Genomic DNA, 57671 nt, shown 5'->3' on the forward strand with positions numbered 1-57671 from the left:
CAACGTGCTGCATTATCAACGGTTGAAACGCTAAATGAAAGTACTAAAAAATTAGATTTAAATACCAAAGGCGCCCGTCGTAGTATTGCCAGTATGTTTAAACAATTAGCGAACGGTAATTTTGCATCAGCGGGAAACTCATTGCTAACAATTGGTAATATGACTGGGCGACTACCGCCATTATTTAGCGCTGCTACTTTATCAGTGGGTGTTTTTATCGCGACTTTTTACAAAATGTCCCAAGTGATAAGTACAATAATTTCAGACCAAGAGCGATTTAATCGTGCCTTAATTTCAACGGGTAATTATGCTGGTGCTACGGTTGGTGGGCTTGAGGCTATGTCTCAACGTATCGGTAAAATTAATCATAACTACAGTGAAACACGTGGTGTTATTGCAGAACTGACATCAGAGGGACGATTATCAGCAAAATCAATTGAAAATATTGCTACTGCATCAGCGTATATGGCAGCGGTGACCGTAAAAAACGCACAAGACGCTGTTCAATCATTTAAAGGTATTGAAAATGCGGTCACTAGTTGGGCGGTTGAAAGTAATAAACAATATCATTGGTTAGATTTAGCTACTTATCAGCGTATAGCAGCGCTAGAAGCACAAGGTGACACAGAGCAAGCCATTGCCGTTGCCACCGAGAGATATGCCAAAGAGATGGAAGTCAGCGCTAACAAGATGCAAGAACAGCTTAATTGGTTAGAAAAGGCATGGCAACACTTCAAAAATGGCGTGAGTGATATAGGTGAAGGATTTAAAAAAGAGTTAAAATTTAGTTTAGGGTTATCAAACTCAGACGAAGATATTGAAAGAATGGAGGGAGCCAAAAATAGAGGTTTTTATATTGTTCCTGGGGCAGGATATATTCCATACAATAAAAATGATGATAAAGCATTACAAGAAAAACAGGCTCAACGAGATAAACAGCAAAAAGAAGTACAAGAAAAGCATGATACTGATGTCATTAATGAAAAAGCAATCAATGCCCAAAAAGAGCTTGATGAGCTGCATAAACAAAATGCCAGTGATGCCGAAAAACAAGCTAAAGCGGTTGATGAATTACGTAAAAAATATGAAGCGCTGTGGGCTGATGAAAAGGGTCGTAAAGATTTACAAGCACAAGGAGTGACTTCAAAAGACGGTAAATCATTTTCTGGTGGTCAATATGATAAAGATGTAAAAGAAATAACGGATAAATCGCTCAGGCAGTATAACGAACAATTAAAAAATAAGGTCGCATTACAAGAAAAAAGCACAGCAGTTGCTAAAGCGCTTTACGAAATTGAAAAAGGTCAGTATAAAAATGCCAGCCCAGAACTCAAAAAAGAAATTATCGCTAATGCTCAATTGATAGATGCGCACGAAGCAAAGAAAAAAGCAATACAAGAATCAGCCCAAGCGGCAAAATCTGCAGCACGTGAAACAGAGCAATTTATAAAATCGCTGGAATCACAAGCGAATAAGCAGACACAAAAAACATACGCAACTCGGCAAGCGTTAATTGATTCTCAAAAACTAACGGTAGAGCAGCGTAATCGAGCCAATGCGGCAAATAATGCAATTACAGCACACGAAAATAAAAAATTCAATGAAGAATTACAAAATCAACTTAATTCGCTATTGTTTGACCCTGCCAGAATTAAAACGGCAGAGATTGATAGATGGTATCAAGCTGTTATGGCTCAACTTAAAGCCAATAATAATACTGCTGGCATTAACCTAATTGATCAGATTTTACCGCTTGAAAAAGCGAAAGCAAATATTGAACTGATTAAACAGCAAATTCAAGCGACAAAAACCAATCAAACTCAAGAAGAGCAACGTATACAAGCACAGGTTATTAGTGGACTGATTACCGAACTTGAAGCACAAAGCCAATTAGTTGAACTACATAAACAAACCGCTATTGAACTCAGTAAAAGTGTGCCATTACTCCAGCAATTGACACAAGCGCCAGAGCAAATTAGTCAAGAGGCTAAAGCTGCACTAGCACAATTACAACTAGAAATTGCACAGCTTAATAAAACCACAGATGCATTAACTAACGCATTTCGTAATGGTTTACAAAATGGCATGCAAAGTGCTTTGCAAGGCTTAGCGGAGGGTACTAACACGCTAAGTGACGCTATCACTAATTTAGGTTTAAGTGTTGTTAATGCAATGGCTAAAATTGCCAGCCAAGGCTTAGCTGAAATGATGATGAGTGGGCTAGATCAGGCAAACCATTTAATTAGTAGTTTATTTTCGGCAAGTAATGCCAGTCTCACGATTGATGTCGCACAAAGTTCAATTGCTGCAACAGAAATGGGTACAGCAATCACCACTGCGGCAAGTGTTGGTTCGGTTGAACTTAGCACCTCATTAACCACCGCAATGACAACGGGTACCACAGGATTAACAGGCGCAATGGCAGCCGCATTTTCAAGTGGCGCAGCGACCTTATATACAGCAATTACATCGGCTAGTGCGGGTAGTTCTGCTATGTCGGGGTTAGCTAGAGCTAGTACCGCCGTTATGGCTTCAACGGGTGGTTATATTACAGGTGCTGGTACATCAACATCTGATTCAATTCCTGCTAGATTATCTAATGGTGAATATGTTATTAATGCCGCATCAGTTAAAAAATACGGTATCGACTATCTTCACGCTATCAATACAGGCCGATTACATCGTTATGCAACAGGCGGGCTAGTTAGCAATGTTAATATCCCAAAAGCGCCATTACTTGATGATAACCAACAACGCAAAAGCTCACCAACTGTATTGAGTCCCGTTATTCAGCAGGAATTAGTCATTGATGCGGGTGATATGGTCAGCCGTGGCATCAATAGCGTAACGGGTGGCAGAGCATTTAAAACATTTATTCGAGCAAATAAACAAACAATTAAACAAGATTTGGGGATTTAATCTAATATATCAAATTCTAATTTGGATATTTAAAGTATAATATTTGTAATTTGTTTTCATATGATGAAAAATACAGAATAGTTAATTATCACTTAATTTGAGCGTGATTTATCACGCTCGGCATCAGGAACCGGTCACGCATGAGGGAATTACAGCAACAGTGACAAATGATGTAGTTTGTGACAGTTGGATTCCTTATGAGGATTGTAAAGAGTGGGTAGCACGTGTTAAGTTAACAGGTCCAGTGGCAAGATATCGATGGGACAATCCTAAACCTAGTGTAGTTAAGCCAAGGTTACCGCAAACGTTTGAGTTAGTGGGTAGAGATAGATATGGCGTTGAGGTAGTAAAATATGGATTTGTGTTGAAGCAGTGGTTCATCCATCGGGGTGATAGGAGCTATTATTATGATATGTTAAAATGGTGTCATAATATAGGCTACCATATGCCAAGGGTCAGAGATTTAACCAACGCGGTTAATGTTTACGGAGGTCTTCTTCCTCCTGTTGTAGGTGCTAGCCCATCTTCACCATATAATAATTACATGCGTCATATTGATGCCGGCTTTTTTTCCGAGTGGGGCGTCGTGGACTTCTACAAAGGTGCCGACTTTGGCTTCAACTACCACTTGTCGAGCGAGGATGAAAATAATAAGAATACTTCCTTCATGTACGTTGTGGACTCGGCCTATGGCGATATTATGACGGGCAGCTCAATGGGCAGCTTTTATGTTGTTTGCGTCTCGGACCTCAGACCTTAGTCCTTATTTCCTAGTCCTTAGGTCGCCGAGGCCAATATTTAGAAATTCCTATTTTGATACTTTAACTATCATAAAATTGTTTACCGCCGTGTAGGCAGTTTAGAAATATATAAAGATATGTCAGGGAGAGTTAGTGCTTCATGAAGTCTTTTTGTATTACAAACGGTTGAATGAATGGCCGTAATACGTTTATTCAAATTGATAATAATTTTCTTTATGATATTAACGCCATATCACTTGTTGGTGATACGGCGTTAATTTTATTTTATGAAAGTTTATTACAGTAGTTTAACTGACTATTTCCTATAACCAACAATTGATTCCTACACATCATATTAGTTGATTGATCATTATTTTGCCATTTTTGGGGTATCTATCTGCTTTACTAATGTAAAATCTATAGCTAATAATTTTTCTAATCGTGCAAGTATCCAATTATAACGATCTTTTAATGCATCTTCATGCCATTGTTGATTAAATGTTTTTTGATTAAAATCATCTAATACTTTTTGAGAAAGGCGAAAAGCAGTCGTGTTATTAGTATGATTACCCTGATATACGATCATTTTGACATTGAAAGGATTATTACTAGCATCAATATTTTTTTTACCGCTTAATAGTGTCAAATTAGCAATACTATGTAACCATCTGTTTTTTACTTCTTCCGTGATATGATTCCATTCTGCAATAGTCTTATATTTTTTAGGTAATATATGTTCAAGGTGCAAGTCATTATTAAGTTTTAATAAAATAGGATTAGATTGATCGGTTAGATCATACTCAATTAAAATCAAAAGAGGTTTAATCCATGCTTCTTTATCAACCATATTAGAAGTTAGCTGAGATATCGCTAATTCATAAATCTTTTCTGAATTTAACTTATTTGAAAAGATTGCTTTTAAATAATTGATATGTTTTTTTTCTTTCAGTGCTTTAATGACATTAAAAGAAGTCTGCTTTACTTGGGATAATGTTTTTCCCGCAATCCAATATAAATAATAAAAGCGTCTTAGTTCAAAAACTAATTCATCAAAATCTTTATAATTTGTTGTAATGGCTGTCATTAATATCGCTTTCCAATAATTACTCCATCTCAAATATTGGAATGAATAAATATTTTTATCTTTTGAACAATATATTTTTTCGTAATAATTAATAACAAATTGTTTTAATGAGGCTATGACTTGATTAGGATCTTGATTTTCGAATAAGTTTTGTAGCTCTTCAGTGAATGATTTTTTTTGATTTGAGCCTAATAAATAATGTGCGTAAATAATAAACAAATCATTTAAACTTATATCGTCACATTGTTTAATGAGCTGCTCCATTTCACGCCAATCAGACATAAAACTATCTTCTTTTAATTTTGAAGTGGCTAAATCATCTTTATATTTTTTATATAAGCTTTTCTAATAAAAAACTTTTTATTAAGTCAGCAGAAGTTAAATCTAAACCTCTATTATTGAGCACCTGAAACAATTTAATAGCAAAATCACGACTGGTACAATCGATACGTATAATTTTAACTTGGTAAAACAAGTAATTAATTAACTCTCCAAGTTTATTTTCAGGTAAAGAATTTAATTTCTCTTTAAAAATTAGTGCGGTATTAATAAATTTAAATTTGGGTTCTTGATCATTTTTAATTTGATATTTATATGGAGGCGGCAATATTTTTGTTGCTCCCTCGTTTAAAATATACGCTTCAAAATCAGATTGATGAGAGCTATGAGTGTGTAATCTTAAACGTGAAGCTCGGCTATTAAAGATTATTGCAGAACGGATAATATCAATATTTACAGAAAGGGGATTTAAATTATCATGTAGATTAAGATTCGGAAAATAATCACGTATAACGCAAAATAGTATCATTAACGTTGTTAATCTTTGTTGTCCATCGACAACATCAATATAAGGGGAATTAGGTTCATCATAAGAATTTGCTGTAATAACAGAGCCAAGAAAGTAATTTGGTACGTCATTTTCATATGATTCTAAAATATCGTCCCATAACTGTTCAACTTGTTCACTTTCCCATTTATAAGGTCTTTGATACTTTGGTATTTTATAAAGATTTTTTGTATCACCAAATAATTCACTAATCGATAAACTACGGGGTTTAAAAGATTCTTCCATATTTATACCTACTTATATTTCTATTTAATTTAATTTAATTTAATTTGAAAACATTTGATTATTAGTTATTATTCTAGCAATTTACTTGTTTCATATAAATTAATTATCATGATTAATAATATAAATAAAATTTAAAAGGCTTGATATGATGATTAAATCTTAAAAAATAAAAGCAATTATTTTATTGTGGAATTTATCTTACTGATAATAAAAATTTCTAGATAAAACATGAAAAACTAAAGCATCTTTCGAGGCTTTAGTTTTTATAAATATAGAAAAGTAATTTGTTATTACTTTATCCCAAATTCAGACCGATAAGCTTCAACTTGCGTTACTTGATCTTTTCGAGCTGGATCTTTATAGAGGTACTGGATTAAATCATCAAGCGTAATAATTGAAATTACATTGCAATGATAAGTTTGTTTAATTTCTTGAATTGCTGACAGTTCACCACGACCTTTTTCTTGACGATCTAGACAAATAAGTACGCCAGCAAGTTTAGATTGGTTATCTGCTAATATTTTCATCGATTCACGAATAGCAGTTCCGGCAGTAATAACATCATCGACCAACATAACGCGTTGTTGATAGATCGAACTACCTACTAAATTACCGCCTTCGCCATGATCTTTTGCTTCTTTACGGTTAAAGCAGTAAGGAATGTCAACATTATGATGTTCAGATAGTGCAACAACGGTTGATGAAACAATAGGAATACCTTTATAGGCTGGACCAAAAATGACATCGTACTCTAAATTAGTATCCATTAGTGCGGCTGCATAAAAACGACCTAATAAAGCCAGATCTTTACCTGTATTAAATAATCCTGCATTAAAGAAATAGGGACTTTTGCGTCCCGATTTCAAGGTGAATTCACCAAACTTTAATGCTTGCCTATTTAATGCAAATTCAATAAATTCACTTTTATATGATTTCATCGATCCTCTCCAATTAATCTTTTAAGGCCTGTTTTTGTGCATCAATAATAGTTTTGATGCCATTTTTTGCTAGCTCTAACAGTTTTAATAATTCGTCATGACTAAAGGGTTCGCCTTCAGCAGTGCCTTGCACTTCAATCATACGACCATCGTCAGTCATAACAACATTCATATCGGTTTCAGCGTTTGAATCTTCTATGTATTCTAAGTCACATACTGCTTGGTCATCGACAATACCGACAGAAACAGCAGCAACTAATGATTTAATTGGATTTTGCTTAATTTTACCATCTGCAACCATTTTGTTGATTGCATCATTTAGTGCTACACAAGCACCAGTAATTGACGCAGTTCGGGTACCACCATCTGCTTGAATAACATCGCAATCTAACGTGATAGTATATTCACCTAATAATTTAAGGTCGATCATTGCACGTAGTGAACGGGCAATAAGGCGTTGAATCTCCATAGTGCGACCGGTTTGTTTACCTTTAGCCGCTTCGCGTTGAGTTCGTGAATGGGTTGCACGAGGTAGCATTCCATACTCAGCAGTTACCCAACCTTGGTTTTGCCCCTTTAAAAAACGTGGCACACCTTCATCAATAGTGGCATTACAAAGTACTTTAGTTTCACCAAACTCAACTAATACAGAACCTTCTGCATGCTTAGTATAATGACGGGTTATTTTGATAGGGCGGACTTGTTCCGCAGATCGACCTGACGGGCGCATGCAATTCTCCAGATGTTACAATTAAAAAATATCTTTTTTGAGCTAATTATTTAGGGGGACATCAACAAGATAAGGTTGATGTTTAGCCTAAGCTAAGAGCATATTATACAGAATATGTGGTACAATGCCCAGCAAGTTTTTTACAAATTTAGGAAGCAATTATGATTTCCAGTATGACCGCCTATGCCAGAAAGGAATTAAATCAATCTTGGGGAACCGCCTCATGGGAACTCCGATCAGTTAATCAACGTTATTTAGAAACCTATATCCGCCTACCAGAACAGTTTCGTTCACTTGAACCGATGATACGTGAACGACTCCGTAATCGTCTAACTCGTGGTAAAATCGAATGTAATTTACGTTTTGAATTAGATCCTGCAGCGCAAAATCAAGAACTTTCGTTAAATAAAGATCTTGCTAAGCAAATTTTAAATGCCGCAAACTGGGTTCAAACAGAGCATCAATCAGGACAAGTTAACCCGATTGATGTACTTCGTTGGCCAGGCGTATTGTCGGCAAAAGAACAAAATCTTGACAGCATATCACAAGAAATCCTAGCGTTACTTGATACAGCTATCGACGAGTTTAAAGCTGTTCGAGAACGTGAAGGTAAAGCGCTTAGTGATTTAATTGTTAAACGTTTAGAAGCCATTACCGTAGAAGTGGATAAGATTCGTAATTGGATGCCGCAAATACTTGAATGGCAAAAAGAACGTTTAAAAAGTAAATTGGCTGAAGCTAATATTGAACTGGATCATTCTCGCCTAGAGCAAGAAATAGTGATGGTTGCCCAGCGAATTGATGTTGCCGAAGAGCTTGATCGCCTAATGACACATGTTAAAGAAACTTATTCGATCTTAAAGAAAAACGAAGCGATAGGTCGTCGATTGGATTTTATGATGCAAGAGTTTAATCGAGAAACTAACACTATTGCATCTAAATCAATCAATGCTGATGTGACAGCCAGTGCGATTGAACTCAAAGTACTTATTGAACAAATTCGTGAGCAAGTACAAAATATTGAGTAATCACCTATCTAATGAATAAAGTACTTGGTATTTTAGCTGTCATATTAGCATCTATTTTATGGGGGACAACGGGCACAGCTGCTACATTTGCGCCCTCGCTTTCACCTTTACTCATTGGCTCGCTAGCAATGGGTATTGGTGGCATTTTACAATGTACATTGGCAATATCTAAAATAATCAAAGAACGCCATTTATTAATCAAGCATGTTCACTTACTTATTGTTGGTGCTATTGCTGTTATGATTTATCCTTTAGCTTTTTATAGCTCTATGCGCTTATCGGGTGTAACAATTGGAACAGTAGTTTCTATTGGATCAGCCCCGATCCTTTCAGCCCTCATTGAATATATTAGTCGTGATTTTCGCCTAACTAAACAATGGGTAATAGGAGCAGCCTTTGGTATTTTGGGGATGATTTTACTTGCCTTTTCAGAAGATAATTCCACCACAACGCAATATGAACACACCACTATAGGTATTTTATTAGGATTAATTGCTGGATTTACCTATGCCTTATATTCATGGTCAGCTCGTCAATTAATGTTAAAAGGCATATCAACAAAATCGGCCATGGGGGCAACCTTTGGCTTTGGTGGCATCTTACTCATACCCGTTATGTTACTCACAGGGACTGCATTATTTGACTCACTAACCAATATTGCTGTTTGTATTTATATAGCATTGATCCCCATGTTTATGGGGTATTTATGTTATGGTTATGGTTTATCTAAAATATCGGCTAGTTCGGCTATTACAATCAGCTTATTAGAGCCTGTTATTGCGGCCATATTAGCGATGTTAATTATTGGCGAACAAATGTCATTAGTTGGGTGGTTTGGGGTTATATTGATTTTTCTGTGTCTTATGTTTGTGACCTTATCGAGTATTACAAACTTATCGGCTTCGACATAATAAGGCTACAATACGAAATACTGAACGGAATTAATAGACTTTTGTTTTATTTTGATATTACTAAAAATAGTTCAGTAATTTTAGTTTATAATAAATTAAAATATATATTTTAACTTCATTAAGTTTTACTAATAAGCAATATAACGTGAAAAAATTAGTTGCATTATTTTTATTGTTCATATGTTTCTCAAACCCATCTTATGCTCAAGATTTTCGAGATTTGAGTTTTGACAAATTATACAAAAAAGCGGCAGAAGAAAATAATCCAGAAGCACAATTTTATCTTGGCGTTAGGTACCTTTATGGTATTTCTGTCACAAAAGATGCGCAAAAAGCAATAGAATGGTACGAAAAAGCTGCGGCACAAGGTATTGTATATGCTATGACTAATATCGCTAGCTTATATTATAAAGGTGAAGAAGTTGAACAAGATTACACCAAAGCTTTTGAATGGTTTCAAAAAGCAGCAGAAAAAGACGACGAAGCTCAATTTAATTTAGGGTATATGTACGAAAAAGGCCAAGGTGTTGAACAAAATATAACGAAAGCTTTGGAATGGTATCAAAAAGCGAGCGGAAATGGCAATGTAAATGCTCAATATTCTTTAGGTGATATGTATTTTGATGGTAAAGTTGTTGAACAAGATTATAGTTTAGCTAAAATTTGGTTGGAAAAAGCAGCCGAGCAAAATGATCCTTACGCACAATGGAATCTTGGTGTGATATATTTTAATGGCTATGATGTTAAAAAAGATACCAAAAAAGCGAAAGAATTGTTTAAAAAAGCTTGTGAAAATGGAATTAAGCATGAATTTTGTGAACAAAAATAAAAACGACTTCAGTAAATAAAATTGGGCTAAATTAAAAAGGGCGTTAAGCCCTGATTAACTTAAACGGCAGTATTAATTACAACAATGTCTTTTCTTGAGTGATTTAAAATACCAATAAAGCACAAGGCAAGCTGTACCTGTTGATAACAGATCGGCCGTTGGGGCAGCAGCCCAAACACCATCAAAACCCAAAAATAATGGTAAAATATAAAGTGCTGGTAACAAAATCAAAATTTGCCTTGAAAGACTTAATAAAATCGAAATTTTTGCCATACCAATACATTGGAAAAAGCTAGTGGTAACCATTTGAAAGCCAACAAAAATAAAAGAGAGTGTAGTAAATCGTAATGCAATAGCCGAAAGTTGCACTAAATCTTCCTCGGAACTAAAAGCTCGCACCAACATATCTGGAATAAAAAATCCTAATACAAAACCGAGCGAAGTTACAACCGTTGCTACTTTCACAGCATAAAAGAAAGTCTTTTTAACGCGATCATAATTTTTAGCACCATAATTATAACCAATAATAGGTTGCATACCTTGGTTGATACCAATGACAATCATAATCACTAAAGTAATAAGCCGGTTAGCATTAGAAAAAGCAGCAATTGAATCATCGCCCGACACATTAGCAAGTGGAGCATAACGATTAAGTTGCCAGTTAATAAACACTACAACGATTGATGCCGCCATTTGCATTGAAAAAGGTGATAAACCGATTGATATAACCGATTTTGCAATTGAAAAGTCCAACTTAAAATTACGACGATAAAGCTTAATATTACTATTCTTATTTAAAAAATGTTGCATAACAAACACAAAGCTAATCATCATCGACAACGTTGTTGCCATTGCAGCTCCACGCATTCCCCAGCCTAAACCAATAATAAAAATTGGCGCTAAAATAATATTAGCAATCACACTGACAAACATAGTTACCATGGCTTTAAAAGGGTAACCACTTGCACGCATCATATTGTTGTAGTTAAAAGTGAGGGTTAAAAAGATACTACCAGGTAGAAAAATTTCTAAAAACTCTCTAGCATAAACATGGTTAACAGGGCTAGAACCGACAAAACGCAACACGGGATCAATAAAAATAAGCAGCATTGACAGCGTAAAACCACTCAGCAGCGCAGTTAGCATAAACGACGTACCAGCGACTTTTTCGGCCTTGTCGTTTTCACCACGACCTAAAAAAATTGAAATCCGACTGGCCGAACCGATTCCAACTAACATACCAATTGCCGCTGCTAAATTCATCACAGGTAAAATAAGACCAGCAGCACTTAACGCCTCGCGTCCGATCCAATGGCCAATAAAAATGCCATCAATAATATTATAAAGAGTGTTAACAATTGTCCCAATAATGGCAGGTAACGCATATTGCCAAAATAGTGCACTGATTTTTTTATTTTTAAAATCATTATAAACATCAATAGAGTGAGCCATTGCTTTTAATTTTCCGCTGATAAATATTGTAAAAAAGTTTCCGGTAACTATACGTTTCAGTATAAATTAGTATAATCATTATTCATATTAATAATGATAACCCCAAGTTGCTTGTTAGGTATATTAGCAAAATAATAAATTCAGTTTTCGATTTTTACTTATTTCTTAATTTTAATGATTATAACTGATAGCGATTATCTAAACCTTGCTATCGCGACTGCGCTTACGTGTAGTTAAATCTTGTCAAAAAGTTTCAGGTAACTATACGTTTCAGTATAGATTTATGCAATTTAACTGTGCTAGTTTAACAGACTGGCAAATTGTTAATAGCACTTTTTCAGCGCTTTGATAAAATAATGTCCTTAATGATTATAGCGATCCAATAGGAACCTCACCAATGAGCGTACAAATAGAAAAGATCATACTGCATAAATTAATTAGAAAAAGCGACACCGAAATTGAACTACAACTTCGTGACTCAATGCTCGACAACGAGCAAGCGGTTGTTAATCTAATTGAAGATATCAACCGCATCTATAATAACAAAAGCAAAGCCTATGGATTATTTAATAGCGAAAGCTTATTTGAACAATCACTAAAAGAACTACGGCTAGGCAATCAAGATTTTTTACATTTCAGCCAAGAATCAACCAAACAACTACGCAACGAACTTGCCAAATATCCTTTTGCAGAAGGAGGAACGGTGGTGTTTTGCCAATATCGTTATTTGGCGGTTGAATACTTAATTATTGCGGTGTTAAATAGTTGTTTAAGTATGTTAGTTAATGAAGACTTAGATATTAGCGAAACGCAATATCTAGACATTGACCATGCCGATATTATTGCCCGTATAGACATGACCGAATGGGAAACCCAAGCCGACTCAAAACGATATTTAACCTTTTTAAAAGGACGAGTAGGGCGAAAAGTATCTGACTTTTTTATGGACTACCTAGGTGCTAATGAAGGATTAGATGCGAAAGCACAAAACAAAACACTGGTTAAAGCGGTAGATGATTACTGCCAAGAAATGCAATTTGACAAACAAGACAAAACCAACGCACGTGAAAGCGTCTACAATTACTGTCAAGCTCAATTACAAGCTGGTGAAGAAATTGAACTAAAAAATCTAGCCAACGAACTACCAACAAGTGACGATAACAACTTTATTGAATTTGTCAAAAATAGTGAATACGATTTAGAAGACACATTCCCCGTTGATCGTAGTGCATTGCGCCAACTTAAAAAATTCTCGGGCAGCGGTGGCGGATTAACCTTAAGCTTCGATTCAAATTTGTTAGGTGAACGTATAAAATGGGATCCACAGACTGACTCACTGGTTATTAAAGGTGTACCGCCTAATTTGCGTGATCAGCTACAACGCAATAGCGGCTCGAACTAATTATCCGCTAATCATAAACTAACAACGTTATTAGGACAAAAAATGAAATACATTGGTGCACATGTAAGTGCAGCAGGTGGGGTAGATAACGCCCCGATAAATGCCTATCAAATTGGCGCAACCGCATTTGCGTTATTTACCAAAAATCAACGACAATGGCACGCCAAACCGCTTGAAACAGCCACCATCGACAGCTTTAAAAAACGCTGCGAAAAATATGGTTTTACCAGCAAACAAATTTTGCCACACGATAGTTACCTTATTAATTTAGGACACCCCGATAGTGAACAGCTTGAAAAATCACGCACTGCTTTTTTAGACGAAATGCAACGTTGTGAACAATTAGGATTAACATTACTCAATTTTCACCCCGGAAGCGATCTAAAACAAATATCGGTTGATGAATGCCTAGCACGCATTGCCGAATCGATAAACATTACGCTCGACAAAACACAAAATGTGGTTGCTGTTATTGAAAATACGGCTGGACAAGGCTCTAACTTAGGCTATAAATTTGAACATCTTGCGCAAATCATTGACCAAGTCGAAGACAAAAGCAGAGTTGGAGTTTGCATTGACACTTGCCACGCTTTTGCCGCTGGTTACGATTTACGTACCGAACAAGCTTGCCAAGAAACTTTTGCTGAGTTCGAAAAAATAGTCGGTTTTCAATACTTACGAGGCATGCACTTAAACGATGCTAAAAGCGAATTTGCTAGCCATGTCGATCGCCATCACAGTTTAGGCAAAGGCAATATTGGTGAAACTGCATTTAAATATATTATGCAAGATCCAAGAATTGACGAAATTCCTCTTATCTTAGAAACCATTGATCCTGATATTTGGACGCAAGAAATAAACTGGCTAAAGGAGCAATGTCAATAGTTATTAAAGCGTTACACCTTTTGTTATCGGTGATGTGGATACAATTAAAAATAACACAATTGAAATTAGCAAAGATCCTCGTGTGTTACTAGCAGAAAGTTATGCTGATTATATGGCTGTTGCTAAGGCATGTAGCGGATTTGATCCAGAATGGGAGAAGAAAGGAATATGAAAAAAATAAATGAATTATCATCACAACAATTAATTACCACTATATTTGACCCAGTAAAAGAACTGGATAAAACCATGCCAACGCGCATTACTCAATATATCTTACAGGGTGATGAACTAAATGTATTAGTTGATTTAAATCAATTGTGTCAGTCTTCAAACACGGCTACTAAACTTTATGAGTTACTTCGAAGACCTTGTGACCTTCATTATACAAATATTTGTGATGAACCCAATTCATCCGAAAAAGCAAGAATGGCTTTTTATCATCGGTGGACTGATGATTATACTTTTGAACAGATAATCCGTTTTGCACGAGTTTTAGCGGCGTTATGTGGTAATTTACGTTTTATTAAACTAATTACACCAGAGTTACCCTCTTGGTTTTTATATCTGTTATATGATGGATTGATTACTACGTTACCGATTTGTTGTGACAATGAAGATCGGATTGATGAGCGAAAAAATTGGTCAATTAAACAATTACATAAGTTGTTAGAGATTGAGGAATCAGGATTAGGTAAAAAGTTATTATTTGCTATATTTGACCGCCAAAATATTACATATAGCGGCTGTTTTCAATATTTCTTTATGATTAATGGTCTATTACCTTATGTTATTGAGCATATCGAATTATTCAAACAATTACCGAATCAAGATATTGCGATATTAGGGCAAGTCGAACAATTAAAATATATTCGAAAGCATCCTGAACTACAAATGCCACTGATTGATTTTATTGCTGTGCAGTCATTAAATAGCTCCAAACAAGTCAATCAGCTAGCAACTGAAATGTTACTTAGTTCCCCTGTCGAAATAGTAAAGCCCCATTTACAACGTTTGTTAACTGCTGGCACAGTTAAGCAGCGTAGTCATGCTGCCGCATTACAGGCTAGAATATCCTCCGATTCGACAATCTTACAACAAGCCTTAGCTAACGAAACTAACAAAACGGTCATTGCTGCGATAGAAAGTGCTTTATCACGACTTGAAAGTGCAAATACAGCCGAACAACAAGCAACTTTAATCATTCCTGATTTTGAGCCAATCGATGATGTTGATTTACCCATTATTGCTCGTGATATTTTGCAGCAAAATTATGAAGAACATTTAATAGAAAGTGAAAAAGCGGCACAAAAAGAAGTTGAAGATAACAAAAAATATAACCTTCCATATAATTGGGCAAGAAAATACTATAAAACGTTAAAAACGATTACCTCACAGGATTTAGATGATGTCTATCACTATTTAAATGGTAAGATTGAATATTCGGCGTTACTCAAAAAAATCAATAAAAATATCGATATTAAATTTTTATTAGCCAAAAAAAGGTTACAGAATCTACCTGAATTTACGCTTTTTCATCTATTACGAGTGACTCAATTAGCTGATAAAGATACAGGCGTTTATTATTTCGAAAGATTATTTGAAAAAAATGAATTTATAAAAAAATTAGATCTTAGACAAATTGCAGATGTATTAGTAAAACTCAATTATTCTCAGCATGTGCCCTATGTCGTTGCTGTGCCATTTTTAACCAAAGATACCTATCACGATGTCTATGAAAATGAACCACACAAATTATGGCCATTTTTTGCTGAAAACGAATTTTTGCTTGATGAGGCCTTAGGTTTTGCTCCCAAACAAGAAGCCTTGTCTTATCTTAATGTTGATGTAGAAAGTACCATTAAAATATTACAAACTTTCCCAAATATTCCAACTAAATATGTTGCTTATCTATTTGAATTAGCTTTGGGCGAAAGTAAACAAGTACGCTATGCCGCACAAAACGCTTTAAGTGTGATTACTAATATTCATTGCCAAGTTGAACAAGCTTTAACATCAGCAAAGCAAGAGGTGCGTATTGCCGCCGCTAATTGGTTAGCAGAGTTAGGACAAAAATCTTCAATTAAAGCATTAAATAATGCCTTAAAAAAAGAAAAACGCGAAACTGTACAAGCTGTTTTATTAGTCGCTTTAGAAAAATTAGGCGAAGATATTAGTCAACATCTAACCGTTAAAAAACTATTAACCGATGCACAAAAAGGCTTAAAAGGTAAAAAACCTGCTGATTTTGACTGGTTTGATAAAAATCTAATTCCGCCATTAACATGGAAAAATGGTGATGTAGTTGATCCTCAAATTATTGAATGGTGGGCGTGGTTAGCGGTCAAGTTAAAAGATCCAGCTAATCCATTGTTAATTATTTATAGTCGCTTATTAAGTCAGCAAAGCCAACAGCAATTAGGCGAATTTATTTTACAAAGCTTTATTAAGCAAGATACGCGAATGCCAACGGTGGAAGATGCCGAAGCAAAAGCCAATTCATTAGCCGATAAGCGATTGCAGCGATATATTGGCTACTACCAGCAACACCCTCAATACTACCCTAGTTATGCCAATATTACTTTTGAACAAGTATTTGAAGAGATAAAAAAAGAGGCTTTGGCAGTCTATCTTGGTTCAGCCATTAAAGCGAAAGGATTATTAGCATTAACCAGTGGTATTAAAGGTCACATTGCAGTTTCGTTATTACGTAGTTTTATGAAAGATCATCAACAACGACGAGCGCAAATTGAAGCGATGCTTGAACCGCTTGCTCAAAGTGATGATCCGTTGATCACGCAACTCTTGCTATCGCTTGCCCGCCGTTATCGTGCTGCATCTGTACAAGAAAAAGCCCGCTTATTGGTAGAAAGTATTGCAGAACGCAATGGCTGGACTACTGATGAACTAGCTGATCGCACCATATCTACCGCAGGGCTAGATGATAATGGTGTGTTAACCCTTGATTATGGTGAACGCACATTTACGGCTACTTTTGATGATAAGTTTAAATGGCATTTAAAAAATGCAGATGGTAACGAAATTAAATCCTTACCAGAAGCCCGAAAAAGCGAAGATCAAGCCTTAGTGAAAGAGGCAAAAAAACAGTTTTCCAACAGTAAAAAAGAACTAACGCAATTGCTTAATATGCAAATTACCCGCTTTTATGAAGCTATGTGTACACAGCGTCAATGGCGAGTAGAGGATTGGCAAAAATACTTACAGCCACATCCTATCGTAGGACGGCTTATTCAACGTTTAATCTGGCTTGAATTAGATGAAAATGGACAGATATTAAACAGCTTTAGACCAACTGAGGATGGTAGCTTAATTACAACTGAAGATGAAGAAATAGAACTAAATGAAGGTAATCGCATTGCCCTTGCCCACTCTGCAGTGTTGCCAAGTGCTATCACAGTAAAATGGCAAGATCATCTTAAAGATTACAAAGTCCCCGAGCTATTTGATCAATTGACTCACTCATTACCAGATATAAGTAAAGTTAAAGATGACATTATTGATGAACGTTTAGGTTGGTTAACTGACAGTTTCACGATACGTGGAATCTTAACCAAATTGGATTATAAGCGTGACAATGTTGAAGATGCAGGTTGTTTTTATGGTTATTATAAGTATTTTGCTAGTCTTAACCTGTATATTAATATTGAATTTAGTGGCAGCATGGTACCAGAAGAAAATATCCCTGTTGCTCTTTTTGACCTCTATTTTAGTAAAAAGCCAGGTTTAAAAGATAGACCAATAGCTCTCGATAAATTGCCTCCAGTGTTACTCGCTGAAGGTTATGCTAACTATATGGCGGTTGCAAATGCGTGTAGTGGCTTTGATCCTGATTGGGAAGATAAATTAATATGGTAAAGGATACTGTTGACAATAATGAGCGCAATTTATTAGCGTGTTTTGAGATTTTTCGGGGGTTAGATAAATTGATTCCTGAGCGCATTTGTAAATATATTTTACAAGGTCAAGATCCTCTAGTTTTAGAGGATTTAAATCAATTATCACAAACGTATAATAGTGCAAAGCGAGTTTATGGGCGCCTAGGCTTTCCAGGTGCGACTAATATCATTTATTATTCCACTGAGAAAAAACAACCAATAAAAGCAAGAGCGCTATTTTATCAACAATGGACGGATAACTATACGCCAGAACAGATTATCCGTTTTGGTAAGGTATTGGCAGCAACCTATATTGAAAATATGCAGCAAAGTCGCATTTATTCAGAACAAAAAAATATTGATGTGATCACGCCAAATTTACCATTATGGTTTTTATATCTATTTTTAGATGGATTGGTTTCAACTTTGTTTAGCTATAATCAAAGTGCTGAAAAAATTATTCTTGAACGTCAAAATTGGTCTGTTCAACAATTACATCAATTGCTCGAAATAGAACAAAAAGGGCTAGGGAAACAACTATTATTTGCTATTTTTGACCGTCAACAAACACCAGAATCTTATTTAAAGTGTTTTTATTATGTGTTTATGATTAATGGTTTATTGCCCTATATTTATGAACATCTTGAATGGTTTAAAACCTTGCCTGAACAGGGGCTATCTAGAGCTGGTCAATTACAGCAATTACAATATATTGCTAATCAAGACAAACTTAAACAAGATGTGATTGATTTGCTTGTAAAACAATCAACAAGTAATATAAAAGCAATCAGTGAGTTAGCAACAACCTTGTTACTAAGTTTACCTATTGACATAATACAAGCTGAATTACAAGTTTTATTAGATCAAGGAACACCTAAGCAACGTTGCCATGCGATAAACTTATTAGTTAGATTATCTGTTAATCGCAAGATTTTAGAAGAAGCATTAACTCGTCAGACGAATAAAACCGTAATAAAAACCATCGAAGGGGCTTTATCACGATTAAGTGTCAATGAGGATGCTAAACAGCAAGAAATCGGATTAATTATTCCTCCTTTTGAATCGATCGTTGAAGTTAATTTACCTTCTAAAGCGCGAGATATTTTGCAACAAAACTACCAAGAAATATTAGTCCAACAGCAAAAGAAAGCAGAACAGGAAATTCAATATAACCAAGAATATGGTTACAAAATTACATCTGAACAACAGCGTTATGCGCAATTAAAAGCAATTACTGTTACTGATTTAGATGCGATTTTTGATTGTTTAAATGGTAAAGGTGATATCGAACAGGCGGATATAAAAAACAAATTAATTTATGAAGTTATTTTGAATAAAGGACGCTTGCCATCGTTACCTGAATTTAATCTTTACCACTTATTACGTGCGGAAAAAATTTGTCATCATCAGCCTAATTCCTTTTATTTAGGTTTAAGTTTTTCTCATCATGAAATCTTGTTACGTACTGATTTACGCCAGTTAGTTGAAGTCATGAATAAAATAGATTATGTGCCAGATGCGAAACGTACCATCGCTGCCGCATTTTTAATGAATTATTATTATGAAACCACAGCTGAGGTCGATCCTAATTTAGTTTGGCCATTTTTTGCCGAAAATTCCGTTTATCTTGATGAAGCATTAGGACTACTGCCAAATCAAGAACTGCAAAACAGTGATTATTTTTTTGAGAAAGAACGAGGGATAAAAATATTAACTTTTTTCCCGAAGTTACTAGCTAAATATGTGACTTATTTACTTGAACTGGCATTAGGTGAAACTCAATCATTACGTTTATTAGCACAAAAAGCATTGAGTATGTTGCCTGATATTCATTACCGAGTGGAAGAGGCATTAATATCAACCAAACAAGCTCAGCGTATTTTAGCTGCCAAGTGGTTGGTAAAATTAGGACAGAAATCATCAATTAAAGCACTGAATAATGCGCTAAACAAAGAGAAATCTGAATCTGTACAAGCAACATTATTAGCTGCGCTTGAAAGTTTAGGTGAAAATATAAACCAATATTTAACGCCAACAAAATTATTAGATGATGCACAAAAAGGCTTAACAGGCAAAAAACCAGCAGATGCCAAATGGCTTGATGAAAACTTAATTCCAGCATTAACTTGGCAAAATGGTAAGGTGGTTGACCCTCAAATTATCACTTGGTGGATTTGGCTTGCGATAAAATTAAAAGAGCCTGCTAATCCATTATTAATCATTTATACCCGACTTTTAAGCATCAAAAGTCAACACGAATTAGGTGTATTTATTTTACAGGCTTTTATTAAGCAAGACACACTAACGCCAACACTTGAAGAAGCCGAAATAGAGGCAAACTTAAATGCAAAACAGCGTTTGAAAGATTATTTAAATTATGCAAAGCGTTATCCAGAGTATTATGGTCAATATGAAAATATGACTTTAAGCGAAGCTTTCGAAATGATAAAGCAAGAAGTGCTTTCCCGTGTGATTGGTTCAGCTATTAAATCAAAGGGGATATTATCACTAATTGGAGGCATACAAGGTAATACTGCCGTATCGATAATAAAAAACTATATTAAAAACTATCAAATCAGGCGTGGACAAATTGAAGCCATGCTTGAATCAATAGCCGTTAGTAGTGATCCGCTTATTATTCAATTTTTATTATCAATTGCACGTCGTTATCGAACGCCGTCCGTGCAAAAAAAAGCAAAATTATTGATTAACCAAATTGCTGAGCAAAAACAGTGGACGGCTGATGAACTGGCTGATCGCACCATTCCAACAGCAGGTTTAGATGAATCGGGCGTACTGAGCCTTGATTATGGTGAGCGAATTTTTACAGCCACATTAGATGATAAATTTAAATTTGTATTAAAAAACGCCGAAGGTAAAGAAATTAAAACACTACCCGAAGCAAGAAAACCTGAAGATGAAACACTAGTTAAAGAAGCAAAAAAACAATTTAATAATAGTAAAAAAGAGCTGAAACAATTAATTGAATTACAAATAATGCGGCTATACGAAGCTATGTGTTTGCAGCGACGTTGGTCTGTTTTAGAGTGGCAAGAATATCTCTATAACCATCCCATTATGAATCGATTAATTCAACATTTAGTATGGCTCGAAGTGAATGAATCAGGGGTAATTATAAAGAGTTTTCGTCCAACCGAAGATGGCAGTTTAATTGATTTAAATGATGATGAGATTACGCTTAGTAAAGAAAACGATGTTACTGTTGCACATAGTGCATTGTTAACTAACGAAGTAGTGAAAACATGGCAAAAACATCTTGCAGATTACAAAGTTCCGCTACTACTTACACAATTTAACCATTCGTTGCCTGATGTTAGCCATGTTGAAGAAAATATTATTGATGATCGTAAAGGGTGGCTAACAGACAGTTTTACAATACGAAATATATTAATTAAACAAGGGTATAAGCGAGAAGACATTGAAGACGGTGCTTGCTTTTACGGCTATTATAAATATTTTAGCGAGCTTGAGCTTTATATCAATATTGAATTTAGTGGTAGCTATGTGCCAGAAGAGAATATTCCCGTTATACTTTACAATCTATATTTTAGTAAAAAGCAAGGGAAAAACGGTAATGCAATTGATATCAACGATGTGCCGCCAGTATTACTAGCAGAAGCTTATGCTGATTATATGGCTGTTGCTAATGCCTCAAGCGGTTTTGATCCAGAGTGGGAGAAGAAAGGGTTATGGTAAAACAAACACAAGCCATTCGCTTAAGTGCAGAACAACGTTATGCTAAAGAGTTAAATAAGTTGCTGAAATTGGATAGTAATAACAATAAACCTCAAGGCTGGCAGTTATCACCAAAATCGGTACGAACGTTTATTTTAGGTAATGAAGAAATTGGCATCAGCCGCAAATTTTTTGGTGACGATCCTCTTGTTGATCGAGCAATAGTCTCTTTGCTTGGTAAACAAGGTTTAATGTTAGTTGGCGAACCTGGTACGGCTAAATCGATGTTATCTGAACTGCTAGCTGCAGCAATCAGTGGTGATTCAAACCTAACTATTCAAGGTACGGCAGGGACAAATGAGGATCATATCAGATATTCTTGGAATTATGCTTTATTATTAGCAGAAGGACCAACTGAACGAGCATTAGTTGGTTCGCCAATTTACCACGGTATGCAGCAAGGTAAAATTGTGCGCTTTGAAGAAATAACACGTTGTCCTCCTGAAATTCAAGACGTACTTGTGTCATTGATGTCAGAAAAGCAAATGATGATTCCAGAAATGGGACAGCATGCTAAAATTAGCGCTCGACCAGGTTTTAATCTTATTGGTACGGCAAATTTAAAAGATCGCGGTGTACATGAGATGTCGGCTGCATTAAAACGTCGCTTTAATTTTGAAACCGTTAACCCAATTACTGATAAAAACTTTGAAATAGAATTAATTAAAATGCAACTTAACCAGGAATTAGGTGAACTAAAATCGCAGATCATTATTCCAGTCGATGTCATTGAACTATTAGTAACAACGTTTCAAGAGTTAAGACAGGGGCAAACACAAGCAGGCACTAATCTGAAAACACCTGATGCGGTGATGTCAACAGCAGAAGCTGTCAATATTGTTTATGCCTCAGCATTAGATGCCTATTATTTTGATGAGGGCACCCTTGAGGGTGAACATATTGCTAAACAGCTTATTGGTGTAGTTTTAAAAGACAATGCTGATGATATTAAACGAATTCAATTTTATATGGATAATGTGGTGCGAGAAAGAGCTAAAAACTCATCAGTATGGCATTCATTCTACCAGGTGTCTAAAAAATTCTGGAAATAATAAATAGATAATCATTATGGGAAGCTCACCATTACCACAACGTCTACAAAATGCTTTGATATGTCGAGATGCATTACAACAAGCGCAGATCTATTTTGCTCCAGTGCGCCATCATAGTCCTGCTTGTAGTTATGCTTTGCGACAGTTGATTACTCAAATTAAACCGACCCATATTTTGATTGAAGCACCTGCTAGCTTTTCAGAAAAACTTGAGGAACTACTAAATAATAAGACAGAGCCACCCATTGCTATACTTTGTCAAACAGAGCTTCAAGTAGACGAAGTTGTCCTTCAGAAGAATGAAGAATATAAAGAGGATGATAAGGCTAACTCGCCATCGCATCAAATTACTCGCTCCGTATTTTATCCATTTTGTAGTTACTCACCAGAGTGGCAAGCAATGCAATTGGCAAAACAATACAATGCAAAAATTCAATTTATTGATCTGCCTTGGGCAGAACAAGTTACTCAAGAATTCACATCATTGCAGAGCAAATCATTACTTTCTGAAACCTATCTAAAGCATAGCCAATACATTACTCAATTGGCTAAGAAATTACATTGCCGTGATCATGACGAAGTTTGGGAGCATTTATTTGAATTAAGAAATTTTACCGATCTTGCTGATTGGCAAACATTTTTTGAAGATACGTTTATTTGGTGTGCAATGGCGAGGCTTGATTACGATTCATCATCACTTGAAGCTGAAGGATCGAGCCAACGAGAACAGCACATGTTAACCGCAATTGGGCGATTAAAAAAATCGATCCCCGATGCAAAAATTGTGGTGGTCACAGGCGGATTCCATACTTTAGCATTATTTGAAGGATTATGGCAAAACAAGCTTCTATTACCCAAACGAACCGATATTACCCGATTTAATCGACAGCAGAAAAGTGGCGACAGGGATCGAACTTGGCTTATTCGTTATAGTTTTGATCGCCTTGATGCATTAAATGGTTATACAGCAGGGATGAATTCTCCTGCTTATTACCAAAAATCTTGGCAATCAATGCTAGCTTATGAACAAAATTCTAACCAACCGCAAACAACCCAATGTTATCGAAAAACACAATTGATTGATTTTTTATCGATTATTACTGATAAATTAAGAGAAAAGCAAAATTGTAGTGATGCAATTGGTTTTATCCCTTTAAAGTCGGCGATTGAACAAGCCTGTTTATTAGCTGAACTTCGAGGTCATTATGGTCCAGGTCGTTATGATCTGCTTGATGGTATTCAATCTGCTTTTATCAAAGGAAGTATTCACGATGTACGCAGTGATTTTTGGCAAATAGTTTATCGTAGCTTATCAGGAAATCAATTAGGACAAATTCCTAATGATATAGCCTCACCACCACTTGTTAATGAAGTTTATTCAACACTTAAAAAATACCGTTTTAAGCTCGACGACACATTGCCTAAAACTACCCATATTGATATTTACCGTAACCCAGAACATCGGCAACGAAGTCGATTTTTACACCTACTTGCCTTTCTGGACGTTGGATTTGCTAATCGTCTTGACGGACCAAATTATCAATATGGAACAAGGTTAACCATTATGTTTGAAGATTGGCAATATTTATGGACTCCAATGGTTGAAGCTAGGTTAATTGAGCTGTCAGAGCAAGGCACGCAACTTGAACAGATTGCTATACAAAAACTACAACAGTCAATAGAGCAATTAACAGAAGATGGAATGGCACAATCTTGTTTGTGTGCAGTAAAAGGGGTGATACAAGCGGCGTTAATGGGATTACAAACCTATTTCTCTCAATTATTAGTTAAATTATCATCATTCTTAGAAGTTGACAGTAATTTATTGTCATTAGTGGATTGTGGGCATCGTTTACTCTATTTATGGCAAGGTCGGGACTTTTTAGCACTTAATGTCAGTTCAACTTTGTTAGCATTGCTAGCTAAAGTACCAAAACAAGCCTTTTTCTTACTTGATACATTAAAACAATCCGATACAGAGCAACAGCAAGAAAATTTAAAAACATTATTATTATTTAGAAATTTAATAAATAATCTACCAGATAAGCTAGATGTGAAAAAGTTGAAACAGGATTTTTACCTGAATTTACATCGTTTACAACCGTTATTAAGCGAGGCGCCATTGATTCGGGGCGCTATTGATAGTATTGCTTATTTGGACTCTCAAATTAGCCAATCAGAATTTGACCACAAAATAAAAATGGCTTTTGAGTTAGGATCCCAATATGAACAGGCAAGTAGCTATTTTATGGGGATAATGCAATGTGCACCCGAATTAATTATCCACTCTTCACAATTATTAACAAGCCTTGATGAATTATTAGCGAATTGGAAACAAGATCAATTTATCGAAATACTTCCTGATTTACGACTTGCATTTACGCAACTCACACCGAAACAAAATGCGATAATTGCCGAAAAAATTTCTAAAAAATATAGTGCTGAAAAAGAAGATATGAGTATTGAGCAATATAGATTTAGTGAAGAAGAATTGCAAAAAACACTTTCTTTGGAATTATCTATCTCCCAATATATTCATCAACAACAACTACAAGATTGGTTTAAACAATAAGGATTTAGCATGATCGGCAATAAAAAAATCATTGATAAAAAAAATGTTGCTCATGTTAAGCGATGGCGATTGATATTAGGAAAATATGCAGATGGACACCTTAATCAGGCGACATTTAACCAACATGATCATAACTTAGAACAAACATTAAATTATCTTTATCAGCATGAATACCGCAAGCGAGGTTTAAAAATAGGCGATGAAGATAGTAGGGATAGTGTTAGAAAAAAGATTTCACCTGGTGGCAATGAAAATTCTGTATTTAACACAGTAAATTGGCTCAATAAAACGCGAAAACTGTTCCCTAAAAGTACATTTGAACGCATGCAACAGCAGGCGATTGCCCGTTATCAACTGCAAGGAATTTTAAACGATCCTAATGTTATTAAAGCGTTAGAGCCGAATTTGAACTCTGTGCGTTTATTAATGAATTTAAGAGGACAATTAAAAAGTGAAGTCTATTTGGCAGTTAAAGAGCTGATTCAAAGCGTTGTTGATGAAATTTTACAAAAAATCAAATCCGATTTTGTTAATGCCTTGATAGGTAAAAGGAATCGATTTCGTCGTTCCAAAATACGTTGTAACCAAAATTTTGACTGGCGTGCAACAATTAAGGCTAATTTGAAACATTTTGATCAACAAAAACAACAAATGATTATTGAAAATGCGATTTTTAACTCCCGTGCAAACAAACAATTACCTTGGGATATTATTTTATGTGTTGATCAAAGCGCCTCAATGGATAGTTCAATTATCTATTCTGCTGTTTGTGCTAGCATTATGGCTAAATTACCTTCTGTTAATTTACATTTATTTGTTTTTGACACTCAAATTGTTGATCTATCTCACTTAGCCCATGATCCTGTGGAAGTTTTAATGACAGTTCAGTTAGGGGGGGGAACTGATATTGCCAAAGCGTTCAATTATGCTGAACAAAAAATTAAAAATCCACAACGAACAATTGTGGTATTAATAAGTGATTTTTGTGAGGGAGGAGCATTAATTCACCTTTATGCAACTGTTTCAAGAATGAACAGCAATAGAGTCAAAATGTTAGGTTTAGCGGCGCTAGATGATAATGCTGATCCTGTTTATGATTTGCAAATATCGCAGCAATTAGCTAACCGTGGTATGCAAATTGCGGCATTAACACCAGAACACTTTGCTGCTTGGCTAGCTGAGGTTATGCAATGAGTTGGCAACATATCTATTTAAACTATGATCAAGAGTCATTGGCACTTTATGCCAATATTGGCTTAGTTCGCCGTGCTCGTAAAGATATCGAGGCTAACAAAGTAAAATTAATTGAAAAAAGCAATGAAGATTATTTAGAATTCAATGCAGACGGTCAGCAAGTTAGATTACCTGCTCAAGGTATTCAAGCCGCAAGTTGCAATTGTCTTGCTCACGGGCATTGTAAGCACATTATATCGGCTGTTTTATGGCTACAATCAAATGCTTCGTTGTTAGAACATTCTATTACCGATAGCAATAAAATTGATGATGAAAATCAAATTAAGTCGCTAGATCAATCTAATGATTTGCATAAATCTGATAATAAAATAAGTACAAAACAGCTTGAAACAATAAGACCTTTAGCTAACGTGTTAACTGAATTATTGTCATTAGATGCCTCCAAACTTTTAAAAAAAGCAGGAAAAAACAATATTTTTAAATCTTATCAATTTGCGTGTAGTTGGCAAAAAAATCATTCAGTTACGATAGAATACCAAGATTCACAAATACGAATTATTGTACCAGAAAGCGATACACCTATTATTTATATGGCGGGTACTGGCTTTGATGGAATGATTTCAACTTTCTGTACAAACCAAAAAATGGCAATACATTTAGCAGCTATTGCTTATCTATTTGAAAAAAACAACAAAACATGGCCGTGGCCAATCCAATATCGACAAAGCATAACACATGAAAGTGATCAGCTTTCTGCTGATGAAATTACTTTGATTAAACAGATTCAACAGCATATTTGTAATCTTATCAATCAAGGTTTATCTCATGTGAGTCATAATCAAGCTGATCAATTACAGTTACTTAATATGTCAGCAAGATCTCAAGGATTACCTCGTCTGGCTGCAATGCTTCGGCATCTTAGTCAATTGGTTGAGTTACTTGCCAAACGGCATTTTGCGGTTGAAGAACAAGATATACTTCTTTTTTTAGGGCAGATACAAGCCTATACCGAAATGCTATTACATCATCAAGGTGAACAACTTTTCAAATTAAGAGGTAGGATAAAACGCCAATATAAAACAGAATCACAGCCCCTTGAGCTATTACCATTAGGCGGTCGTTGGTGGCAAAGTAAAACAGGTGCCATTGGTGCAACTTTCTACTTTTGGGATATTGAAAAACAACAATACCAAGAAACAACATTAGCCAGATCCTATAAAAACGATATCAATTTTAATCGCACAATGATTTGGAACAGTATGTCAATATGGCAAACATTTCCTTATATGTTGATGCAAAAATCAATAAAGCTTCATCACCCTCGTTTATCAGATACTGGCGAATTGGCGATTCATGGTTCAACTGTTACTTTACAAGAAACAGGGTGGAATGATAACAATTATCAGGATTTTAGATCAAAAGCGGGATTTGAAAATTGGTCAATACTGAGCGACTATTTACAAGATAATCATTTAGATGATTCACCTCTTAATGAGATGTTAATTCTTCATATAGCAAGCTCAAATAAACCTTATTTAGATGAAATTCGACAAAATTTAGTTTGGCAAGTAAATGATAATGATGGAAATAGCCTTTTTTTATGTCTCTTTTGGGATGAATATGAAAAATTACGTATCGATGTTTTAAAGAATTTTTTAGAAACCAACAATCACCCCTTAACCGTATTTGTCAACTGTGTAAAAAATGACAACTTTTTGGATTTAGAGCCTTTTGCATTGCTTTACAAAGAGCAACTAACAGGAGATATCAAAACATTAAACCTTGATTTTGAAGACTTCTGTCATAAAAGTAAAAAAAATAATTCTAAACAAAATGTTATTATAAATAATTATTTAGCGCATAAAAAGCATCTAGGCGAAAATCATTATATGACAGATTCACTTTCAACCTTAATTATTCAACCACTTTTAACGATACTTGAGAGTATGGTATGTTCTGGAAGGCTTGAATTATTCACTGATCAAAAACAGCAATTAATTTCGATTCAATATGATTGTGATACTTTAGGATTAAACACATTAAGTACCGTTTTAAATAAAATTCTCAGTCAACAACAAATAGCGGTAACACATATCTTACAAGCAGTTTACTTGTGTTATCTTTTAAAAAAGACAAACTACCAATTACCAATACAACTGAAAGATTTATGATATAAATACCTTATCGCTATTACATAACTCTAGTAGAAAATAATATTGCGTATTTTTGCGTTTATTATTCAGTAGAGCGTTATATTCTTTTATGCTAAATAAAGTTTTTAAATGTTATAAGACTAATATTCCAGTGTGATCGTAAGGTTCGTTTGGTACTATAAATAATACATAATTAGAATTATTTTAAAGGGTAACAAGCACTGATAAGACTTGTTAACAGGTCTTTAAGGTGTTATATTTAATATGCATAACAAAACAAGGGTATATGATCATGCCTAATATTATTTTGAGTGATACAACTGCAAGTATCAGTGAATTAAAAAAAAATCCAATGGCAACAGTGAATGCAGGACAAGGTTTGCCAGTTGCAATTTTAAATAGAAATCAACCTACATTTTATTGTGTTCCAGCCGAACTTTACGAAAAAATGCTTGATATGATTGATGATCAAGAATTAATTGCATTAGTTAAAGAGCGAGAAAAACAAAAGCTCGTTGATATTGATTTGAAAAGTTTTTTATGAAATACACCATCAAGTTTAGAAAGGATGCAGAAAAAGAATGGAAAAAACTTGATCGAACAATACAACAACAATTTGCAAAAAAACTACTAAAATGTAAAGAAAACCCTCATATACCAAGTAACAAGCTACGAGGAATCGTTAATTGTTACAAAATAAAATTAAAGGCATCTGGGTATCGATTGGTTTATCAAGTTCAAGATAATGTGCTAATTATTATTGTTGTCGCTATAGGAAAAAGAGAGCGTAATGAAGTTTATAACCAAGCGAGTAATCGATTGAAATAATTTAAATATCGTCATATTTTAGTTCAATTTTAATGACAACTATATCTTTTCAATGACATCTCCACATAATCATAATATATAATAACTTTCATTCTGTAGAGAAACATATTTAACTAAAATTATTATAGTAAAATACTTAGAATTTTTACGTTAGGTCATTTTTTTTGATTTATTGCTACATTTAATATGATTAGTTGGCTTGATAGTAATCAAAAAATAATATGCTAGTATTTATATGTACATAACATTTTTAATATGAAAGAATTTACATGATAGATTTTAGGTTAAAATCCTTGAAAGAAAACATGTCGGGGCTAATTTTTGAGTTCGCAATACCTCCTTTTAAAGATTATTGTTGGAACGAAACATCAAAGTATCTGGCAGAAAACGCATTTAACTTTATTGAAAGCATTATATACAACAATGTACCTAAGTATCAAAACCATGGGCATTGGGGGGAAAACTGAAGTTAATAAAAAACAGTGGTTCTTAATAAAATCATCATTAATCAAGCTTAAACAGAAGCTTGATCACTCTCTAAATCTAATAGAACTTGAACATGACTTATACGATTTTAAGTTTATTTTTGATAATGATTTGCAAGAAATGACAAATAATTTTTACAAATATAAATCTTTTTTTTCACAGATGATTGGTGATTTTATAACATGGATTGATGATAATATACAAAAATACGGTTCAATTTATATTTTGGGTATATAACATTATTTATCAATAAAAGAATAAATGAATTAATTCTCAAATGCTAGTAATGTGGTTTAAAGTTCAATTCCCTTATTAAACCATTTAATGTTCCAATTCACTTGCAAGCATGACAACCTCAGGCAAAATATCCAAAATCAAAGCCAATTGTTGCATAACTAACAGATCATTATTTGTTTTATCATCATCAATTGAAACAGCCGAAATAGTTTCGATATAATCGGTGACGGATTTTTTAATAGCTTGGTATTCACCGTCGATCTTTTTAATGCTTAATAGATTAATAATATAGACTGACAAATCATCAAATAGATCGAAAGTCTGTTTTGAAAGAGGTTTATCGCGATGCGCACCTAAAGTCGAAAGATAGCTAATCAACGTATGATTAAGTGTTAACAAACGAAATCCCTGATCGATAACAACTGGATTCATATGCGGCTCTTTAGTCATCAAACTAATTAATGACGACAAATCTGCATTACTATCATGCGCCGCACGCCTAGCTAAACGATACATAACATCATTAGTTTTACCAGTCAAATACTGACGACCAATTAACGCTAAGTAATGGCTATCGTCATGGCAAACACGATCCACTAATTTAGGTAGATTTCTAAACTTCCAGTCAGGCCAAATAAAGCTCACAGCAAACCATGCAATAAAACAACCAATTAACGTTGCAATAATACGTGCGACCGCAACTTGAATACTACTTTCGCCAATTAAACTGAAACTAAAAAACACCAGTAACGTAATAAACGCAGTAGCATAAGCATATTGTGAATTCTTAAATAGAAAAAACAGCCAACCAGTGATAATAATCAACACCAACTGCTCAGGAACACTTGGAAATAAAAACGTCAACGGAATACCTACAATAATCCCTAGAATGGTACCGATTACGCGTAATTTTAACCGATATTTTGTAGTTGAATAGTTAGGTTGACACACAAACAAACTGGTTAAAATAATCCAATATCCATGCTGTAAATCGGAAAAATGAATCACCATATAACCAACAAAAAACACCACACACATACGAATTGCATGACGAAATAGTGCCGATTTTATGGTTAAATTGTTTCTAATCTTGGCAAAAATAGCATAAAAGCTGGTTAGTTCTTCATCGATTAATTGATTATCTTCTTCTGCTTTTGGCAAATGTTGCTCGGTATCAATATTAGCAAGTAACAGATCGATAGAAAGCAAATTTTGATGTAAACTCTTAAGCGCTTTAATCATCAGCATATCGCTTTTATGACTAGCATGATATTGATTAATAGCTTCTTCAAGATACGAAAAATAACGTGAAAACAGCGGATCATGTTGATAAGTTTGATTTAACTTAATTGTCATTGCCAATTGCGCACAAGCTTTCGCTTGCAAATTTAAAATACGAGCAAATCTAAATAAAATATCACTATGTTTAAAATGCACACTAAGCGCTTGATAATGTCCATGCGCTGAACTTGCTCGCTCATGAATATCTTGCGCGACAAAATAATAGCTTAGTAACTTTCTAATATAAGCTTGTCCACGATAGCTTTTTAAACGATTAAATAGCGAACGTTTTGTATTATTAAAAGCACTAATGAGTTGATTATTACTATTGTTTAATTGCAAAGTCTGTTTTTTAAAACCGTCAGACTCATCGGGATCAAACATCGCTGCCTTAGCGTCAAGATATTGTGCTAAATCAATAAAACACTGTGAAAGCGATTGTTGGGTTGTGCGAATAGGTTGAATGATCGATTCAATTAACGAAACAACATTATACCAAAGCGCACCTAACAGCAAAAAACAGGGCAAAGTGTAATTATCAGTAAACAAATTATGCCCAAGCATGGTATAGGCAGCAATTAAAAGTGATCCAAACGCAATCACACCGTAACGTTGCCCAAGCGAACCAAGCATGGTAAAAATAAATGTTGAAGAAACCAAACCAATAATAAAAAATGCAGGATAATCAAATAACAACTCGACTGAAAAAGTGGCAATAGTAAAACAGATCAATGTAAGAATTAAATTAATACAACGGCTTAATAGACGAGTATCGATCTCGGTCAAACCAGCTGCCACAACACCAAGCGTAAGAGGAATAACTAGCGAGGTATACCCAAAATACCACGGAACTAAAGTCGAACCAGTTAAACTAATTAACATCCGAAGACTAAAAAGAAGATTACTGCTGTAAAAGACTTTACGTAAAGACAAAATAAATGTGTGCACGGTGTATTGGGTTTGGAGTATGTTCAAATAATAGCTACTAGAATACTATATTGCATCAATTAGGGAAAGAGCTCAGAAAGTTTTTTCTTTTTAAGAAAAATAAAAATAACAATAAAATCAATAGTCTACCTGAGCGATTTTAGAGTAAGAAACACACTTATAGCACCACAATGTTAATAAGTTTGCCTTATCAGAGCTTCAAAATGTGCCGATAACGAAGTAAAGCTAGCACGCCAAACAGGGCTATTGGGCGTGTTTGTGTTTTAGATGTTATCAGCAATATTAACCATTCCGTAAAAGTCAAAAAGTCTGAAATCAGACATCATAATTTAGTTAAAAAATTCACCTATTTTTATAACTGAATCATTTCTATCTTTATGTTTCTTTAAATTTATTTACATTTCTTTACAAAAAAGTCCGCCAAAAAACTAGCCAACTATTTTTTTTACGGCTATACTTTCACAGCTTTAGAAAAATAAGCGGATAATTATAAAAAATTGAAATAAAACAAAATATTACTTGACAGGTGGAACAAAATGCAGTACCCTTTTAGGCACAAGGCACAAGGCACAAGCACTGGCAAACCTATGTCTTAAATTTATCAAATAATCCTATTCGACGAGAGTTTGCACGAAACTCATTTATATCTTCAAAATTATCTCTCGAATTATTATTGAAATTATTCACAAAATTATTTTCAAAAATCCCATTGGTATTAATATCATTGTTGTTATTGCCGTACTCTTTTGAATCGCAGGCTTTATCGGCCACGACTTCTGAGCGCATTCACGGTACTGCGCCTTATTTAACTATTGATGGTGGTACTACTAAATTGACTACCACAGATGACTTATTAAGTATTAAGTTATCGGACGGTCGAATATTCACACCGCAAAATAATCCTTCATCATCAACAAGTCCGATTGTGTTACCTGCAATAGGTCAAAGTTTTGCTGATATAGACATGTTGGTTCCGCAATCAAGTAATTCAATAAGTATAAATGGATTAGTTGCGCAGGGTAAGTGGGGTGATGATGATGGAGATGGAAATGAAGATAGTATAACAGCAAGTGGGAATATCATACTGAGTATTACTGATAAAAATAACCAAACGGTTAATCGTAATGAAGTATTAACGATATGTAATGCGCCTTATAAAGTAGAGTTAAGTAGTACAGAAGGTTATTTAAAAACTTTGTATGGTGTACCAGATATTAATACCTTCACAGAAAGTCGTACAACATATTATATCAATCCAAAATCATCGGCAGCTATCTGTTTTGCAAGGCCGAATCTAACAGAAGGTAAAGATTATTTTGCTGGTCCAGTTGATATATGGAATCCAGATAAAGGGTTTTTGACTCAATCAGCTACGCCGTTACAGTATGGTCGAAATTTTCCAACAACGGGCAGTGATGGATTGTATTTTGATTTAATCATAAGTGGCGTTGATAGCGAGCAGTTAACTTGGGCTCCAGTCACACGTGGGGGAATAACTGCTACTGTGATAAAAACGGAAGTAAATTTGTGGGATGTGTGGCTTCCCAATGGAGAGAAAGTAACTCGCGTTATGTTAACAGGTCCTAAAGCAAGTGATGCTCAAAAACAAACAGACAGCCCAGGTCCAATTCCCAAACCAAATTTACCGCAGGTATTTGAACTAGAGGGTAAAGATAGTAATAAAAATGTGGTAGTAAGATATGGATTTGTTCTGCAAAAGTGGTTTGTGCATCGTGGAGAAAGCGATAATACTTATTTTAATCAAACATCTTGGTGTAATAGTGTAGGTTATCGTGTTCCACAGGTAAAGGATTTGACTAATGCAGTTTGTGCTGGTCTTTTGGGTGATAATTGTAAAGGAGATATTGGTGCTAAGCCATCTTCAAAAAATAATGTGTACGAGCGCCATATAGGTGCTGGTTTTTTTGCGGAGTGGGGTATGGTTTATTATTACTTCGGCGATAACAAGTCTATTTTTACCACTAGCATAACAAGCGACATTAGTGAAAGTGGTGGGTTATTCCACGGTTTGCCATACCTCGTAAGCGATGCTGCCTATGGTATGATATTCCATCATGATAATCTAAATTCGAATATTTATAATGCGATTTGTGTCACTCCTTAGCATTTATTATTTGGTATTTAATCCTTAGGGCGGGGGGTTATAGAGTAAACAAGGTAACAAAGAACCAAGCCCAGCGCATGTTGGGGCTTTGAGCAGGCAAAGCCTGCGAGCCTAGTGCTTTAATGACTAAAAGCCAAAATAACGCCAGACCGAGACAATTTTAAAGTTTGCGCTTTTGTTATTAACTAGCTGTTATTAATAAGTTGTTATTAAATAGCTATTATCAAATAACAAAAGTGCCTTTCTTAAAAAGCCAAATTCAACGTAATAAACAACTAACCTATAAGTATATGATTTTATTTAAAAATAAAAAATTAAATAAAATCAATAGTCTACCTGAGAAATTTTAGAGCAAGAAAATCTCACAATATTGTAAAGTCAATATTTTACTTTTTCATAGCGATAGCATGCACGATAATTAAGTAAAGCTAGTACACCAGACAGTGCGAGTTGGGAAATTTTTGCTTTGGATGTTATCACTAATGTCAATTATTTTCGCAAAAGGTTAAATGTTCTAAGCCTAATACTATATTTTAATTAATAAATTATCCAAAAAACTAGCCAAAATTTTCACAAAAGATTATACTTTTACAGCTGATAGAAAATCAGCTTATTTAATAAGTTAATAAAAATGAAATGGAACATTCATTAATAGGTGAAATGTAATGGATTATTGTCGTAGGCGCAAGAATAGGCAGGCCTATATCTTAAATTCTCTTAAATCTTCAAATTATCAAAAACTCTTACAAACTGATAATTTTTTAGGGAATTTAGCGGATTTATTTATCCAACTAAAATTCACCTTTACATTCTCAAGCGTATGGTTCTTGACTCCGTTGTTGTTATTATCGTATTCATCGAACTCTCAAGCACTAACGGCTCATACAAGCGGTGTTATACAGGGTAGTGCGCCTTATTTAACATTTGACGAAGGTCGGACTAAGGCTATAACAGCTGATGAGCTATTGGCTATCACATTATCCGATGGTAGTAAAATCACACCTAGAATTAATAGTTCCTCGTCTACAAAGCCAATTGAGTTACCCATAGATGGTCAAAGTTTTGCTGATATTAATATGCTGGTGCCAGCATCTACCAATTCAGTAAGTATAAACAGCTTAGTGACACGTTATCATTATTGGGGGGATGATGATGGTGATGGAGAAGGTAGCGGTGGAGTTAAAATAACAGGAAGTATAACGCTCAGGATAACCGATAGTGATGGTCAAGCAGTTAATCGTAATGATGTTTTAGATATTTGCAAGTCACCTTATAAAGTGGAATTAAGTAGTACAGACGGTAATATAAGCACTTATTACGGCATACCAAACACCAGCTCCTTTAAAGGTCGTAAAGTAGCATATTATATCAAACCGAAGGCATCGCCAACCGTTTGTTTTGTAAGACCGAATTTGTTTTGGGGGGGACAGATTAAGTGCTGGTCCAGCCGACATATGGAACGACAAAAAAGGATTTTTAGTTCAATCAAGCCATCCAGACTCATACAGTCAAAATTTCCCGACAACGGGAGCTGATAATTTATATTTTGATTTCATCATAGGTGGAGTTGACGTTGGTCAGTTGACTTGGGAAGCCGTTACTTTGGGGGGAATAACTGCTACGGTAACAAATGTTGTAGCTAGTGATAGATGGATTCCTAATGACGATAGAAGGAAAGTCGTAGCACGCGTTAAATTAACAGGGCCTGCAGCAAGCAGTAGTCAAAAACAGTCAGACACTCCCAGTATAATTTCCAAGCCAAGTTTACCACAAACGTTTGAATTAGTGGGTAAGGATAGTCGTGGTAATGTATTAAAATATGGATTTCAATTAAGGAAATGGTTCGTTAGTCGAAATAAAAAAGATATAGTTTCTAATCAAGAATCTTGGTGTAATAGTATAGGTTATCGTCTTCCACAGACAAGTGATTTGACTAATGAAGGTGAATCTGGACGTGGAGCAAAACCGTCTTCAAGTTATAAACATTATCAACGCCGAATAGGAGCTGGATTTCTTACAGAGTGGGGACCTTTGCATAATTACATTGATGGGGGTTTTGGCTCCTCTTTTTGGTCAAGTGACAGGAAAAAAGATCTCCATGATAATATAATTTATTGGCACGAGATAAGCCCAACAGGTCGTTCTATCTGGAAGAGCAGTGTTGACAGTACTGCGGCTGTTTGTGTTTTTAATGCTTTGTAAGGTGTAGATGGTAGATAGAAATTATGGTGTTAATAAAAGACAAAACCAACGTAAAGATAAGTCCCAATAGGAAAAGTTTGCTGTCTGGGTACTTTAATGATTGAAAGCAAAAAAAGCGGTTCGACTAGCAATACTGAAGGCTTACGCTTTTGCATAAAGTGCAAAAGCATTTTTTTAATTCACCACAATAAAAAAATCAACCAATAGTTATTTGATTTCACTTAAAAACTTTAATAAAATCAGTATCCTACCTGAGCTGTTTATATGAAAAATTCTACCGCTTTAGCTTAAAATTGTTCAGAAAACATATTGATTTTATTTGTGTGTTTGTTTTGATATCTTTCTAATAAAAGGATTATGTAAAAAAACAGCAACCAAATAGTTGCTGCTTTTTATTGCGTTTGTTTTTTTTCGGTTATTTAATCGCTTTTGCTACAATTTCTTGCGCCTCTTGCTGTAGCGTATTTAAATGTTCGTTGCTTATAAAGCTTTCTGCATAAATTTTGTAAGCATCTTCTGTTCCTGATGGGCGAGCGGCAAACCAGCCGTTTTTGGTTATCACTTTAAGCCCACCAATTGCAGCATTATTAGCTGGTGCAGTGGTTAAACATTGAGTGATTTTTTCACCTGCTAAGTTGTCGGTGGTTAGTTGGCTGGCATCAAGTTTGGCTAGTTTTTGTTTTTCACTAAACGAGGCTGGCGCTTGGATTCGTCCATAATAAGAAACACCAAATTTATCTTCAAGTTCTTGGTACTGTTCTTGTGGATTTTTGTCTAGTTTAGCCGTCATTTCGGCAGCAAGAAGACATAAAATAATGCCATCTTTGTCGGTTGACCATACTTTACCATTCGTTCTTAAAAACGATGCGCCTGCGCTTTCTTCGCCAGCAAATCCAAGTTTGCCATTGTAAAGCCCATCGGCATACCATTTAAAACCAACTGGGTATTCTAAGTACTGTTTGTTTAAGCTATTAGCAACTCGGTCGATCATTGAGCTTGTGACTAGTGTTTTACCAATAGCAATATCTTTGTGCCATTGTGGACGGTTTTGGAACAAGTAATTAACACAGGTTGAAAGGTAGGCATTTGGGTTCATTAGCCCTTTTGGTGTCACGATGCCATGACGATCAAAGTCGGTATCATTACCAAAGGCTAAATCAAATTGATCTTTTAATTTTAATAATCCAGCCATAGCCCAACAGCTTGAGCAGTCCATACGAATAACTTCGTCATGATCTAGATGCATAAAGCTGAAAGTTGGATCGACTTTGTTATTAACAATATTAAGGTTGATGCCATACTTTTCGGCAATGCGTGGCCAATAGGTGATACCAGCACCACCCAATGGGTCAACACCGATTTTGAGCGATGATGATTTGATAAGAGAGAGCTCTAAGATATTTTCAAGATCGTTGATATAGTCGGTTTCGTATTCTTTGGTGTGGATGTAATTTGAATTTAGAGCCTTGTCTAAGGTGACACGTTTTACACCATTGAGTTTGTTTTTCAGTAATTCATTGGCGCGGTTTTCAATTTGTTTGGTGATGTCAGTATCCGCAGGTCCGCCATTGGTTGGGTTGTATTTTATTCCGCCATCTTCTGGTGGATTATGCGATGGAGTGATAACAATGCCGTCTGATAGCTGTGATTGTTTGTTTTGATTGTAAGTTAAAATGGCATGCGATATGACTGGCGTTGGCGTATAGCCCCAATCACGAGCCATAACCACCGTTTGCTCGTTGGCGACAAAAACTTCAAGCACTGATTTTAAGGCAAGTTCTGATAAGGCATGTGTGTCCTGACCAATAAAGCAAGGGCCTGTAATGTTGTTCGCTTTGCGGTATTCGGCAATTGCTTGAGCAACGGCTAATATATGTGCTTCATTAAATGTGCCTTTGTTTGAGCTTCCGCGATGACCTGATGTACCAAAAATGACTAATTGGCTAGCATTATCCGTATCAGGTTGGATTTGGTAATAGTTATTGCGTAATGTTTCAACGTTGATAAGATCTGATGGTTGAGCTAACATTCCTGCGCGGCTTTGCTTGGCCATTTTTTACTCCTCTTTCATAAAAAAATACTTTATATGACTAAAAACGCGAATCTGTTGAGTTTATATCACGTTTTTAGCTTTTTTATTTTTATTTAACCTATTAAGGTAAAAATGCGTTGGTGACTTGGTTTATCATGGTTTCAGATATGCCCATGTCACTCATTATTGATTCAATAATATATAATTTTCTGGCAGTATTAGTGTTGCTGATAACCCAATAAGGTGTACCAATGATTTCGCGGGGTTTTGTGTTTTTGCCTGATGTTTCTAGTAATTGTTTATCTTTGGCTAAATATTTTCGCTTGCTTCCATGTAAGGATGTTGCAGCTATGGCAAATAGTGCTGGATTATAGTTATACAACGCACTAAGCAGTAATATAAAGCGACTAATAATGGATTTCTCGTTTGTGAAAGCGTCACTAGTTAATAAGTCATTAAACAGTGGATAATGATTCTCTTTTTGTGCAATAGTCTGTTTTTTTGCCGATGTAGATTGGTTTATATTTAATAAACGTCGTAATATACTAGATGCATCTTCGCCAATGTGTTTAGTTTGACCAGCAATAAATTGGTATAATTCTTCGTCGATTTCGATAGTTTTCATTATGTTACTTGTGCCTATTGTATTATTTCACGGGACATCCTAAAGCAGGAATTTTGCCTAAATGCGAATCATGGGCTGATTTGTTATCTAAACAATCATTCGATGGCTGTTTAATGGCAGCATTATCGGTTGTTGTAGGTGCTTGATTTGCATCATGACAAGCAGTTATCATAACTGATAATGTTAATAGAAAAAATAACCGTTTCATATATTCATTGCATAGTTGATAAATTTTTGTGCTGAGTATAACCTAACTTAAGCATAAATTGTATTGGCTATTGATAAAATAATGAAAATGGTATTGTTGTTTTAAAAAAAAAATATTATTCTAAACTGTGTATAAAAAGCTTATACTATTATTATATGAGGAATAAATTATGAAAAAAATCGTCACGTTAACTATTTTAGCTGCAATTTTATCTGGATGTAGCAATAGTGATGTTTATTCTGGCGATGTTTATACAGCAGATCAAGCAAAACAAGTTCAGCAAGTAAGTTATGGTACAGTTGTTTCAGTACGACCTGTTAAAATTCAAGCTAATGCGTCAAATGGTAAAAGTGAAAGTGTAGCAGGTAGCCTTGGTGGTGCTGTTATAGGTGGCGTTTTAGGTAATACTATTGGTAATGGTTCTGGCCGTGTGTTAGCTGCTGCAACAGGAGCTATTGGTGGTGCGATTTTGGGTGATGCTATTCAAAATAAATCTAGCCAAGCTAGTGGTGTTGAGTTAGAAATCAAGCAAAAAAACGGATCTAATATTGTTCTTGTACAAAAAGGTTCGGCTAACGATTTTTATGTTGGTCAAGCTGTTCGTTTAGTCACTAATGGTAAACAAATTAGCGCATCACCACGTTATGGTAGTAGTGTAAAAAAATAACGCTTAATTTTATTAGTTTTGGACATATTGTCCTTAAATAACAACTAATTTTCGCTCATCTCAATGGTGAGCGGATTACTTTAGCAAATAACTTGATTAAATTAATTATTGTTTTTTATCTAATCGATGAATCTTTCACAGAAGTTTGCCTGTCTGAATGCTAACATATAAGCTCAAACAAATTATTAATCGTATAAGGAACAACAAAGTAATGCGTATATTACATACTATGATTCGAGTTGGCGATCTACAGCGCTCAATCGATTTTTATACTCGTGTAATGGGAATGCGGGTGTTAAGAACTAGTGAAAATACTGAATATAAATATTCACTTGCATTTGTTGGTTATGGTGATGAAACAACTAGCTCAGTTATTGAGTTAACTTATAATTGGGGTACCGATAAATACGAGCATGGTTCGGCGTTTGGTCATATAGCTATTGGTGTTGATGATGTTGCTAAAATGTGTAATGACGTCAAACAAGCTGGAGGCAAGGTAACGCGCGAAGCTGGACCTGTAAAAGGTGGCTCAACTATTATTGCTTTTGTTGAGGATCCTGATGGCTATAAGTTAGAGTTGATCCAAAATGATCAGGCTGATAAAGCGTTAGGTAATTAATTTATTCCATAAAAATATCGCCACTTTTTTGGCGATATTTTTTCATCTTATTTCGAATTATTCCCCTAGCAAATCTACTAATAATTGCCTATTGATGATAGCTTGTTTTGGTTGCTCAAGGCTGGCAGTGGTAATAATGGCACTTAAGGCATTTAATGAGGTGTCAAAATCATCGTTAATAATGATATAGTCATATTCGTTATAATGTGAAATTTCAGCTCGGGCTTTTTGCATTCTTTTGGCAATCACATGGTTGTCGTCTTGCCCACGTTTAACTAGGCGGTTTTCAAGCTCTTTGAGCGAAGGTGGTAGTATAAATAAGCTTTTTGCTTGTGGCATTTTTTGGCGTACTTGCCTTGCACCTTGCCAATCAATATCTAGAAAAACATTAATTCCTTGCGATAGGCTTTGTTCTATTTCAGCTTTAGATGTGCCGTAATAGTGGTCAAATACGTTGGCATATTCGACAAATGCTTGCCGATCAATTAAGGATTCAAAGTGTTTGTGATCCACAAAGTAATAGTGTTCACCATGCGCTTCTCCTGGGCGAGGATCGCGCGTAGTATGCGAAATTGATACTTTAGCTTGATGTTGATTCTTTTGCGCTAGGTAGGCTCGGATCAGACTTGATTTGCCTGCACCACTTGGTGCAGAAATGATAAATAAAGTTCCTGTATGCATAGATATATTTGTCACATTAATGGTTATTAAGTTATTTTGATTGTCATCAATATTAGTTAAGCGATATTATAGCAAATTTCGGCAATATATTATGGCTTATTGTGAATTAAGTTATTTAATTTGTCATTTTTAATATGTATTTGTAATATAGGTAATATTAATCTATAGCATATTGTTATTATTAAGGAATATCTATGCCATTATCATTTAAAGATGGAGTTTATGCTTGTATTCCAACGCTATTGGGGTATATCGGTATTGGTATTGCTGCCGGTGTTGTGGGTAAATCGGCAAATTTATCGGTACTCGAAATTACATTACTGGCTATTATTGTTTATGCAGGCGCTGCGCAGTTTATTATTGCTGGATTAATGATAGTAGCTACACCTATTTCGGCTATTATTTTTACTGTTTTTTTAGTTAATTCACGTCATTTTTTGATGAGTATGGCAACAGCTCCAGCTTTTCGCAAAGCATCGTTATTAAATAATATTGGTATTGGTAGCTTATTGACCGACGAAAGTTTTGCCGTGGCAATAAATGCGATTACAAATAAAGTGCCAGTTAATGCTGCTTGGATGCATGGCCTTAATTTAACGGCTTATATTACTTGGATTTTGTCTTGTTTTATTGGTGCTTTAATCGGAGAGTGGTTGCCTGATCCTACACAATTTGGTCTAGATTATGCTTTAGTCGCCATGTTTATTGGTTTGCTCTATTTACAATTGATTAGCGATAATAGCAAAAGTCTTAAAAATCGACTTTTAGCTATGTTAACGGTTGCTGTTTTGCTAATTTTCTTAATGCGTTTTGTGTCACCTGAAATGGCTATTTTAATCAGTACGTTTGGCGGTTGTTTTATGGGTATGGCAATGGAGAAAAAGCATGACAACTTATAGTTTATTGATTATTTTAGGTTGCGGGTTAGTAACTTGGTTGCCAAGAGTGATTCCATTTATATTAGTTCGTAAATTTCAGTTGCCTAATGTTGTGACTCAATTCTTGTCATATGTACCTTTATGTATTTTAACAGCGCTATTTGTGCAAAATTTATTTGTGGCAAAGGAGGGGCATTTTCCTGATTTTAATGTGGAATATTGCTTAGCGACAATTCCAACCGCAATTGTTGCCTTTTTGACTAAGAATCTGATGTGTATTGTGGTTGCTGGTATGTGCTTTATGGCGTTAATTCGCTATTTTATGATTTGATCTGTATCAATCAATAACTGAATTTTTAACCATTATTGTGAGTTCAAATAAAAACAGGGCAATTACCCTGTTTTTCTTGTTATATTTTTTTATGTTCTTTCTTTTTGTTCAAGTTTACTAATCGATTTTAATATCTTTTCTGCTTCGTTTGCCTGGCCTAGTTGAGTTAGATAATTAGCCATCGCTTTTTGATAAGCCATATTATTTAAAATGGCTCTTGGTTGTTCATTCCACCATTTTACTAGTGTTTGTGCATCACTATTAGTCGATAATTGCTTAATTCGACCAATATAGGCTGCTTGTTTAAACTGATCTAGTTGCGACTCGCTGTACACTTTAGCTTTGTACATTGCTGGTAATAGGTCAATAATCGCTTGATAATCACCCATTTCATAATAAAGTTGATCTGCTAATCTAAGTACTTCAGCATTGCGAGGCTTTTCGTTTAGTAGCTGGTCTAATGTGATGCGTGCAGTTGTGTATTCTTGGTTTTTTAGTTGCAACCTAATTTGTACTAGCTGAAAGGCAAATAACTCATTAGGTTGGCAACTTTTAGCGGCTTGTTCTAGTGACTGATTAGCGGGGATTAATTCATCATTATCAATTTGAGCTTGTGCCGCAAGTAAATACGATAAGGTGGTATTTTTTGCCCCTTTGGCACTTTTGATAAATAGTTTAGCAGCTTGCTTATAATCACCTTCAAGTAATAACATTTGCGCTTGTTCAACACGTTTTATCGATTTTTTTGGCGACTTTAAGCGTAGCCAATTGCCTAATGCTGTTTTAGAATTAAAAATTTTATTCAATAAACAATAGATTAAATAAAGGCAAAGTAGACCAACTAATTCAAGTATCATAAATGAATTAAATGACATGCTGACACGATATTTGGCAAATTCAAATACCGCTGAACCTTGGTGCCCTTGTAATAATGGTCCCAAAAAGAATCCACCCACTAGTACTAAGAAAATAATTAGTATTTTTATCATTATTATTCTCCTATTTTGTTAACATTGAGCGAACGCGGGTTTGCATTAGTTTTTCAAGTTCGCCAATGCTAGTTAGGTTTTCAGGCACATTTTGATTGCTGATTGATTGATTTTGCAAATTTTCAAGTTCATTAATAAATGCTTTAACGCTTGGAGCATTCCCATCAAAATAAGCATTAACCCAAATTGCGGTTTCATTTAGTGCACGTTGGTAAATAAGTTCTTGATGTCTTGGTACGGCTTGCGCTGCAATCAATAAACGGAAGCGGATGTTTTCACGTAGGTAAAGCGACTGTTCCAAATTCAGTGGTGCTTTTAATATTTGGCATTTGACGATTTGTTTTTCGTCTTGTCCTGCTTGTTCTAAGCAAGCCTTAAAGTTGTTCTCTTTGTCATCAAGTTTTTCTATGGTGATAAATTTATCCATAAAAGTCTTGGTACTGCTTAATAAATTATCAGACCAATCGTTAACCGATGATGATACCCCACTATTATTATCATTAGCTATATTGTTAATGTTTGTTTGTGGTGTGTTTGTAGCATCTTCGGCATATTGTGTCATGCCAAGATCGATATCTTTATAATTACCTACTAAAGGTAATTCGGTAAGCGATTCTGATAAACCGATTAAATTCATAATAATGCCATCGGTATCAGTAAAGCTTACTTGAGCAAGTGAATTAATATCCTTACTAATTGCCTGTCTTGCAGGCAATAGGCTTGGGTCATCAGCTTGAGTTAGGCTTTCGTCAGCACTTTTTAGTAGTAATCGTGCGGATGTGTAGTCTTGGTCACTCCAAATTTTACGACCAGCTAAATGTACTAAGTAATTGGCTTGTGAAATTAACCAAACATTGTGATCACTTGTTGACATTGCTGCTAAGCGTTCATTGATATTTTGTAAGCTTTGTTCTGTCAATTTTTGTGAATCATTAATTTGAGTTGTTAATTGTTGCTGTAGCTGTTGTTGATCACTCAGTTTACGATCAATACGCTGTTCTAGTGAATTGAATTGCTGATTTTGTTTATTAACTGCGTCGGTAATACTACTTTGTAAATCATTTGTTATACTTTGCTTGGTTGTTTGTTTTAAATTGGCCAGCTCAGTTTGTAATATTGAGATGGTTTTTTTTTGTTTTTTAATTTCCTGTTGACCATAATAAAGCCCCAAACCACCTAAGCAAACAGTTAATGCTATAGCAATTATTGATAGTTTTGAAACGGGTGATTTGCTTGTGTTCTTAGTGTTATCGCTAACACTGTTTTTAGGTTGGGATTTAGATTCCACAGATGGATTGGATTGAGTGGTTGTTTGATTTTTTTTATCTTCTTTCATAGTGTTATTCGCTTCATTTTGAACCGCTGTTATCGTTATTTGACTAAACGAAGTTGTGTTTATTGTTGAAAGTGTTGCATTGGCACCGTAATATTTTGGTGGCATAAATAACCTCATTTAGATTTCTAGAAATTTATGTTGCATTATGACATAGAGTTAACATTGTTTTAAATAAATTTTAATTATTGTCTTAATAAGCAAGTGTCATAGATTATTTATATTATCGGCTATAGTATAATTTATCATTACAGCGTTAAAAAGCTTTTGATTATTCGCACTACTCACTAGTTGAACTTTTTGCCAATTAAGTTGTTTCGCTTTTGCAAAAATTCGTTGGCTTGTTACTACAAGATTAGCATGCATTTTATGTTCAAGATTGATATATAACTCAAGCTGGATTAAGTGTTCTAGACTAGTAATAATGATGATTTGATTTTCAATATTACTAGATAATATCTTTGGCGGATAGGTGATTGGCTCACGGCAGTAACACGTTATTGATTTTACTTTGGCTTTTCGATTTGTTAGTGTTTGAGATAATAATTGCCGACCTGAATTACCGCATAAAATTAAAACAGTATGATTTTGTACAGATTCTTGCTGTAGTTTTATCAATAATCCTTCACTGTCTTCTTGTTCTGGATAATTGACTTTAGTTGTGGTGAGCTGGTTAAATAATTGTGCTGACTTTTTTCCTATTGCGTAATACCGAACATTAGTTGGTAATATTAGATTGCCAATATAGGTTTTAATAACGTGTGTAACTTGTGGTGAAACAACGATTACAATATCGTTAGGTAAAAGTTTATTCAGTTGTTGTTGTAAATTTAGTAGGTCATTGCCTTGTGAAATAGTAAAAAATGGAAGATGTTGTACAGGCAAATTTGCTTGAGCAAATAGTTGGGTAAGGTTTTCACCCTCTGGAGAGGGTCTAGTTACATAAATCATCCGCCATTTAATTCCTTTAATATTGTTTTCGCACCTTGATCTAATAAGCGTTTTGCTAATTCTTTTCCTAACTTTTCGGCTTCAGTTATACTACCCTCTAATGTCCCTTTAATTATTTTAGAACCGTCAATGCGTCCAACAAGGCCTTGTAGTGATAAAATATTGTTATTTAATTGGCTATAACAAGCAATGGGCACTTGGCATCCACCTTGTAAAGCTTTATTCATTGCTCTTTCTGCTTCAATACAAACTCGGCTATGTTTGTCATCAAGCACTGAAAGAATCTCTAATATTTTTTTGTCATCTGCTCGGGTTTCAATACCAATAGCACCTTGTCCGACAGCAGGTAAAATTAAGTCAGTATCAATATATTGTTTGATTCTGTCTTGTAGTGCTAAACGTTTTAAACCCGCTGAGGCTAGTATGATGGCATCGTATTGTTGATTATCCAATTTAGCTAAACGAGTGCCTACATTGCCACGAAGATCTTTAATTTGTAAATGGGGATATTTTGCACGCAATTGACATTGACGTCGTAAACTTGATGTACCAATTATTGCACCATTGGGTAGCTCATCTATATTTGAATATTTATTTGAAATGAAGCTATCACGTACATCATCTCGCTTGCAAATTGTGGCTAATGTTAATCCTTCAGGAAACTCAGCAGGGATGTCTTTTATTGAATGGACAGCAATATCCGCTTCGTTATTTAATATTGCTTGTTCTAGTTGTTTTACAAAAAGACCTTTACCACCAATTTTCGATAAAGGGCTGTCTAGCAATACATCGCCTTTAGTTACCATGGGAATTAATTCCACTGTCAAATTTGGGTGATTAGTTAAAATTTGTTGCTTAACAAAATTTGCTTGCCATAGCGCTAATGGGCTTTTACGAGTTGCAATGCGAATGTTCAATTAATTTCCCTATTTTTTGTTTAGGTGATTTATATTTAATGAGTAATTTCTACACTAGTGTGATTAATATGATCACCTGAAAGTCAATATGGCCTGATAGGGTGTGACTGTATCAGGCTATTTGGATTTAAGTTGTTATTCTAAATTGTCAACAAAGCTAACGGCATAACCAATATAGTTAGCTGGTGTTAACTGTTTTAGTCGTGTTTTTTCACTTTCGGGTAGATTTAATGAGTCAATGAATTCTTGCATGCCTTTTGCATCAACTCGTTTGCCTCGAGTTAATTCTTTCAATTTTTCGTAAGGTTTTTCGATACCATAACGGCGCATTACTGTTTGAATTGGCTCGGCTAATACTTCCCAGTTGCGATTAAGTTCTTCAAGTAAGTGGTCTTGATTGACTTCGAGTTTGTTTAATCCTTTTAGGGTTGATTGATAAGCTATAATGGCATAACTAATACCTACACCTAGATTACGCAACACTGTAGAATCGGTTAAATCACGTTGCCAGCGGGAAATAGGTAATTTGCTACTTAAATGGTTCATAATTGCATTGGCAATCCCTAAGTTGCCTTCTGAATTTTCGAAGTCGATAGGATTAACTTTGTGTGGCATAGTTGAAGATCCGATCTCACCAGCAACAGTTTTTTGTTTAAAGTGATTTAGTGAAATATATCCCCAAATATCTCTATCAAAGTCTATCATAATGGTATTAAAACGTGCTACACAATCAAAGAATTCGGCAATATAGTCATGTGGTTCAATTTGGGTGGTATAAGGATTCCATTTTAGTCCTAGCGAGTTAACAAAATTCTCACTAAATTTATGCCAGTTCACTTGCGGATAAGCAACCATATGTGCATTATAATTTCCCGTTGCGCCATTAATCTTCCCTAGTATTTCAACCGATTTTAGTTGTTGTAATTGGCGTTTTAAGCGGTAAGCTACATTAGCAAACTCTTTACCTATGGTTGATGGCGTAGCGGGTTGACCATGTGTTCTTGATAGTAGTGGTAAATCACGATAAGCGATAGCTTGTGAGGTGATTTTATCAATGAGTTTATTCCAATATGGTACTAAGACAGCTTCTCTAGCTGTTTTTAGCATTAACGCATAAGATAAGTTGTTAATGTCCTCTGATGTGCAAGCAAAATGGATAAACTCATTAATGGCGTGTAATTCTTCATGAGTACTCACTTTTTCTTTTAGAAAATATTCTACAGCTTTAACATCGTGATTAGTGGTTCTTTCGATTTCTTTAATGCGACTTGCATCTTGCACACTAAATTGGTCTACAATTTGATTAAGATGATTAATAGCTGATTGACTTAATGTTGGAACCTCTAAAATATCTGCTTGTGAAGCTAATTTTTGTAGCCAACAAACCTCGACCTGAACGCGGTATTTTAATAAACCATATTCGCTAAAAATGGTGCGTAACTCTGTGGTTTTTTCACCATAACGCCCGTCAATTGGCGAAAGGGCAGTGAGTGCAGATAATTCCATCGGTTTTACTCCGTTACAATATTTGAAATATCAGTTATAAAGTGCAAATTAGTTTGCGCAATTAATTTGGTCTAATAGTTCTTGTGCTGCTTTACAAATGCGTTTACGGCAAAAAAGAAACTGGAAACGATTTCCACCAACTTGATACCATAAAATAGCCGATCGAACACATCCCAAAAGGGCGGTTCTTACTTTTGCTTGTACCAATGTGTTTTGTAAAAATTCGATTTTGCCAACAACTTTTATTCTTGTTGATATCGGGCTGATGATATCAGAATAAATTCCCGCTAATGAATAGGACAGATCTTCAATATTAGTACTAACAGTTTCATCATTTATATCTAGATAAAGTCCTGAAATGCGTTTTAATCGTTGGTCAATTTTATCTAATGCGTCATTATTTTTTAATAATTTGCTAGTAATGCCAATTGTACCAAACAGGTAACGAATAATTTGGACTTGTTCTTTTTGTCCTGATAATAATAGTTGTATTACTGTTTGTAATCCTGTTTTGATATTTTTAATACCATCATAAACATCATCCGTTGTTTTTGGCGAGGTTTTAAACAAGCTTTTTATTGCTTGTTCATAAAGTGTAACATTACAAACGCCTGTGTTAGCAAGTTGTGGCACCAGTATTGCACTTTGTGCCGCACCAGCGAGGGCAATAGCAATATGGTGGTATTTATTATTCACGTTAGTCTTCCTTACTGTTTGTAATTCGTTCTTCTATAATACCACCACCAAGACATATTTCATCTTTATAAAAGACAGCAGACTGACCTGGTGTAACAGCTACAACAGGATTATTAAATATGACTTTAATTTTGTCATCGGTTAATGGTATTACTTGGCAGGCTATGTCTTGTTGACGATAACGTGTTTTTACAGTACAGCTAAATGGTTTTGTTACTACTTTACGATCAACCCAATGAAGTTGTTGAGCAATTAATCCTTCAGAAAGGAGTGCTGGATGAGCATGGCCTTGTGCCACAATCAATTCGTTATTGGTAAGATCTTTGTCTACAACATACCATGGTGTGTCGTCAGCTTGTTTTAAGCCACCAATACCAAGCCCTTTGCGTTGCCCTAATGTGTGATACATCAAGCCTTGATGTTGACCAATAATCTCTCCATCAATAGTGCGAATGTTACCTGCTTGAGCGGGTAAATATCGTGCTAAAAAGTCACTAAATTTACGTTCACCAATAAAGCAGATGCCAGTTGAGTCTTTTTTAGCAGCGGTTGCTAAACCAAGTTGTTGTGCAATTTTTCGCACTTCTGGTTTTTCGAGTTCACCAACTGGAAATAAGCTTTGGCTTATTTGTGCTTCGCTAAGGGTGTAAAGAAAGTAGCTTTGATCTTTGTTATTGTCGATCCCTCGTAATAATTCGACTTTATCGCCTGTTTGACGTTTACGGACGTAATGCCCTGTGGCAATAAAGTCTGCGCCAAGATCTTCGGCCGCATATTCTAAAAATGCTTTAAATTTTATTTCTTTATTACATAAAATATCAGGATTTGGCGTTCGGCCTGCTTTATATTCAGATAAAAAATGTTCAAATACGTTGTCCCAATATTCGGCAGCAAAATTGACAGTATGTAATTTTATATTTAATTTGTCACAAACTGCTTGCGCATCGGCTAAGTCAACAGCGGCAGAGCAATATTCTTCTGTGTCGTCTTCTTCCCAATTTTTCATAAATAACCCAACAACATCGTATCCTTGTTGTTGTAATAAATAAGCTGAGACAGAAGAATCAACGCCGCCAGACATACCGACAACGACTTTTTTTCGAGTGTTTATATTTGGCATAATATTATATTAATAGGTAAAACTAATAAAAAATTTAATGCTAATTTTAGCATAACTAGTGAAAAAAGCATAAAGTTATGCTGATAACGATTGTTAAGTTAATTTATTTTTTATAATAGCTTTACATTGATTTTATACTGAAACACATAGTTACCTGAAACTTTTTGACATTTTTTTTACCTTGATATTCATAGAAAAAAACGAGAGTTAAATACATTAAAACAGCCTTACCAGTCGAAGCCGGTAAAGCTGTAATTAGCCCAAGCTTAAATGGGTTTTAGTTAAGATCTTTTAGAAGATAAACTACATGCCCAATAATTTTAAATTCTTGCGGTTCATGCTTATCCCCAATAATGGTTGGGTACTTAGGATTGTCGCAAAGTAATGCTAAGTTTGCTCCTTGATTTTGAATGCGTTTTATACTGATTTGATCCTCATATTCAACAGCATACAAATAGCCATCGATCGGTTTATAATGCGCTTTATCAATAATAAGAATATCATGATTTGATATTGTTGGCTCCATGCTATCACCTTTTGCCCATACGGCGACTAAGTCTTCGTAATTACAGCCTTGATGCCTTATTAAATTAATATCAAATGGGATTGATTCGATTTTTGAGTAAGGTTTCACCATATTATTTAAATGGTGGAATGGGATATATACTGAATCTTGAGTATCTGAATCTGATAATAATCGACATTTTCCTTTTCCAGTTACTAACCATTCAATAGGAACATTACATTTTTGGGCTATGATAGCTAATCTATTTAGTGATGGGTAGGTTTTGCCTGATAAGTAATCTCTTATTACAGCTTCTGACATGCCAACTTTTTTAGCAAAGGCATTACCTGAAAGACCTTCTAACACTAGGCTTAATCGATTTTTAAAATTAATGACCCCTGTATTAGTTAGGGTTCGTGTTTTTTCTTTTTCGGTTTGGTTTTTTATTTTATTTTCGAACATTTTTTCCTCTATTCCATTTTTTTATTGTTTTTATTGTTTTAAATCGTTTTTTTCTGTGTTATTCTGCTCTATATAAATTCATATCTTTTGAACATTGTATTACCGATAATCTTTACAATAGTAAGAATTTAACTAATAGAGGATCTCATAATGAGAGAGCAAGATCAAGACTGGGCACCATCTAGAGTTGTAGGCGAAATTAAAATTAGAGGCGGAAATTTAAGAGCATTGTCTAGAGCTAGTGGTTTGCAGGCTGATACTTTAAGAAACGCATTATATCGTCATTGCCCTAAGTATGAACGAATTATTTCTGATTATTTACAAGTACCTGTCGAAAAAATTTGGCCTTCACGTTATCCGACTAAGGCTAAAAAATGATATTAATTTAAATGATAAAAAGACGCTAAATTAAGCGTCTTTTTATTTTGTTATTCGACATATTTATGCATTATTTTTTAGCCTGTTCAGCCGCTTTAACAATTGCCGCAAAAGCATCAGCTTTTAGTGATGCACCACCAACTAGTGCGCCATCAATGTCGGGTTGAGTAAATAGTTCAGCCGCATTTTTATCATTAACTGAACCACCATATTGAATGGTTACTTGTTGTGCCACTTTTGCATCTTGTTTAGCAATATGATCACGAATGAATTTATGAACAGCTTGTGCTTGTGCAGGAGTTGCAGATTTGCCAGTTCCAATAGCCCAGATTGGTTCATAAGCAATAACCGCACCGTTAAATGCTTGAACACCAAGTGATTTTATTACTGCATCAATTTGGCGTGCGCAAACAGCTTGTGTTTGACCAGCTTCGTTTTCTGCTTCGGTTTCGCCAATACATAATACAGGCACTAAACCAGCTTCTTTAATTACACCAAATTTTTTTGCAATAAATTCATCAGATTCTTTGTGATAAGTTCGGCGTTCAGAATGTCCAATAATAATATGAGTCACGCCAATTTCTTTTAACATGTTAACTGATACTTCGCCAGTAAAAGCACCTGATAAATTAATACCAACATCTTGTGCTCCTAAAATAATATTAGATCCACCTAATTGGTGTTTTACAAAATCAAGGTATACAACAGGTGGTGCAATTGCAATATCACATGCTGTGTCGTTTGATAGCTCACTTTTTAGTCCTGAGACTAAGCTTTTAGCCATATCCAAACTACCGTTTAATTTCCAGTTACCCATAACGAGAGGTTTTCGCATAATTTTCTCCAACTTAAGATTTAAAAAGGTGTTGATTTTAGAATGAATTCGGTATAATGATTAGCATTATACACCAAATAATTTGAGCTTGAGGAAAAATATGTCATTAGAAATACTAAATCAATTAGAAAGTCGAATCCAACATACTATAAATACTATCAATACATTACAACAAGAGATTGCAACCTTAAGAAAAGGCAATCAAGAGTTAGAGCAATTAATTAATGATAGTTCAGATGAAATGAAAGCACTACGTGACGAAAACGAAAAGCTAAAACAAGATCAGCAAGTATGGCAACAACGTATTCAAACTTTATTAAGTAAAATTGGTGAAATTACACAATAATTGATTCGACTTTATGAACGCGACTTATGTCGCGTTTCTTTTATATTTTATTTATTATAATGTTGAAGATTAAGTCTAATGCGACAAAAGCTAAAATCACTCTGGTTGACCGAAACGATCCATTTAATTGAAACAGAATTTGGGCAGTTTGCTGATCAAGATATCAACCGACAAGTAAGAGCCGAACAAATATCGCTTCCAGATCGAATTGTGATGCGTGCAATCATGTTGTCTAAACAAAATGGATTGTATTTGGCGCAAAAAGTACTTTTGCGATCGGTAAAGTTATCTTTTGCATTATTGCTGCTACTATCTGTTTTTTTAGGTGGTTCATTAGCATTGGGAGCATTAAGTCAAAACCCTATCAATTTGTATTGGGCGCTTTTTAGTTTGTTAGGAGTTCATTTAATTACGCTAACTATTTGGCTTGGTTCGTTTTTCCTCTTTTCCAATTTTGGTGGTAGTTTGTTGATTCATTGTTGGTTATGGTTGGCTAAAAAGCTTTCTCAAAAAAAGACAGTGCAACAACTGATCCCTGCATTTGTTGAACTATTTGGCTCTCGTATTCGTTGGCTTATTGGGTTTGTGCTTAATCTGTTTTGGACTGTGATTTTAAGTTGTGCATTATTAGTTTTAGTTGTGCTATTTTCAACTAAGCATTATAGTTTTGAATGGCAAACCACTTTGCTTAGTTCTGATACGATTATTGGTTTAACTCATTATTTAGGCTATTTACCGTCATTACTTGGCTTTGAAATTCCAAAAGACGAAGTTATAAAGCTAAGCGAACATGCGTTAAGTGCTGGTGAAATTCGATCATCGTGGGCTGTTTGGCTGTTAGGTGTATTTATTGTTTATGGATTAATGTTGCGGCTTTTGTGTATGGTGTTTTGTGGTGTTAATTGGCTTATTAGTAGTCGTCGAATTGAGCTTAATATCTCTCATCCTGATTATCAAATATTAGCAAATCGGTTGCAGTCATTATTTGTGAATATTGAAGATGCTGATAAATTAGGTCAAAATAGTCACCAGTGGCATTTTTCAACACATTCAATAGAAGCTGCTGAAGGTAATTTTTTGGTTGCCATCGATGTGCAAGAAAGTTGGCACTACCCTGAGTCTGTCTCATTTTTAGGTTTTTTAAATACGCGTGAACAGCGCAGTAATATTCTAGATTATTTACAATTAACGCCAGCTCAAAAATTATTAATTGCGGTTGATACCGATAGAGCGCCAGATAGGGGAGTATTAAATTTTATTAATCAACTGATTAATAAATCTCAGCAAACTCGTATTTGGTTTATTAATCAAGGTAAACAGTATCATAATTGGCAATCATTATCTTTACAGTTGGCTCAACCTGACTGGCTAAGCGAGGCTTTGTAAAATGCTATCAACATTAAAATTAGCAGTGGTTGGTCATGCCAATGTTGGCAAAACATCTTTACTACGCACCTTAATTCGTAATAGTCATTTTGGAAATGTATCTGATAGCCCTGGCACCACAAGACACGTTGAATCAATAACATTGCCACTTGAGCATAATAAATCAATAATTTTTTATGATACTCCAGGATTAGAAGACAGTTTAGCACTTTATGATTATATTAACCAATTACTTCCTACTAATGCAAAACTTGATGGTGTCGATAAATTAACATTTTTTTTACAAAGCCCAGAGTCTGAAAACGTATTTAATCAAGAAGCTAAAGTCATCAAGCAACTGCTAAATAGTGATGCGGCTATCTATGTGATAGATGTACGGGAGCCAGTATTGGCAAAGTATCACGATGAATTAGCTATTTTAGCCAATAGTGATAAGCCCATATTAGCTGTTTTAAATTTTACTGCAGACAGTAACCAAAATGAAAAGGAATGGAAAAGATTACTGTCACGCATTGGGATTCATGCTATTATAAGATTCGACGCTATATTTCCTCCTTTGGATGGTGAAGAACGTTTATATCATAGCCTTGCTTTACTAGTTGAGCCTGCTAAGGTTATATTAGATAACTGGCTAGATAAAATCGCACAAACTCGTAATTCTCGAAATCAAACCGCTAATCTGATTATTGCCGAAACACTCGTTGATGTTACAGCCTTTTATGAAATGGCTAAATCAGAAGATGTGCAGGCAATTGCTGATATGCAAAATAAAGTTAGAAAGCGAGAACAAATGGCGATCAATGAATTATTAAAATTGTATCAATTTGATTCAAATCAAGAAAGTGAAGAGAATTTACCTTTAATAAAAGGTCGCTATAATGCTGATCTATTTAATATTGATGCTCTAAAAATGATGGGTACTCATTTGACTAAAGGCTTTGTTCAGGGGGCGACAATTGGTGCTAGTATTGATTTAGCGACCGGAGGTATCTCACTTGGATCAGCTGCGTTAATTGGTGCCGCAGTTGGTAGTTTAATGCAGACTGCAAAACATTATGGTTCTAGAGTTCGGTATCAGCTTTCTGGATATAGAAAGTTAAGTGTTGATGATGTTATTATCTGTTTTCTTTCTTTGCGCTTAATTCGCCTTAAAGAAAGTTTGAATCATCGTAGCCATGCGGACACTAGCCCAGTTAGATTATCTAAAATAGATAAAACCGAATGGGAAAAAGGCGTGTTGCCTAAAAGCTTAAAATTGGCTAGGCGTTATTCGTATTGGTCAACGTTAAATAAAGGAACAAAAAGAAATGATAAAAAAAGACAATCAACTATTAGGGACGTTGCTCGACAACTGTACTAACGTGAAAAAACGTTTTTTAATAACTATATTGTTTTTTTCTATTTTCATGTTGTTTGGTTGTAGTACTACCCAACGTCAAGTTTCTATTAAGAAAACTAAACCTAGTCCTAATCTAACCATGTTAACTAAAATAGAATCTCATTATAAAAAATGGCAAAACACGCCATACCGTTATGGCGGTACGACTTTAGCGGGTAGTGATTGTTCTGGTTTTGTAATGAATTTTTTTAAAAATAAACTTTCAAAAAACTTACCAAGAAGTGCTGCTGAGCAAGCTCGGCTGGGTGTTAAGGTAAACACCCCTAAAGCAGGTGACTTAGTATTCTTTAAAACAGGCCGTAGCCGTAGTGGTCTACATGTTGGCATTTATTATGCAGACGGCAAATTTTTACACGCTTCAACATCAAAAGGTGTAGTTTATTCAAACTTAAATGATAGTTATTGGAAAAAACATTATTGGATGACGCGTCGTATTATGGGTAGCTAAATTTTTTTCGTCATTATCTTCAATGAATAATTCAATTTTGACGGCTTATAATAAAAATAAAGCTCTTTAAATTAGCTAATATTTAAAGAGCTTTAGAATAAGCCGTTAATTTAAATTTTTCCTTTTTCTTTTAATTCACGCATTACATTTGCAACGTAAAGCATCTCACTCGGTGAACCTAGCGATATTCGACACCAATTTGTTGCTGGTGCGAAATCTCTACCAATTAATACAAAATTATTTTTCATTAGTTCTCGATAATCTTTCAAATCAATTGGACTTTTGTGAAACATAAAATTAGTTTGAGATTTTAAATAATGCAAACCTAGTTCTGATAAAGCTTTTTCCATAATTTGCCTTGATACATCAACCGCTTTTTTAGAGTATGTTAAAAAGGGTTGATCATCTATTGATGCGAGAGCTGCGCAAACACCACAGTAATTCAGTTTTTCACCAGCAACATATTGAGCTATATTCTTAACGTTTTCAACTGAACTGACCACATAACCCACTCGTAACCCTGCCATAGCATGGATTTTTGAGAATGTTTTAAGCAATATAACATTGTCACAACCTTGTGTAATTAATTTATCAACTGATTCAAATGCAGGATCATTAACAAATTCAGCATAGGCTTCGTCAACAATAAAAATAGTATTTTTAGGCTTACTTTTTATCCAAGATTCAATTTCACTTGTTGCAAAAACTGTCGAGGTTGGATTGTTTGGATTAACTAAATAGACAATTGAAAATCCATTATAATCTTCGGCAGCTTTTTGTATGCCTTTTATATCGATCTGCCAATCTGGCAAACTTGGTACTTTGGTAATTTTTAAATTAAAGATCTTTGCAAAATGTTCTCCATCTCCATAAGTAAGCTCTGGAATGACTAATTGAGTATTTGGCTTAACAAATGCAGCAATAGCACTACGAATACCTTCTGAAGATCCTGCAGTTAATAAAATTTGAGTATCATCGACTTTATGATATTTAGCTAATCGTTTGTTAAGTAATGGCATTTCGGCTTTGGCATAGCGATTAGCTTTTGGTACAGCCTCAATTGCAGCTTGTTTTGCTCGTGGTGACATACCAAGCGCATTTTCATTAAAGTTGAGCCTTACAGGATTGTTAATATCAGGTGTTGCTGCATTTTCAAGCATAGGTAGAGAGAATGAAACCGAGTTCTGCGCTTCTATTGCATGAGCTTTAGATAATAATTGATTAATAGATATCCCTGCAATTGCCGCACTGGAAAATGTGATTAATTTTCTTCTACTAACGTTTAAATTGGATATCATGATTCACCTCCCATTTAATTAATTTTTATGTGGTCAATTATTAATCATGCAAAAATAATACCAAGTTTTTAACGATCATTGGATAATTGATTCGTATATTACTCAATAACATAAAGTTAGTGATATTGGGTTGTTATGTTAGCTATTGTGATTTGAATATGCACAATTCTGGTGCTTTATTGCTCAAATGCGGTAATAAAAAAGGACTGTTATTGATAACAGCCCTTTATAATGGCTTATAATTACCATGTATAGCTATTGTCAGCTATCTGCTGGTGTCTCAATATCCGAATAGGTTGCTAGCATCTGTAAGAATTTATATTTAGAATCTGCCATTTTTGTTG

The 57671-nt window shown here is 34.8% G+C and carries 50 protein-coding genes (1 of these 50 running past the window's edge); 29 read left to right on the plus strand and 21 right to left on the minus strand.

Annotated features, from left to right (window positions below; translation table 11 throughout):
* The coding region (locus ACGH6Q_RS07610; RefSeq protein ID WP_411592522.1) for a phage tail length tape measure family protein at positions 1–2919 on the plus strand (2919 nt) is incomplete at its 5' end.
* A 160-nt stretch (positions 2920–3079) separates the two neighbouring features.
* Entirely contained in the window at positions 3080–3679 is a 600-nt protein-coding gene (locus ACGH6Q_RS07615; protein WP_411592523.1) for a hypothetical protein, read from the plus strand.
* 350 nt (positions 3680–4029) lie between these two features.
* Here ACGH6Q_RS07615 and ACGH6Q_RS07620 read toward each other — a convergent pair whose 3' ends face one another.
* The 4 genes from ACGH6Q_RS07620 to rph form a co-directional block, all read right to left on the minus strand.
* Positions 4030–5025 (minus strand): HNH endonuclease family protein, encoded by a 996-nt coding sequence (locus ACGH6Q_RS07620; protein WP_411592524.1) that lies wholly within the window; start codon positions 5023–5025, stop codon positions 4030–4032.
* Between the two features lie 49 nt (positions 5026–5074).
* Positions 5075–5815 carry a DUF262 domain-containing protein gene (locus ACGH6Q_RS07625; RefSeq protein WP_411592525.1) on the minus strand — a complete coding sequence of 247 codons (741 nt, stop codon included), beginning with the start codon at positions 5813–5815 and terminating at the stop codon, positions 5075–5077.
* A 290-nt stretch (positions 5816–6105) separates the two neighbouring features.
* Positions 6106–6753, minus strand: a complete 648-nt coding sequence (gene pyrE / locus ACGH6Q_RS07630) for an orotate phosphoribosyltransferase (RefSeq protein ID WP_296302033.1) — start codon at positions 6751–6753, stop codon at positions 6106–6108.
* A 13-nt stretch (positions 6754–6766) separates the two neighbouring features.
* The gene (gene rph, locus ACGH6Q_RS07635; RefSeq protein ID WP_065589925.1) at positions 6767–7483 is read right to left on the minus strand and encodes a ribonuclease PH; all 717 of its coding nucleotides are present in this window, start codon (positions 7481–7483) and stop codon (positions 6767–6769) included.
* Between the two features lie 161 nt (positions 7484–7644).
* Here rph and ACGH6Q_RS07640 point away from each other — a divergent pair, with 161 nt between their 5' ends.
* The 3 genes from ACGH6Q_RS07640 (at position 7645) to ACGH6Q_RS07650 (ending at position 10251) form a co-directional block, all read left to right on the plus strand.
* Complete coding sequence (locus tag ACGH6Q_RS07640; RefSeq protein WP_174798091.1) at positions 7645–8511, plus strand: YicC/YloC family endoribonuclease; 867 nt, start codon at positions 7645–7647, stop codon at positions 8509–8511.
* 11 nt (positions 8512–8522) lie between these two features.
* On the plus strand, positions 8523–9422 hold the full coding sequence (locus ACGH6Q_RS07645) for a DMT family transporter (RefSeq protein ID WP_174798092.1): 900 nt from the start codon (positions 8523–8525) through the stop codon (positions 9420–9422).
* A gap of 145 nt (positions 9423–9567) precedes the next feature.
* Positions 9568–10251, plus strand: coding sequence for a tetratricopeptide repeat protein (locus tag ACGH6Q_RS07650; RefSeq protein ID WP_411592529.1), 684 nt, complete (start codon positions 9568–9570; stop codon positions 10249–10251).
* Positions 10252–10323: 72 nt separating this feature from the next.
* On the opposite strand, the gene ACGH6Q_RS07655 is transcribed toward ACGH6Q_RS07650, so the two are convergent.
* Positions 10324–11703, minus strand: a complete 1380-nt coding sequence (locus ACGH6Q_RS07655) for an MATE family efflux transporter (RefSeq protein WP_411592530.1) — start codon at positions 11701–11703, stop codon at positions 10324–10326.
* A 397-nt stretch (positions 11704–12100) separates the two neighbouring features.
* Between ACGH6Q_RS07655 and yejK the strand changes: the two genes are divergently transcribed.
* The 12 genes from yejK to ACGH6Q_RS07715 all read left to right on the plus strand — a co-directional run bounded on the left by yejK (position 12101) and on the right by ACGH6Q_RS07715 (position 30161).
* Positions 12101–13105: a nucleoid-associated protein YejK gene (yejK, locus tag ACGH6Q_RS07660; RefSeq protein WP_065589922.1), complete on the plus strand. Its 1005-nt coding sequence runs from the start codon at positions 12101–12103 to the stop codon at positions 13103–13105.
* A 42-nt stretch (positions 13106–13147) separates the two neighbouring features.
* Entirely contained in the window at positions 13148–13990 is an 843-nt protein-coding gene (nfo, locus tag ACGH6Q_RS07665) for a deoxyribonuclease IV (protein WP_174798096.1), read from the plus strand.
* A 34-nt stretch (positions 13991–14024) separates the two neighbouring features.
* Positions 14025–14162, plus strand: coding sequence for a hypothetical protein (locus ACGH6Q_RS07670; protein ID WP_167370075.1), 138 nt, complete (start codon positions 14025–14027; stop codon positions 14160–14162).
* Positions 14159–17863, plus strand: coding sequence for a DUF4132 domain-containing protein (locus ACGH6Q_RS07675; protein ID WP_411592531.1), 3705 nt, complete (start codon positions 14159–14161; stop codon positions 17861–17863). Before ACGH6Q_RS07670 ends, ACGH6Q_RS07675 begins: the two co-directional genes overlap by 4 nt.
* A complete protein-coding gene (locus ACGH6Q_RS07680; protein ID WP_411592533.1) occupies positions 17857–21600 on the plus strand; it encodes a DUF4132 domain-containing protein in 3744 nt (1247 codons plus the stop codon). The genes ACGH6Q_RS07675 and ACGH6Q_RS07680 overlap by 7 nt, the downstream gene beginning before the upstream one ends.
* Complete coding sequence (locus tag ACGH6Q_RS07685) at positions 21594–22691, plus strand: ATP-binding protein (RefSeq protein ID WP_411592534.1); 1098 nt, start codon at positions 21594–21596, stop codon at positions 22689–22691. The genes ACGH6Q_RS07680 and ACGH6Q_RS07685 overlap by 7 nt, the downstream gene beginning before the upstream one ends.
* Positions 22692–22707: 16 nt before the next feature.
* Positions 22708–25263, plus strand: a complete 2556-nt coding sequence (locus tag ACGH6Q_RS07690; protein ID WP_411592535.1) for a DUF5682 family protein — start codon at positions 22708–22710, stop codon at positions 25261–25263.
* A 9-nt stretch (positions 25264–25272) separates the two neighbouring features.
* On the plus strand, positions 25273–26457 hold the full coding sequence (locus ACGH6Q_RS07695; protein WP_411592536.1) for a VWA domain-containing protein: 1185 nt from the start codon (positions 25273–25275) through the stop codon (positions 26455–26457).
* Entirely contained in the window at positions 26454–28628 is a 2175-nt protein-coding gene (locus ACGH6Q_RS07700; protein ID WP_411592537.1) for a hypothetical protein, read from the plus strand. The genes ACGH6Q_RS07695 and ACGH6Q_RS07700 overlap by 4 nt, the downstream gene beginning before the upstream one ends.
* 274 nt (positions 28629–28902) lie before the next feature.
* Positions 28903–29154 carry a type II toxin-antitoxin system Phd/YefM family antitoxin gene (locus ACGH6Q_RS07705; RefSeq protein ID WP_411592538.1) on the plus strand — a complete coding sequence of 84 codons (252 nt, stop codon included), beginning with the start codon at positions 28903–28905 and terminating at the stop codon, positions 29152–29154.
* Complete coding sequence (locus ACGH6Q_RS07710) at positions 29151–29438, plus strand: type II toxin-antitoxin system RelE family toxin (protein ID WP_065609762.1); 288 nt, start codon at positions 29151–29153, stop codon at positions 29436–29438. The genes ACGH6Q_RS07705 and ACGH6Q_RS07710 overlap by 4 nt, the downstream gene beginning before the upstream one ends.
* Positions 29439–29759: 321 nt before the next feature.
* A complete protein-coding gene (locus ACGH6Q_RS07715; protein WP_411592539.1) occupies positions 29760–30161 on the plus strand; it encodes a hypothetical protein in 402 nt (133 codons plus the stop codon).
* A gap of 84 nt (positions 30162–30245) precedes the next feature.
* Here the strand turns inward: ACGH6Q_RS07715 and yccS are convergent, their stop codons facing one another.
* On the minus strand, positions 30246–32390 hold the full coding sequence (yccS, locus tag ACGH6Q_RS07720) for a YccS family putative transporter (RefSeq protein WP_411592552.1): 2145 nt from the start codon (positions 32388–32390) through the stop codon (positions 30246–30248).
* A 673-nt stretch (positions 32391–33063) separates the two neighbouring features.
* On the opposite strand from yccS, the gene ACGH6Q_RS07725 reads away from it, so the two are divergent.
* From ACGH6Q_RS07725 to ACGH6Q_RS07735, 3 genes are all read left to right on the plus strand, one after another.
* Positions 33064–34515 (plus strand): hypothetical protein, encoded by a 1452-nt coding sequence (locus tag ACGH6Q_RS07725; RefSeq protein WP_411592540.1) that lies wholly within the window; start codon positions 33064–33066, stop codon positions 34513–34515.
* 827 nt (positions 34516–35342) lie between these two features.
* A complete protein-coding gene (locus tag ACGH6Q_RS07730; protein ID WP_411592542.1) occupies positions 35343–36050 on the plus strand; it encodes a hypothetical protein in 708 nt (235 codons plus the stop codon).
* Positions 36051–36096: 46 nt separating this feature from the next.
* Positions 36097–36717 (plus strand): hypothetical protein, encoded by a 621-nt coding sequence (locus ACGH6Q_RS07735; RefSeq protein WP_411592543.1) that lies wholly within the window; start codon positions 36097–36099, stop codon positions 36715–36717.
* A gap of 415 nt (positions 36718–37132) precedes the next feature.
* Here ACGH6Q_RS07735 and pgm read toward each other — a convergent pair whose 3' ends face one another.
* The 3 genes from pgm to ACGH6Q_RS07750 all read right to left on the minus strand — a co-directional run bounded on the left by pgm (position 37133) and on the right by ACGH6Q_RS07750 (position 39582).
* Positions 37133–38770 (minus strand): phosphoglucomutase (alpha-D-glucose-1,6-bisphosphate-dependent), encoded by a 1638-nt coding sequence (gene pgm / locus ACGH6Q_RS07740; protein ID WP_411592545.1) that lies wholly within the window; start codon positions 38768–38770, stop codon positions 37133–37135.
* Between the two features lie 100 nt (positions 38771–38870).
* Positions 38871–39374: a hypothetical protein gene (locus tag ACGH6Q_RS07745; RefSeq protein ID WP_065590464.1), complete on the minus strand. Its 504-nt coding sequence runs from the start codon at positions 39372–39374 to the stop codon at positions 38871–38873.
* A 22-nt stretch (positions 39375–39396) separates the two neighbouring features.
* Positions 39397–39582 carry a hypothetical protein gene (locus ACGH6Q_RS07750; protein WP_065609748.1) on the minus strand — a complete coding sequence of 62 codons (186 nt, stop codon included), beginning with the start codon at positions 39580–39582 and terminating at the stop codon, positions 39397–39399.
* 166 nt (positions 39583–39748) lie between these two features.
* On the opposite strand from ACGH6Q_RS07750, the gene ACGH6Q_RS07755 reads away from it, so the two are divergent.
* Entirely contained in the window at positions 39749–40249 is a 501-nt protein-coding gene (locus ACGH6Q_RS07755) for a glycine zipper 2TM domain-containing protein (protein ID WP_085163798.1), read from the plus strand.
* 211 nt (positions 40250–40460) lie between these two features.
* Positions 40461–40868: a lactoylglutathione lyase gene (gene gloA / locus ACGH6Q_RS07760; RefSeq protein WP_065609744.1), complete on the plus strand. Its 408-nt coding sequence runs from the start codon at positions 40461–40463 to the stop codon at positions 40866–40868.
* A 57-nt stretch (positions 40869–40925) separates the two neighbouring features.
* On the opposite strand, the gene gmk is transcribed toward gloA, so the two are convergent.
* A complete protein-coding gene (gene gmk / locus ACGH6Q_RS07765; protein ID WP_296300843.1) occupies positions 40926–41549 on the minus strand; it encodes a guanylate kinase in 624 nt (207 codons plus the stop codon).
* Between the two features lie 194 nt (positions 41550–41743).
* Here gmk and ACGH6Q_RS07770 point away from each other — a divergent pair, with 194 nt between their 5' ends.
* Together ACGH6Q_RS07770 and ACGH6Q_RS07775 are read left to right on the plus strand one after the other, a co-directional pair.
* On the plus strand, positions 41744–42448 hold the full coding sequence (locus tag ACGH6Q_RS07770) for an AzlC family ABC transporter permease (protein ID WP_065590468.1): 705 nt from the start codon (positions 41744–41746) through the stop codon (positions 42446–42448).
* Positions 42435–42758 (plus strand): AzlD domain-containing protein, encoded by a 324-nt coding sequence (locus ACGH6Q_RS07775; protein WP_065590469.1) that lies wholly within the window; start codon positions 42435–42437, stop codon positions 42756–42758. The genes ACGH6Q_RS07770 and ACGH6Q_RS07775 overlap by 14 nt, the downstream gene beginning before the upstream one ends.
* Before the next feature lie 89 nt (positions 42759–42847).
* Here the strand turns inward: ACGH6Q_RS07775 and ACGH6Q_RS07780 are convergent, their stop codons facing one another.
* The 8 genes from ACGH6Q_RS07780 to ACGH6Q_RS07815 form a co-directional block, all read right to left on the minus strand.
* Positions 42848–43747: a heme biosynthesis HemY N-terminal domain-containing protein gene (locus ACGH6Q_RS07780; protein ID WP_085163795.1), complete on the minus strand. Its 900-nt coding sequence runs from the start codon at positions 43745–43747 to the stop codon at positions 42848–42850.
* Between the two features lie 10 nt (positions 43748–43757).
* A complete protein-coding gene (locus ACGH6Q_RS07785; protein ID WP_167370031.1) occupies positions 43758–45188 on the minus strand; it encodes a uroporphyrinogen-III C-methyltransferase in 1431 nt (476 codons plus the stop codon).
* 99 nt (positions 45189–45287) lie between these two features.
* Positions 45288–46031, minus strand: coding sequence for a uroporphyrinogen-III synthase (locus ACGH6Q_RS07790; protein WP_065590472.1), 744 nt, complete (start codon positions 46029–46031; stop codon positions 45288–45290).
* A complete protein-coding gene (hemC, locus tag ACGH6Q_RS07795; RefSeq protein WP_085163792.1) occupies positions 46028–46948 on the minus strand; it encodes a hydroxymethylbilane synthase in 921 nt (306 codons plus the stop codon). Before hemC ends, ACGH6Q_RS07790 begins: the two co-directional genes overlap by 4 nt.
* Before the next feature lie 135 nt (positions 46949–47083).
* Positions 47084–48454 carry an adenylosuccinate lyase gene (gene purB / locus ACGH6Q_RS07800; protein ID WP_174798109.1) on the minus strand — a complete coding sequence of 457 codons (1371 nt, stop codon included), beginning with the start codon at positions 48452–48454 and terminating at the stop codon, positions 47084–47086.
* Positions 48455–48502: 48 nt separating this feature from the next.
* The gene (gene hflD / locus ACGH6Q_RS07805; RefSeq protein ID WP_296300847.1) at positions 48503–49150 is read right to left on the minus strand and encodes a high frequency lysogenization protein HflD; all 648 of its coding nucleotides are present in this window, start codon (positions 49148–49150) and stop codon (positions 48503–48505) included.
* A gap of 1 nt (position 49151) precedes the next feature.
* Complete coding sequence (mnmA, locus tag ACGH6Q_RS07810) at positions 49152–50270, minus strand: tRNA 2-thiouridine(34) synthase MnmA (RefSeq protein ID WP_411592546.1); 1119 nt, start codon at positions 50268–50270, stop codon at positions 49152–49154.
* A gap of 277 nt (positions 50271–50547) precedes the next feature.
* Positions 50548–51237 carry a helix-turn-helix transcriptional regulator gene (locus tag ACGH6Q_RS07815; RefSeq protein ID WP_411592547.1) on the minus strand — a complete coding sequence of 230 codons (690 nt, stop codon included), beginning with the start codon at positions 51235–51237 and terminating at the stop codon, positions 50548–50550.
* 150 nt (positions 51238–51387) lie between these two features.
* Between ACGH6Q_RS07815 and ACGH6Q_RS07820 the strand changes: the two genes are divergently transcribed.
* The gene (locus ACGH6Q_RS07820; RefSeq protein ID WP_065590478.1) at positions 51388–51615 is read left to right on the plus strand and encodes a transcriptional regulator; all 228 of its coding nucleotides are present in this window, start codon (positions 51388–51390) and stop codon (positions 51613–51615) included.
* 70 nt (positions 51616–51685) lie between these two features.
* Here the strand turns inward: ACGH6Q_RS07820 and tpiA are convergent, their stop codons facing one another.
* Positions 51686–52450: a triose-phosphate isomerase gene (tpiA, locus tag ACGH6Q_RS07825; protein ID WP_085163788.1), complete on the minus strand. Its 765-nt coding sequence runs from the start codon at positions 52448–52450 to the stop codon at positions 51686–51688.
* Between the two features lie 100 nt (positions 52451–52550).
* Here tpiA and zapB point away from each other — a divergent pair, with 100 nt between their 5' ends.
* The 4 genes from zapB (at position 52551) to ACGH6Q_RS07845 (ending at position 56029) form a co-directional block, all read left to right on the plus strand.
* The gene (gene zapB, locus ACGH6Q_RS07830) at positions 52551–52796 is read left to right on the plus strand and encodes a cell division protein ZapB (protein WP_034910977.1); all 246 of its coding nucleotides are present in this window, start codon (positions 52551–52553) and stop codon (positions 52794–52796) included.
* A gap of 78 nt (positions 52797–52874) precedes the next feature.
* A complete protein-coding gene (locus ACGH6Q_RS07835) occupies positions 52875–54182 on the plus strand; it encodes a DUF2868 domain-containing protein (RefSeq protein WP_065590480.1) in 1308 nt (435 codons plus the stop codon).
* Position 54183: 1 nt separating this feature from the next.
* Positions 54184–55542, plus strand: coding sequence for a DUF3482 domain-containing protein (locus tag ACGH6Q_RS07840; protein ID WP_065590481.1), 1359 nt, complete (start codon positions 54184–54186; stop codon positions 55540–55542).
* The gene (locus tag ACGH6Q_RS07845; protein WP_081296713.1) at positions 55490–56029 is read left to right on the plus strand and encodes a C40 family peptidase; all 540 of its coding nucleotides are present in this window, start codon (positions 55490–55492) and stop codon (positions 56027–56029) included. The genes ACGH6Q_RS07840 and ACGH6Q_RS07845 overlap by 53 nt, the downstream gene beginning before the upstream one ends.
* Positions 56030–56139: 110 nt before the next feature.
* On the opposite strand, the gene ACGH6Q_RS07850 is transcribed toward ACGH6Q_RS07845, so the two are convergent.
* Positions 56140–57327, minus strand: coding sequence for a pyridoxal phosphate-dependent aminotransferase (locus ACGH6Q_RS07850; protein ID WP_085163787.1), 1188 nt, complete (start codon positions 57325–57327; stop codon positions 56140–56142).
* 261 nt (positions 57328–57588) lie between these two features.
* Positions 57589–57671: the final stretch of a pyruvate:ferredoxin (flavodoxin) oxidoreductase gene (gene nifJ, locus ACGH6Q_RS07855; RefSeq protein ID WP_411592548.1), read on the minus strand. The gene runs 3460 nt beyond the window's last position; only the last 83 of its 3543 coding nucleotides appear in the window; its start codon lies off the right edge, out of view; the stop codon is at positions 57589–57591.

It is taken from the genome of Gilliamella sp. BG2, assembly GCF_046635645.1.
Lineage (GTDB): Bacteria > Pseudomonadota > Gammaproteobacteria > Enterobacterales > Orbaceae > Gilliamella > Gilliamella bombi.

What these genes read in the sequence shown, in the direction of transcription:
- ACGH6Q_RS07700 (WP_411592537.1), top strand. Translation starts at nt 26,454, where the DNA reads ATGAGTTGGCAACATATCTATTTAAACTATGATCAAGAGTCATTGGCA.
- ACGH6Q_RS07845 (WP_081296713.1), top strand. Translation starts at nt 55,490, where the DNA reads ATGATAAAAAAAGACAATCAACTATTAGGGACGTTGCTCGACAACTGT.
- ACGH6Q_RS07850 (WP_085163787.1), bottom strand. Translation starts at nt 57,327, where the DNA reads ATGATATCCAATTTAAACGTTAGTAGAAGAAAATTAATCACATTTTCC.
- zapB (WP_034910977.1), top strand. Translation starts at nt 52,551, where the DNA reads ATGTCATTAGAAATACTAAATCAATTAGAAAGTCGAATCCAACATACT.
- ACGH6Q_RS07655 (WP_411592530.1), bottom strand. Translation starts at nt 11,703, where the DNA reads ATGGCTCACTCTATTGATGTTTATAATGATTTTAAAAATAAAAAAATC.
- ACGH6Q_RS07645 (WP_174798092.1), top strand. Translation starts at nt 8,523, where the DNA reads ATGAATAAAGTACTTGGTATTTTAGCTGTCATATTAGCATCTATTTTA.
- pyrE (WP_296302033.1), bottom strand. Translation starts at nt 6,753, where the DNA reads ATGAAATCATATAAAAGTGAATTTATTGAATTTGCATTAAATAGGCAA.
- nfo (WP_174798096.1), top strand. Translation starts at nt 13,148, where the DNA reads ATGAAATACATTGGTGCACATGTAAGTGCAGCAGGTGGGGTAGATAAC.
- ACGH6Q_RS07640 (WP_174798091.1), top strand. Translation starts at nt 7,645, where the DNA reads ATGATTTCCAGTATGACCGCCTATGCCAGAAAGGAATTAAATCAATCT.
- ACGH6Q_RS07815 (WP_411592547.1), bottom strand. Translation starts at nt 51,237, where the DNA reads ATGTTCGAAAATAAAATAAAAAACCAAACCGAAAAAGAAAAAACACGA.
- tpiA (WP_085163788.1), bottom strand. Translation starts at nt 52,450, where the DNA reads ATGCGAAAACCTCTCGTTATGGGTAACTGGAAATTAAACGGTAGTTTG.
- ACGH6Q_RS07790 (WP_065590472.1), bottom strand. Translation starts at nt 46,031, where the DNA reads ATGATTTATGTAACTAGACCCTCTCCAGAGGGTGAAAACCTTACCCAA.
- ACGH6Q_RS07820 (WP_065590478.1), top strand. Translation starts at nt 51,388, where the DNA reads ATGAGAGAGCAAGATCAAGACTGGGCACCATCTAGAGTTGTAGGCGAA.
- mnmA (WP_411592546.1), bottom strand. Translation starts at nt 50,270, where the DNA reads ATGCCAAATATAAACACTCGAAAAAAAGTCGTTGTCGGTATGTCTGGC.
- gmk (WP_296300843.1), bottom strand. Translation starts at nt 41,549, where the DNA reads ATGCATACAGGAACTTTATTTATCATTTCTGCACCAAGTGGTGCAGGC.
- ACGH6Q_RS07775 (WP_065590469.1), top strand. Translation starts at nt 42,435, where the DNA reads ATGACAACTTATAGTTTATTGATTATTTTAGGTTGCGGGTTAGTAACT.
- ACGH6Q_RS07745 (WP_065590464.1), bottom strand. Translation starts at nt 39,374, where the DNA reads ATGAAAACTATCGAAATCGACGAAGAATTATACCAATTTATTGCTGGT.
- ACGH6Q_RS07680 (WP_411592533.1), top strand. Translation starts at nt 17,857, where the DNA reads ATGGTAAAGGATACTGTTGACAATAATGAGCGCAATTTATTAGCGTGT.
- ACGH6Q_RS07835 (WP_065590480.1), top strand. Translation starts at nt 52,875, where the DNA reads ATGCGACAAAAGCTAAAATCACTCTGGTTGACCGAAACGATCCATTTA.
- ACGH6Q_RS07690 (WP_411592535.1), top strand. Translation starts at nt 22,708, where the DNA reads ATGGGAAGCTCACCATTACCACAACGTCTACAAAATGCTTTGATATGT.
- ACGH6Q_RS07780 (WP_085163795.1), bottom strand. Translation starts at nt 43,747, where the DNA reads ATGATAAAAATACTAATTATTTTCTTAGTACTAGTGGGTGGATTCTTT.
- ACGH6Q_RS07620 (WP_411592524.1), bottom strand. Translation starts at nt 5,025, where the DNA reads ATGTCTGATTGGCGTGAAATGGAGCAGCTCATTAAACAATGTGACGAT.
- rph (WP_065589925.1), bottom strand. Translation starts at nt 7,483, where the DNA reads ATGCGCCCGTCAGGTCGATCTGCGGAACAAGTCCGCCCTATCAAAATA.
- ACGH6Q_RS07625 (WP_411592525.1), bottom strand. Translation starts at nt 5,815, where the DNA reads ATGGAAGAATCTTTTAAACCCCGTAGTTTATCGATTAGTGAATTATTT.
- ACGH6Q_RS07685 (WP_411592534.1), top strand. Translation starts at nt 21,594, where the DNA reads ATGGTAAAACAAACACAAGCCATTCGCTTAAGTGCAGAACAACGTTAT.
- ACGH6Q_RS07695 (WP_411592536.1), top strand. Translation starts at nt 25,273, where the DNA reads ATGATCGGCAATAAAAAAATCATTGATAAAAAAAATGTTGCTCATGTT.
- ACGH6Q_RS07710 (WP_065609762.1), top strand. Translation starts at nt 29,151, where the DNA reads ATGAAATACACCATCAAGTTTAGAAAGGATGCAGAAAAAGAATGGAAA.
- ACGH6Q_RS07840 (WP_065590481.1), top strand. Translation starts at nt 54,184, where the DNA reads ATGCTATCAACATTAAAATTAGCAGTGGTTGGTCATGCCAATGTTGGC.
- ACGH6Q_RS07705 (WP_411592538.1), top strand. Translation starts at nt 28,903, where the DNA reads ATGCCTAATATTATTTTGAGTGATACAACTGCAAGTATCAGTGAATTA.
- ACGH6Q_RS07770 (WP_065590468.1), top strand. Translation starts at nt 41,744, where the DNA reads ATGCCATTATCATTTAAAGATGGAGTTTATGCTTGTATTCCAACGCTA.
- purB (WP_174798109.1), bottom strand. Translation starts at nt 48,454, where the DNA reads ATGGAATTATCTGCACTCACTGCCCTTTCGCCAATTGACGGGCGTTAT.
- yejK (WP_065589922.1), top strand. Translation starts at nt 12,101, where the DNA reads ATGAGCGTACAAATAGAAAAGATCATACTGCATAAATTAATTAGAAAA.
- ACGH6Q_RS07675 (WP_411592531.1), top strand. Translation starts at nt 14,159, where the DNA reads ATGAAAAAAATAAATGAATTATCATCACAACAATTAATTACCACTATA.
- ACGH6Q_RS07750 (WP_065609748.1), bottom strand. Translation starts at nt 39,582, where the DNA reads ATGAAACGGTTATTTTTTCTATTAACATTATCAGTTATGATAACTGCT.
- pgm (WP_411592545.1), bottom strand. Translation starts at nt 38,770, where the DNA reads ATGGCCAAGCAAAGCCGCGCAGGAATGTTAGCTCAACCATCAGATCTT.
- ACGH6Q_RS07785 (WP_167370031.1), bottom strand. Translation starts at nt 45,188, where the DNA reads ATGCCACCAAAATATTACGGTGCCAATGCAACACTTTCAACAATAAAC.
- gloA (WP_065609744.1), top strand. Translation starts at nt 40,461, where the DNA reads ATGCGTATATTACATACTATGATTCGAGTTGGCGATCTACAGCGCTCA.